Genomic DNA, 55,224 nt, shown 5'->3' with positions numbered 1-55,224 from the left:
GCCAGGTCCACGGCCCAGCTGTCGTAACCGATTGTCGACATTTCAATTCTCCTTATTCAGCTGGAACACCGCCACCGTTCAACGCAGCCTTGTCAGCAGCGATGATTTCGGCCTTGGCATCTTCGTAGGCATGGTGTTCGGCGTAATCGAGACCTTGCAGCTCGACCTCGACCGGGATGCGCAGCACGCCGGCCGCCGCCTGCATTTTGGCGATCACAAAGCCCGGCAGCCAGCCAAGCACACCAAACATGATCACCGCGCCGACGGTCTGGCCGACCGGGTTAACGGCGGCATAGCCTTCATACGGCGAGCTCGGTGCGCCCCACAGCAGGAAGCCTGCGATGATCAGGCCCACGATGCCGGAATAGCCATGCACCGCAACCGCACCAACCGCATCGTCGATCTTAAAGGTGCGCTCGACCCAGTAGTGCAGCTTGTAGACGATCACGACACCAACCGCGCCGACCAGCATCGCCTGGATCGGATGGTACAGGTCGTTGCCCGCAGAGGCGGTGATGATACCCGCCAGGCCGCCGGAGAAGGTCCAGAACGCATCGCCCTTGGACACCACATAGGCCGCCATCAGGCCGCCGGACAGCGACATCAGGAAGTTGAAGGTAATCGCGGACAGCGAGGTCGGCGCCAGGTAGATATTGGTGGCCGTCCAGGTCTCGCCGGTCAGCAGTCCGCCGATGCCCTCAGGCGAAATCGCCGGAATGTTGCAGGCCGCGTAGAAACCCCAGAAACCCGAATAGATCAGGAAGATCCCGATGGTCAGCATCCAGGGGTTATGCGGCGGGATGTCCCGCGGGGTGCCGTCGGCGGCGAACTTGCCCAGACGCGGGCCCAGCACCATGATGACACCGAGCGCGTAGCCGCCGGCAATCGCGTGGATCACGCCGGACGCATAGGCATCGTGATAGCCCAGGTATTTCACCATCCAGCCCTCGGCATGCCAGCCCCAGGCGGCGTCGATGATCCAGAACACCGAACCGATCATCACCGCATGCACCCACAGAGCGGAGGAGCGGATCCGTTCAATGACCGCACCGGACACGATCGAGGCCGCGGTCCAGGAGAACAGCAGGAACGCTGCCCAGAACACACCGGTGATCCGGTCCGACAGGTTGGTGCCCATGTTTTCCGACCACGGCAGGTTCGCTGCCCCCGCATCATGGTTCAGCCCGCCGAAGAACGGGAAGCTGGGGAAGGACCAGTAGATCCACCAGCCGAAGAAGAAGAAGGTCACCGTGACCAAGGGAATGATCATGATGTTCTTCATCAGTGTGTGCATGTGGTTGCGGTGGCGGCTGGCGCCGACCTCATACATGCAGAACCCCACGTGAATGAGGAACATGAAGACAACGGTCACCCAGTAATAGAACTCGGTGAACACCGTTGTTAACGCGTTCAGATTTCCATCCAATGTTTTGCCCTCCTGTTGGCAGTATCCCGGGCATTTGTTGCCTCTTGGGAATATTATTTTACCGAAATACTGTGCCCCAGCGGGGCGGGCTGTCAATAATCATGTGAAAAATTGTTACCTTTAGGGAAAGCGCCCTGCAGCTGAGCCGGTCTCCGGCAACGCCGCTTGCCCCCCTTAAACCCCAGCCAGACAAGGGCTAAATCCGCCCGCTTCCGGCCTGATCCGGGCTGCGGCCCTCCCAGCGAGCTGCTGGCGGACACAGGGCACACCTGCCGAAATGCGGCAGAATCACTCAACCATCCGACGCAATCCCAGGCGATTCTCACTTCAGGCGGGTCATTTGGCGGATTTCGCAACCCCAGGCGGCCCGCCAATAAGACCGTTTCAGGCCAGTTCATGCCGCAAACACGTTCGAAATCTGCCTTTTAAGAGAAATCTTTTTCCTGATAGGAATATTCATTGACACAACACCCCCTCTCTTGGCTAACTGGACCAGACCAAAGGAACCAAATCAAGAATTTTGGTCCGCACCAATAGGGAGACTTTAGAAATGACTGCATCCTGGCGCTTCTCAACCCTTGCTGACCGCCACCGCGCGTTGGGCTCGGATCTGGAAGACTGGAGCGGCATGGGCACCGCTTGGACCTATGACAAGGACCAGACCGAAGAATACATGGCGATCCGCACCAAAGCGGGCTTCATGGACGTGTCCGGCCTCAAGAAGGTTCACATCGTCGGCCCCCATGCCAGCCACGTCATCGACCGGGCCACCACCCGCAACGTGGAAAAGATCAAACCCGGCCGCAGCACCTATGCCTGCATGCTGAACGACGAAGGCAAGTTCGTCGACGACTGCGTGATCTACCGCATGGGTCCGAACAGCTGGATGGTGGTGCACGGCTCCGGCCAGGGCCACGAGCAGCTGACCATGGCGGCCCAGGGCCGCGACGTCGACATCCGCTTTGACGACAACCTGCACGACATCTCCTTGCAGGGGCCGACGGCAGTCGATTTCCTGGAAAAACAGGGCGTGCCCGGCATCCGCGACGTGGTCTACTTCAGCCACATCCACACCACCCTGTTCGACAAGCCCGTCACCATTTCCCGCACCGGCTACACCGGCGAGCGCGGCTACGAGATCTTCTGCCGCGGCCAGGACGCGCCGCATATCTGGGACAACCTGGTCGAAAAAGGCGCCCCGATGGGCATCATCCCGACACGCTTCACCACCCTCGACCTCTTGCGGGCAGAAAGCTACCTGCTGTTCTTCCCGTATGACAACTCGGAAATGCACCCCTTCGAGAACGAGAAATGCGGCGACACCCTGTGGGAGCTGGGCCTCGACTTCACCGTCTCGCCGGGCAAGACCGGCTTCCGCGGCGCCGAGGAGCACTACCGCCTGAAAGGCAAGGAGCGCTTCAAGATCTACGGCGTCAAGCTGGAAGGCACCGAGCCGGCCGAAGAGGGCGCGCCGCTCCTGCGCGACGGCAAGCAGGTCGGCGTCGTCACCATCGGCATGTACTCGCCGCTGAACGAGCACAATGTGGGCATCGCCCGCATGCCGGCCGACTGCGCCGAACCCGGCGTGCCGCTGACCGTCAAGAACTCCACCGGCGAAATCCCCTGTGTTGCAGCGGAAATGCCGTTCCACGATCCGGAAAAGAAACGCCGGACCGCAAAAGGCTGAGCCGAATCCCGGGCGTCCCCACTCCGGGGGCGCCTGTTTTCGTTCACCCGGACTGCAGGAAAAGCGACCCACATGTCTAAAACCCAATTCCCCCCTTCCATCACCAGCCGCCCGGTCTACGGCGAGCTTGAGGCCCGCTCCGGCAGCGGCCACCTGATGATCGCCGACGCCGAAGGCGCCGAAGCGATCCTCGATCTCGCCAAATCCGTGGACCAGGGCTTCTGGGCCAAGGCCCATATCATCTACATCCCCAAGAAAACCGGCACTAAATACAGCAGCCAGCTGGAGGAGCTGGGTGCGGGCCAGTATTACGCCGGGCCGTCCTATGAAGCCGCGCAAGGCCGCATCCGCCGCGCCCTGCTGGATTGCCACATGGGCACCCAGGTGTATCTCAGCGGCACCGAAAGCCTGATGGGCCAGGCGATGGCCGAGGCCACCGCGGCCGGCATCCCGCACACCGCGATCCAGGCCGAACACCGCGGCTCCACCGCGCGGCGCATGCAGTGCGTGCACTGCAAGGGCATCACCGAGGACGTCACCACCGACCCCTTCGAATGCAGCCACTGCGGCCTCAGCCTGTTCGTGCGCGATCACTACTCGCGCCGCCTCGCGGCCTTCCAGGGCGTGCGGGTGGACGCCGAGGATCCGGGCAACATCCCCGAGAAAGTGGAGCTGTTCAAATGAGTGCTGGCACCGCAAAACTGAATGTCACCGTGGCCGAGGTCAAACCGATCAACGACCTGGTCACCCGTTTCAAATTCGTCCGCACCGGCGGCGGCGACCTGCCCACTTTCTCAGGCGGGGCGCATACCGTGGTGGAAATGCAGGACGGCGATATCACCCGGCTCAACGCCTATTCGCTGATGTCCAACCCGGCCGACCGCGGCGCCTACACCATCTCGGTACGGCGCGACGATCAAGGCCGCGGCGGCTCCAAGTTCATGCATACCCAGGTCAAGGAAGGGATGGAGATGGTGATCTCCAACCCGGTGAACCTGTTCTCGCTGGACCTGCGCGCGGGCAAACATCTGATGCTGGCCGGCGGCATCGGCATCACCCCCTTCATGGCGCAGATGCATCAGCTCTCCATGATGGGCGGCCATTTTGAGCTGCACTACTCGGTCCGCACCGCATCCTTGGGCACCTACGCCAAGGAGCTGACAGAGCACTATCCCGGCAGGGTGCACATCTATCATGACGATCAGAACGAGGCGATCGACCTCAAGACCCTGCTCGCCAACCAGCCGCTGGGCACCCATGTCTACGTCTGCGGCCCCAAGGGCATGATCGAATGGGTGCATTCCACCGCCGAGGAAATGGGCTGGCCGCGCGAGGCGGTGCATTCCGAGGAATTCCTGGCACCCGCCTCCGGCAAACCGTTCGAGGTGAAATGCGCGGTCTCGAACAAGATCGTCCAGGTCGGCGAGCATCAGTCCTTGCTGGAAGCGCTGGAAGCAGCCGGCATCGACGCCCCCTACCTCTGCCGCGGCGGCGCCTGCGGCCAGTGCGAGACCAGTGTCATCGGCTACGACGGCAAGTTCCTGCACTACGACCACTGGCTGACCGACGAACAAAAGGCCGGCGGCAAGCACATCATGCCTTGCGTGTCGCGCTTTGAAGGCAAGACACTGGTTCTGGACCGCTGAGGGAGACAGACATGACCATCCAATTCAACGACGAAACCTTCCACGGCGACTTCACCTTCAAGAACTCGGACTGGGCGATCAAACGCTTCCCCTTCCCGTTCCACGAAGACAGCTACATGTATTCGGTGAACATGGAGCCGCACACCTCCTACCGGCCCGGCTCGGTGTTTGAACGCACCTTCGACGTGGACGAGCACTATGTCTCGGAAATGAAGGACCGCGCCCGGGTGCTGGCAAACGACCCGCTGCGCTGCCAGTCGCTGCCGCATATGACTCTTGCGGGCTGGGACCTGGTCGAGCTGATCATGGAAGCCAAGGCGCGCGAATACCCGGACCTGTTCGAACTGCACAAGGACGGCAACCGCTGGCGCTGGATCAACAAGCCGCTGGGCATCGACGACACTTTCACCTTCCTCGATGAAAGCACCCTGCCCTACGGCCCGATGGAATACATCACCCGCCAGACCCAGGGCGACTTTGCGGTGCTCGACCAGCGCGACGACAACCTGTGGATGGATGCCGGCATGGTCACCACCCAGGCCGACTGGTCGCTGGACTTCGATATCGGCATGAACTTCTTCGAATGGCACGCGCCGGTCCCGAAAGCGCATGAGATGGGCATCTTCGTGCGGGCGCTGAAGTTCCTCCTGAACATCCAGCAAGGCCAGCCCGCCCGCCGACTGAACTGGACGATGACGGTCAACCCGCTGTTGGACACCAGCCCCGAGAACTACCACAAATGGGGCGTGATGAAGCAGGGGCTGACGATGGAGAACATCGGCGACAAGCAGCACCTGCGGGTCGAACTGCAGACCTTCTTCCGCCTGCCGCGCTCCAACGCGCTGGTGTTCCCGATCCGCTGCTACCTGATCAGCTTCAACGATCTGGTCACGGTGCCGAAATGGGCCCGCCGCCTGCACCGGGTGATCCGCGACCTGCCGGAGGAGCTGGCAACCTACAAGGGCTTCATCGACAACCGCCCTCTGATGGTGGAATGGCTCTCGCAGTTTGACGACGGCAGCCCGACCTCGGACGGCATCTGGCCCGACGACGACTGATCCCGAGCGGACTTGCGGGCCGTCCCTACCCCCTGTCACGTAGGCCCGCTTCACTGACTGCCGTTGCCTCTGGCTCCGGCAGTTTCTTTTTTTGGGGGGGGCGGCGGCACGGCTGCCCCGGAAGCCAAAAAGCGCCGCGCAATGCGCGGCGCCCGGCCGGGTGGTGCAGGGGCATCTTCAGAAGCCCCGAAGCAGGCGGGCGCTCCCCCGGCTGCGCGTCAGCTCGATTGCGGGTAGGAAATGATCGACAGGTAGCGCGCGGGCAGCTTGACCAGCTCCTCCGGCCCGTGCGGCGCATCCGCGTCAAAAAACAGCGTATCCCCCGGCTTCAGCGGGAACACCTTGTCGCCATGGCGGTAATCCACCTCACCTTCCAGCATGTAGAGCATCTCCACACCGTCGTGCTGGAAGGTCGGGAAGACATCCGACTCTTCGGTCAGGGTGATCATGTATGGCTCAACCATGACGCCCGAGGCATTCGCGCCGAGATGGCCCAGCAGCTGGTACTGATGCCCGGCCCGGGTGCCGGCACGCTCGGTTTCGGCACCTTCCCCGGCCTTCGTGTGCACCGCCTCGCGGCTTTCCTCGAAGCGGCGGAAGAACGACGTGATCGGCACGCTCAGCGCGTTCGCCAGAAGCTGCAGCGTGGTCAGCGACGGCGAGGTGTTGCCGTTCTCGATCTTCGACAGCATCCCGATCGACAGGCCGGTCAGATTGGCCAGGTCCGCCACCGTGATCCCCTGCTGCCGCCGGAACGACCGCACTTCGCGGCCGATCGCCACTTCCAGAACTTTTTCTGCGCCATCGCGCACCCGGTGCGGGTCTTGAGAGAGGTTATGTGCCACTGCGTCACTATCATCTTTGAGTTTAGCCACTGTGTTATCTTCCTTATGGACAGCCTCTGACAAGCGCGCAGCAGCCGATATGCAAAAACTTTCCGAAACACAACAAACCACGCGAAAATTATTTTACTGTGGTTACTAGTTTTTCCCAAGCCCGTACCGTCAAAGGAAACAAAAAAGTTGCTGCGCTGCCGACACGCGGCGGCCGGCCTAGCGGGCGGCTGCACCAGCCCGCGGCAAATCACGGAGCTGACAGGAACCAATTTCAGACCACTGCCGCGCTCCCCCGTATAAAAGATGCGAAAACAACATAAAAATAACCCCTTAGGCTAGATCCGACTGCAGCCGCAGGAACCGCGGAAAGGAACCAATTTTCTTCTGCTTTCTTGCTGCCCGGCGCACGACAGGCTAGGCTGAGGACCAGTTGAGACTGCGGCGAACAGTTGCATCGCAACCGCCGCCTGCGGCAGAATACCCGCCGCAGCGAACAGGAGCAGGGGCAATCCCGCTCATCCGGCCCGCAAAGAAGGCAAACCATGAGTTCAGCAGAAGACACCACTTCGCAAATCCTCACCACCCATTCCGTCGGCGCCACGGTGCAGGTGGTGATCGACACGCTCTTTGCCCGGATCAAGTCCGGCACCTATCCGGTGGACACGAGGCTGCCTTCCGAACGCACGCTGGCCTCCGAACTGGGGGTGGCACGCAACACCGTGCGCGAGGCGCTGGATGTGCTGGCCAGCCAGAACGTGATCAACCGCCGGGCCGGCTCCGGCAGCTTTGTGAAATTCCGTTCCGATCCCAAACCGGAAACCTCTTCCTACACTTCACTGGCCCAGGAGGTCTCGCCGCTCGACCACCTGGTGGTGCGCGGCATTCTGGAGCCGGAACTGGTGCGCCTGGCGGTGATCAATATGACCCCGCGCCAGATCGAGGAGCTGGACCAGACCCTGTCCCGCGTCGAGGCCGTGCGCACTGATCCCGGCGAATTCATCGAGGCAGAGGAGGATCTCTACCGCAAGATCGCCGAAGGCACCGGCAACCCGCTGCTGCACTCCTGCTACGAGCTGACGATCGAGGCCTGCCGCCTGTCCTACCGCACTGCGCTGCGCCGCCGCCACCTGACGCCACAGCGGATCCAGGACTACCAGAAGCGCTACAACACGCTGTTCAACGCCATCGCCTCGCGCGATGTGGAATCGGCGGTCGAGTTCATCAAGCTGCACCTGATCGACGAGCAGAAGCTGCTGCTGCAGGAGGTCTGAGCCCGCTCAGCCCTTCACCGCGCGCGAGCTGACTTCGCTGCCCGGCGCGCCGCTCTCCAGCCGCTGATGCCACAGCTGCCCCAGCGCTTCCATCTCCGATTTCAACAGCCCGGAATGCTCCGCCAGCCACGCCGGAATCGACTTGAAAGCGGCAATCCGCGCCTTGCCTTCCTGGATTGTCACCACCGGCCAGTCACCGACCAAGGCGTTGGAAATGCCGAAGATATCCTCGCCCCACCACTCCGCGTGGCCAAAGGCATGGGTGACATGCCCCAGCTGTTTCATCGCCGCCAGAACCGACGGCGGCTCAACCGAACCTGCCTTCTCCACCGCGCTGTGCCAGATATCCAGGATCGCCACATACTCCCAGCTCACCGCCGACCAGCTGCCCGGAAAACGCCGGTTGTACTCCTCGTAGAACTCATGCGGGCGGTTGAAGAAAAACGCCTTCTCCCGCAGCATCGGATCGTCGAAATCCGGAAACTGGAACACCACGCCTTCCATGAATTCCGGCGACGTCCGCGCCACCAGCCGGTCATAGCCATCCATGGTGCAGCTGATGATCTGCCCCGTGAACCCCTTGGCGTGGGCGTATTCCGTCATCGCGTGCACCAACGGCGCGTATGAGGAGCACCAGCACAGGATATCGGCGCCGCTTTCCAGCATCGGATCCACCACCGGCGCCGGGTCGCTGGCGCCGGGATCATACTGCACCTCGCGCAGGATCGTCCTGCCCGCCGCCTTGAACGCCGCCCGGTAGACCGCCTGCGCGGGCAGCCCCAAAAGGTCGGACTGGCTGCACAGCGCCACCGTCTTCAGTTCCGGCCTGGCCTCTGCCAGCCAGGCGACGCCGGTCACGTTCTGGATCGGATGCGCCTCGCTCGGCGCAATCAGATAGGGCGTGTCCGGCGACAGGTCGCTGGGCAGCAGGGTGGAGGTCAGCACCTTGTTGCGCATCAGGAAGTCGCGCACCGGCGCAAAGGTATCGCCGCCCAGCATCAGCATCAGCTTAACGTTGTGCTGCTGTACCAATTGAACCGCACCCTCCAGCGAGCGCTCGGGGTCGTAGCCGCAATCATAGGAATGGATGCGGATCGGGTAGCGGCGGCCGCCGATCAGCACCCCGCCGGCCTTGTTCAGCCCGTCCTCCCAGATCCGGCAGCCGTTCAGTCCCGGCAGCCCCCAGCTCTCCACCCGGCCCGAAAGCGGGCCCAGAAAGCCGATATTCACTGATTCTCTCATTCCCACGGACAACCGGGGCAGCGCCGCGCGGGCGGCAAGCTGATGCGCAAAACTGGTCGTACTCATGAAGAAATCCTACCAAGAAAACAACGCGCTTCCAGTCCAATTGCGCACCAAATTATTCCAGATGTGAAAAAATGTTGACTTATTGGTGCAAGTTTGGACCTAATTGGACCAGACCAAATGATCCAAATTAAAATATTGGTCCGAACCAATGGGAGAGCCACATGACCAAGAAACGCATTGCCATCATCGGCGCAGGGCCGTCCGGCCTGGCCCAGCTGCGCGCATTCCAGTCCGCCGCCAACAAGGGCGAAGAGATCCCGGAGATCGTCTGCTTTGAAAAGCAGGACGACTGGGGCGGCCTGTGGAACTACACCTGGCGCACCGGCCTGGACGAAAACGGCGAACCAGTGCACTGCTCGATGTACCGCTACCTGTGGTCGAACGGCCCCAAGGAGGGCCTGGAGTTCGCCGACTATTCCTTCGAGGAGCATTTCGGCAAGCAGATCGCCTCCTACCCGCCGCGCGCCGTGCTGTTCGACTACATCGAAGGCCGGGTGAAGAAGGCGGACGTGCGCAAGTGGATCCGCTTCAGCTCCCCGATCCGCTGGGTCGAATACAACGAGGACAAGGGCAACTTCACCGTCACCGTGCATGACCACACCAAGGACAGCACCTACAAGGAAGACTTCGACCACGTGATCTGCGCCTCGGGCCATTTCTCGACCCCGAACGTGCCGTTCTACCCCGGTTTCGACACTTTCAACGGCCGCGTGCTGCACGCCCATGACTTCCGCGACGCCCGCGAATTCGCCGGTAAGGACATCCTGCTTCTCGGCGCCTCCTACTCTGCCGAGGACATCGGCTCCCAGTGCTGGAAGTATGGCGCCAAGTCGATCACCACCTCCTACCGCACCGCGCCGATGGGCTTCAAATGGCCGGACAACTGGGAAGAAAAACCGGCGCTGGAAAGCGTCGAGGGCAACACCGCCACCTTCGTCGACGGCACCCAGAAGGAGGTCGACGCGATCATCCTCTGCACCGGCTACAAGCATTTCTTCAACTTCCTGCCGGACGATCTGCGCCTGAAGACCGCCAACCGCCTGGCCACTGCCGACCTCTACAAGGGCGTGGTCTACGCGCATAACCCCAAGATGTTCTATCTGGGCATGCAGGACCAGTGGTTCACCTTCAACATGTTCGATGCGCAGGCCTGGTGGGTCCGCGACGCGATCATGGGCAAGATCGAGATCCCGGCGGACAAGGAAACCCTGCTGGCCGACGTGAAAGAGCGCGAAGAGCGCGAGGAAGCCTCGGACGACGTCAAATACGCGATCAAATACCAGGGCGACTACGTGCTGGAGCTGATCGAGGAGACCGATTACCCGACCTTCGACGTGGCCGGCGCCTGCCAGGCCTTCTACGAGTGGAAAGCGCATAAGGCCCAGGACATCATGGCCTTCCGCAACAACTCCTACAAATCGGTCATCACCGGCACCATGGCGCCCGTGCACCACACCCCGTGGAAGGACGCCCTGGACGACACGCTGGAAGTATATCTGCAGAACTAGGCAGATACGCCTGCGCCGTTTTCCCCTTCCTGTACGGCGCAGGCACCCTTTCGCTGCTGTGCGAATCCCTCTTCGCAAGCTATAATTCACCTCATGCAGCGCGATAAAACCATGACACTCGGCTTTCTGATTTTCCCCGGCTTTCCAATGGCCTGCCTGACCTCGGCCATCGAACCGCTGCGCGCGGCAAACGAAATAGCCGGCACCGATACCTTCCGGTGGAAACTGATCTCTGAAACCGGCGCCAGCGTGAACGCCTCCGCCAATGTGGCGTTCCAGCCTGATTGCTCCTTGGACCGGGCGGAGGGCATCGACACCCTGTTCCTGCTGTCCAGCCCGCAGGGCAAGTTCGACGACCCCAAGGCCTCCAACGGCAAGCTGCGCCACCTCGCCCGCCACGGCACCAACATGGGCGCTGTCTCCGGCGGCGTCTTTCCCCTGGCCCGCTCCGGCCTGCTCGACGGGCACAGCTGCTCGGTCCACTGGTGCTACAAGGCGGCCTTCACATCTGAATTCCCGTCACTGGCCACCGTCGACGACGTTATCGTCCTCGACCGCCGCCGCTTCACCGCCAGCGGCGCCGCAGCGATGTTCGACCTGTCGCTCAAGCTGATCGAGCAGACCCTGGGCGACGCGGTGATGACCGAGGTCGCCTGCTGGTTCCAGCACCCGATGGTCCGGGCCGAGGGCGTGCGCCAGAAGACCCCTGCGTTCAAGACCGACAGCACCGCCGACAGCCTGCCGCCGCCGGTCGCCAAGGCGGTGGAGCTGTTTGCCGACAACCTGGAACATCCGGTGTCGATCCGCGACGCGGCCAGCGAGATCGGCGTCTCGCCGCGCCAGCTGGAGCGCAGCTTCAAGGCCGCCACCGGCCAGAGCCCGGCAATCTATTACCGCACCCTGCGGATGAACGCGGCACGTCAGCTGGTGATGTATTCGCGCGACTCGATCACCTCGATCGCCAATGCGGTGGGCTACGCCACTTCCTCCACCCTGTCGCAGCACTACCGCGAAAGCTTCGGCGTCACCCCGCAGGAGGAACGCCGCAAGGTGAACCTGTTCCGGGTTCAGGACAACCGGCCGATCCCGTCGGCCTGACCCGCCCAAACAGGAAAGACCAGGCACAAAAAGGCCGGTGGTTTTCTCAGAAACCACCGGCCTTTTTCTGTTCAGATCACCGATTTCGCCGCCGCCACCAGCGCATGATGCAGCGAGCCGGCAGAGGACCGCGGGCCAATGATCGAATATCCTTGCCCGGGGGTCTGGCACAGCAGGAACACACCCAGATGCTCCATCGAGGTACGGGTGGCATCGCCCCCCTTGCCCGCACGGACATTGGCGTTGCACAGCCGTTCCAGCACATCAAAGCAGCGCGGCCCTTCCATGTCGAAGCGGCACCAGCCGTCGGTCTGTTCCACAACGGAGCCAGCCTCGCCCACTGCCTGCTTCAGATCCGCCGCCATCAGTTCGTGGCTGTCATGCGGGGCAGAAACCATCCACAGGTCCGGCCCCATCCACCAGGCAGCAAACACACCGTGCTCACTCCAGCCGGCAGCCTCCGGCAACGCCCCGCCCAGATAAGAAGCAGCCGCAGATTTCACCGCATCTTCGCTGCCTTGGCGTGCCGCCAGCGAGGCCAGCGCCCGGTCGGTGACTTCACGGATCTGGAGACCTGTGAAGACATCCACCCGCGGCTCATGCCCGCCCAGCGGAGAGATGGCTTTGAGCCCATGATTATCAAACTTACCCACGGAGACGCTCCCCTTCCGGATCCACAAAATGCGCGCTGACAACTTCGACCTGGGTTTCCTTGCCCTCCAGCGGGTTGACCGCGCGGATCACTTCACCCTTGCGGCTGTCGCCGCGCTTCAGGAAGCCGATCCCGATCGAACAGCCCAGCACCGGCGAATAGGCGGCAGAGGTGATATAGCCCTGATCGGTGGCCGCGCTGACTTCGCCATCGGCGTTCATCAGATGCGCCCCGGCCTGCACCGGATCGGCGGCATTCACCGGCTTGAAGCCCACCAGCTTCAGCGCATCCTCCTGGTTCATGCCCGGTCGTTCGCTCAGCGTGTTGCCGATGCAGTCCTTCTTCTTGCTGACCATCTTGCCCATGCCGAGGTTCAGCGCCGAGGTGGTGCCGTTCAGCTCATTGCCGGCCGCATGGCCCTTCTCGATCCGCATGACGCCCAGCGCCTCGGTGCCGTAAGGAACAGCGCCAAACTCCTCGCCCGCTTCCATCAGCTTGCGGATCATCGCATCGCCGTACCGGGTTGGCACCGCGATCTCATAGGCCAGCTCGCCCGAGAAGGAGATCCGGAACAGCCGCGCCCGGCAGCCGCCCGCCACGGTCACTTCCCCGCAAGCCATGAAGGGAAACGCCTCGTTCGAGATGTCGAACTCGGGGTCCACGACCTTTTGCAGCAGCTTACGGGCATTCGGACCCGCCACCGCGAACTGTGCCCAGGCCTCGGTGGTCGAGATCAGCTGCACATCCATGTCAGGGAACAGGCACTGGCGCGCAAATTCCATGTTGCGGTAGACCAGAACTGCGTTGGCGGTGGTGGTGGTCACCACGAAATGATCCTCGGCAAAACGCGCCGCGGTGCCGTCATCATAGGCAATGCCGTCCTCGCGCAGCATCAGGCCATAGCGGACCTTGCCCACCGGAAGCTTGGCAAAGGCATTGGCATACATCTTGTTCAGGAACTCGGCAGCGTCCTTGCCCTGCACGTCGATCTTGCCCAGCGTGGTCACGTCGCAGACACCGACAGAGTTGCGGGTCTGCAGCACCTCGCGGTCAACCGACTGGCGCCAATGGGTTTCGCCCGCCTGGGGGAACCACTGCGCCCGCAGCCACTGGCCGACCTCGACAAACACCGCGCCCTGCTCCTCGGCCCATTTGTGGCTGGGGGTCTTGCGGGTGGGGCGGAACTCCTCGCCCACCGAGCGGCCTGCCATCACACCGAAGGACACCGGCGTATAGGGCGGGCGGAACATGGTGGTGCCGACCTCGGGGATCTGCTTGCCCGCCAGTTCGGCCATGATCGCCAGACCGCCCATGTTGGAGGTCTTGCCCTGATCGGTCGCCATGCCAAGGGTGGTGTAGCGCTTCAGGTGCTCGACCGAGCGGAAGTTCTCCTGATGCGCCAGTTTCACGTCCTTGACGGTGACGTCGTTCTGCTGGTCCAGCCAGGCGCGGCCCTTGCCTTCCTTCACATACCAGAAGGGAGTCACGTTAATGGGCGCGCCCTCGGCCTCGGGCAGATCGGCAGCTTTCGCTTCGATCCCCAGCTCCGACAGCGCGGCCACGGCCCCCTCGGCACCAGCGCGCAATGCGGCAGCGGTGGAGAAATCGCCATTGGCGGCACCGGCCACCGACATGTTCTGCGGCAGCTCACCCGCGGGCACAAAGGCCGCAATATCCTCGCGCCAGGCGGGGCGGCCGCGCTGGTGGCAGGTCAGATGCACGTTCGGGTTCCAGCCGCCGGACACCGCCAGTGCCCCGCAAGGCACGTCGCGGGTGGTGCCGTTTGCCAAGCGCACCCGTGCCCATTCCAGCCCCAGCCGGCCCTTGGTGTCGATCACCTGGGCACCGGCAAACAGCTCGGCACCTTCGACCTTGGGCGCATCGGCGCGGGTGTCGATCACCGCGGTGACCTTGACGCCCTTGGTGATCAGGTCGGCGGCAGTGCGGTGGCCGTCGTCGTTGTTGGTAAAGACCGCAACCGTCTGGTCCGGAGTCACCGCCCAGCGGTTGGCATAGGCGCGCACCGCACCGGCCAGCATCACGCCCGGGCGGTCGTTGTTCTCAAACGCGATGGGCCGCTCGGTGGCGCCCGCCGCCAGCATCGCCCGCTTGGAATAGATCCGCCACAGGATCTGCCGCGGCTTGCCCGCTTCCGGTGCCAGAACATGGTCAGCGGTGCGCTCCACTGCGCCATAGATACCGTGGTCAAAGGCGCCGATGATGGTGGTGCGCGGCATCACCCGCACGTTCGGCATCGCCGCCAGCTCCGCCTGCGCCTGCTCGACCCAGGCAGACCCGGCCAGATCGCCGATGCCAAAGGTTTCCGCATTCAGGCGCCCGCCGAGCAGGAAGTCCTCGTCGGCAATAATCACCTGCGCCCCGGCCCGGCCCGCAGTCAGCGCCGCCATCAGGCCGGTGGGGCCGGCCCCGATCACCAAGAGATCGCAATGCAGGAAGCCCTTGTCATAGGCATCCGGGTCCGCCTCGAAACTGATGCTGCCCAGACCCGCCGCCTTGCGGATGATCGGCTCGTACAGTTTCTCCCAGAACGCGGCCGGCCACATGAAGGTCTTGTAATAGAAACCCGCGGTCAGGAAGTTCGAGAACCGGTCATTGATCGCCATGAAGTCATGCTGCAGCGACGGCCAGCGGTTCTGCGAGTTCGCCTCCAGCCCATCATACAGCTCCGCCACGGTGGCGCGGGTATTCGGCTCCTGCCGCCCGCCGCTGCGCAGCTCGACCAGCGCGTTGGGCTCTTCAGAGCCAGAGGTCAGCACACCGCGCGGGCGGTGGTATTTGAACGACCGGCCCATCAGCCGCACGCCGTTTGCCAGCAGGGCCGAGGCCAGCGTGTCGCCCTCGAACCCCTTGTAGCTCTTGCCATCAAAGGTGAAGCTCAGCGCCTTGCTGCCCTTGATCAGCCCGCCATCCAGGCGGTTCACCTGCACCCCCTTGCGGGCGCCGGTGCTGCCGTCGGCCTGAAAGGCCACGCGGCCGGCATTCATCACTGCGTCAGTCATTTGCTGCGCCCCCTTGCCCGGGCCACATCACGGGCCAGTTCGACATTCAGGATTTCATGGGTCACGGTGTTGCGGGTCACCACCAGCCAGGACCGGTCGCCCTGCTCATGGAACCACAGCTCGCGGTGCTCGCCCGCCGGGTTGTCGCGCAGATACAGGTAGACGTGGAACTGATCCGCTGCATTGTCGGCCTGCCAGTCCGGCCGGTCGATCAGGCTGGCGTCCCCCAGATAGGTGAACTCCTGCGAATCCCGCGGCCCGAGGATCGGATGGTTGATAATCATCGCTTCTGTCCTTTCCTCAGTGCAGGTTCGGCTGGGCGCCCTGGCCCTTTTCGTCGATCATCAGCCCCTTGCGGAACCGGTCGAGCCGGTAGGCCGTTGCCACCTTGTGCGGGGTATCGGTCGCCAGCAGATGCGCATAGCACCAGCCCGAGGCCGGAGTGGCCTTGAACCCGCCGTAGCACCAGCCGCCGTTGAAATAGAGGCCGTCCACATGGGTCTTGTCGATGAAGGGCGAGCCGTCCATCGACATGTCCATGATACCGCCCCAGCTGCGCAGCATCCGCACCCGGCCCAGCGCCGGGATCAGGGCCATGCCGCCCTCCATCACGTCCTCGACCACCGGCAGATTGCCGCGCTGCGCATAGGAATTGTACATGTCCAGGTCGCCGCCAAAGACCAGCCCGCCCTTGTCCGACTGGCTGCAATAGAAGTGGCCCGCGCCAAAGGTGATAACCCCGTCCAGCACCGGCTTAAGCCCCTCAGAGACAAAGGCCTGCAGCACGTGGCTTTCGATCGGCAGACGCATGCCCGCCTTCTCCATCACCCGGCTGGAGGAGCCTGCCACGCAGCTCGCCACTTTGTTGGCGCCGATGAAGCCCTTGGTGGTCTCCACACCCAGGCACTTGCCGTTCTCGATCTTGAAGCCGGTGACTTCGCAGTTCTGAATGATGTCGACACCGCGCAGGTCGGCGCCGCGGGCATAGCCCCAGGCCACCGCGTCGTGGCGCACGGTGCCGCCGCGGCGGTGCAAGAGCCCGCCCTTGATCGGGAAGCGCGCGTCGTTGAAGTTCAGGAACGGGTACATCGCCCGCACGCCGTCGGTGTCCAGCAGCTCCGCGTCGGAGCCGTTCAGGATCATCGCGTTGCCCCGGCGCCGCGCCGCATCGCGCTGCGCGTCCGTATGCACCAGGTTCAGAATGCCGCGCTGGCTGACCATGGCATTGTAGTTGAAGTCCTGCTCCAGCCCTTCCCACAGTTTCAGCGACAGCTCGTAAAACGGCTCGTTGCCGTCCAGCAGGTAGTTGGAGCGGATGATGGTGGTGTTGCGGCCGACGTTGCCGCCGCCGATCCAGCCCTTCTCGATCACCGCGACATTGGTGATGTTGTGGTTCTTGGCCAGGTAATAGGCCGTCGCCAGCCCGTGCCCGCCGCCGCCGATGATCACCACATCGTAGCTTTTCTTGGGTTCTGGATCGCGCCAGGTCGGGCGCCATCCCTTGTGGCCCGTCAGGGCCTCCTTGATCACTTTCAGGCCGGAGTACCGCATGATGTCCTCATCAACTGTCCCCGGCAGAATCGTTGAGAAATGCGTCATTTCACAGGGGGATTTCGGACATCGGCCGCGCCATTTGCGTCACAGGCGGGAAATCACCAATGCAGATGCAGCATGACCCGCCACAACCTCACGGACCCTTTTTCGAGTTAAGTCTATGTTATTAAATTAAAAGATAAGCCGCTGCCGTGTCAGCCGCCAGAAAATGCTGCCAGGCCGGTTTGCGCCACGGACACCGCCATCCGCGCCATATGCGGCACCGGCGACTCACTCCGCCAGATCGATCTCATCCAGTTCGTTCAGCAGATCCAGGAGCGCCTCATAGCGTTCCGCCCCCATCTTCCGGCGGGTGCGCTCCATCAGCTCCAGGCTGGCCTCCAGGTTGTCGGCAATGATCTTCTCCCCCGCCGCAGAGATCTGCACCACCTGGCGGCGGCGGTCCTGCTGGTCGCGCTCCCGGCTGATCAGCTGCTTTTCCTCCAGCTTCTGCAGGATGCGCGTCAGGCTGGGCAGCAGCAAACAGGCCTTGTCCGCGATCTGGGTCGGATCGATCGGCCCGCTTTCCTGCACCACCCGCAGCACACGCCATTGCTGCTCGGTCAGCCCCGCGCCGCTCAGCAGGGCACGGATCGGACCCATCACGCGCTCCCGCGCCCGCAGAAGGGCGATTGGCAGCGAACGGTCGGTGGAGGGCATCATCCTGGTCATGCGTGATTATCACCCCGCTTCCGGCTAAACGCAATTGCCGCTTGGGTTTCTTCTGCTTGACTCAACGCTGTACATTTTGCTAAACATGTTAAGTAATTTAGGAGAGGTACCGGACATGCCGCACATCACGCTGGACTACTCGGCCAATATGGAGGAGCGCACCGACATCGCTGCGCTGTGCCGCCATTTGCGGCAGGCCGCAGCGGCGACCGGCGTGTTTCCTCTGGCTGGCATCCGGGTGCGCGCCTTTGCGGCCAATCATGTCTCGATTGCCGACGGCGATCCGCAGCACGGCTATATCGACATCTCCATCCGGCTGCGCGCGGGCCGTGACCTCGACACCCGCAAACGCGCCACCCAGGCGGTGTTCGACGCAGCCCAAGCCTTTCTGGAACCGGCCCTGCAGCAGCATTCCATCGCGCTCTCGCTGGAGATGCGCGACATCGACCCGGAGCTTTCCCCGAAATGCGGCACCATCCGCGACCACATGCAAAAGGCGGACCAGTGATGAGCGACCTGACCACCAACATCGAAACGCTGAACAGCCACCTGGCCCGCTTCCGCGAGGGCGGCATTTTGAACCTTATCGGCGGTGAAAGCCGCCCCGCCGCCTCCGGCGCCACTTTTGAAACCTCTTCACCAGTAGACGAGAGTGTTATTTGCTCCGTAGCCAAAGGCGCCGCAGGAGACATCGACGCCGCTGCTCAGGCCGCCAAGACCGCCTTCCCGGCATGGCGCGACATGCCCGCGCTGGAGCGCAAGAAGATCCTGCACCGCATCGCCGATCTGATCGTCGAACGCGCCGAGGAAATCGCCCTGTGCGAATGCTGGGACACTGGCCAGGCCTTGCGCTTCATGTCCAAGGCCGCCCTGCGCGGCGCCGAAAACTTCCGCTTCTTCGCTGACAAGGCCACCTCCGCCCGCGACGGCCAGCAGTTGCAATCGCCGACGCTGATGAATGTGACCACCCGGGTGCCGATCGGCCCGGTGGGCGTCATCACCCCGTGGAACACGCCCTTCATGCTGTCCACGTGGAAGATCGCCCCGGCGCTGGCTGCCGGCTGCACTGTGGTCCACAAACCGGCCGAGTTCTCCCCCCTCACCGCCCGCATCCTGGCCGAGATCGCCCATGAGGCCGGACTACCCGCAGGCGTCTGGAACCTGGTCAATGGCTTTGGCGAGGACGCAGGAAAGGCGCTGACCGAACACCCGGACATCAAGGCCATTGCCTTTGTCGGCGAAAGCAAGACCGGCTCGATGATCATGAAACAGGGCGCCGACACCCTGAAACGCGTGCACTTCGAACTGGGCGGCAAGAACCCGGTGGTGGTCTTCGACGACGCCGACCTCGACCGCGCGCTCGATGCCGCGATCTTCATGATCTACTCGCTGAACGGCGAGCGCTGCACGTCTTCCTCGCGCCTGCTGGTGCAGGAAAGCATCGCGGAGGCGTTTGAGGCCAAGCTGATCGAGCGCGTCAACAACATCCGCGTCGGCCACCCGCTGGACCCCGCCACCGAAGTCGGCCCGCTGATCCACAAGGTGCATTTCGACAAGGTCACATCCTATTTCGAGACCGCCAGACAGGACGGCGCCACAATCGCCGCCGGCGGCAGCCGTGTTGGCGATCAAGGCTGGTTCGTCCGCCCGACGCTGTTCACAAATGCCACCAACGATATGACCATCGCGCAGGAGGAAATCTTCGGCCCGGTCCTCACCGCAATCCGTTTCAAAGACGAGGATGAGGCTCTAACATTGGCCAATGACACGCAATACGGCCTCACCGGCTATGTCTGGACCAACGACCTCACCCGCGCCCTGCGCTTCACAAACGCGCTGGAGGCCGGAATGATCTGGGTGAACTCGGAAAACGTCCGCCACCTGCCCACCCCTTTTGGCGGGGTCAAGGCCAGCGGCATCGGCCGCGACGGCGGCGACTGGTCTTTCGAGTTCTACATGGAACAGAAACACATCGGCTTTGCCCTGGGCCAGCACAAGATCCCGCGCCTCGGCGCCTGACCTCAAGGAAACGCGCAACCAGTCTTTGAGGAGAAGACCATGGGAGAAATCGTTCTCGCTGCCAAATGCACCCACGTGCCAACCATGCTGATGTCGGAACAGCCCGGCCGGCTGGAGGGTGCCCGCAAGCCCGCCATTGACGGCCACCGGGAAATCGCCCGCCGTGCCAAGGCGCTCGGTGCCGACACCATCGTGATCTGCGACACCCACTGGGTGATCAACGCGGGCTACCACATCAACGCCAACACCCGGTTCAAGGGGCTGTTCACCTCCAACGAATTCCCTCAGTTCATCCAGAACCTGCCCTATGAGTACGAGGGCAACCCGGCCTTGGGCGATGCCATCGCCGCCAAAGCGTCGGACAAGGGCGTCTACACCCTGTCGCACCAGCTCGACTCGCTGGAACTGGAATACGGCACCCTTGTGCCGATGCGCTTCATGAGCCGCGAGGGCGATTTCAAGGTGGTCTCCATCGCCGCTTGGTGCACCGTCCACGATCACGACGAAAGCCGGGTGATCGGCGAAGCCATCCGCGAGGCGGTCGAGGCCTCGGACAGCAAGGTGCTGCTGGTCGCCTCCGGCTCGCTCAGCCACAAGATCTGGGCGAACAAGGACTATGCCGCCAACAACGGCACCTTCACCATCAGCTCCGAGTTCAACCGCCAGATGGACCTGCGGGTGCTGGAGCTGTGGCAGAAGGGTGACCACGCGACCTTCCTCAGGCTGCTGGGCGAATACGCCGAGTTCTGCTGCGGCGAAGGCTCCATGCACGACACCGCCATGCTCTACGGCGCGCTTGGCTGGGACAGCTACACCGCCCCTTGCGAAGTGATCACCGAGTATTTTCCCAGTTCCGGCACCGGTCAGACCAACGTGATCTTCCCGGTTCAGTAATAGGAGCCCCCCCAATGCCCGTCCCCGCCCCGAACCTCTATCCGCCTTTCAACATCGTGCGGCTCAGCCATGTCGAATACGCCGTGACCGACCTCGCCGCCTCCCGCGCCTTCTATGTGGATACCCTCGGCCTGCAGGTGACGCATGAAGACAGCGAGCGCATCTATCTCCGCGCGATGGAGGAACGCGGCCACCACTGCATCGTTCTGGTTCAGGCGGATACGGCCTCGGTCGGGGTTCTGGGCTTCAAGCTCTATGACGCGCCCGACCTGGACAAGGCCGCCGAGTTCTTCGCCTCCAAGGACCTGCCCGTCGAATGGGTCGAGCGCCCGCACATGGGCAAGACCCTGCGCACCCGCGACCCCTGGGGCATCCCGCTGGAGTTCTATGTGAAAATGGACCGGCTGGAGCCGATCCATCAGAAATACAGGCTCTATAACGGGGTAAAACCGCTGCGCATCGACCATTTCAACATGTTCAGCGCGGATGTGGACGGGGCGGTTGCCTTCTATAACGAGATGGGCTTCCGGACCACCGAGTTCACCGAGGATGACGAAAGCGGCAAGGTCTGGGCGGCCTGGATGCACCGCAAGGGCGGCGTGCATGACGTGGCCTTCACCAACGGGCTCGGCCCCCGCCTGCACCACACCGCCTTCTGGGTGCCGAGCCCGCTCAACATCATCGACCTCTTGGATCTGATGTCGACCACCGGCTACGTCGATAACATCGAGCGCGGCCCCGGCCGCCACGGCATCTCCAACGCCTTCTTCCTTTATGTGCGCGACCCCGACGGCCACCGGATTGAAATCTATTGCTCCGACTACCAGACCGTCGACCCGGATCTGGAGCCGATCAAGTGGTCGCTCACCGACCCGCAGCGCCAGACCCTCTGGGGCGCCCCGGCGCCGCGCAGCTGGTTCGAGGAAGGCTCCGTCTTCGAAGGCACCGCCCCGAAACCCAGCGCCTTGAACGCGCAGCCGATTATTGCACCTTGAACCTCTCGGTACCAAAGCTGAGGGGCGCGGCTGCCTGGGCGGGCGCGAACGCGCCTGCCGGGGGGCAGGCAGGCGCGGCCCGGCGGTGCAGCCGGGCTGAAGATAGGACGATTGAGGACCGCCCCGCGTCCATTGAGAGGATGAACAAATGAAATGGGATGATTTCTCTGAATGGGGCCGCCGGGTCGCGGACTGGACGCAGGACTACCACCTGACCGTCGGCGACCGCCCGGTGCGCGCCAAAACCGAACCCGGCGAGGTGCTGAACGCCCTGCCCCAAACCCCGCCTGAGGACGGCGAGGGGATGGAGGCAATCTTCCACGATTTCGAGGACATCGTGATGCCCGGCATCACCCATTGGCAGCACCCCCGCTTCTTTGCCTATTTCACCTCCAACGCCGCCGCGCCCTCGGTGCTGGCGGAATTCCTGGCCTCGGCCATCGCGCCGCAATGCATGCTGTGGCAGACTTCTCCAGCGGCGACCGAGATGGAAACGCGGATGATGGACTGGCTGCGCCAGGCGCTGGACCTGCCGGACCAGTTCCAGGGTGTCATTCAGGACTCCGCTTCTTCCGCCACTCTCGCCGCGGTGCTGACCATGCGGGAAAAGGCGTTGAACTGGCAGGGCAACCAGCAGGGTCTGTTCGGGCAAAAGGCCCTTCGCATCTACTGCTCTTCCGAGGTCCACACCTCCATCGACCGCGCCATCTGGGTCGCAGGCATCGGCCAGCAGAACCTGATCCGCATCCCTATAAAGGGCGATTGGCGCGGCATGGACCCCGACGCGCTGGAGGCCGCCATCCAATCCGACCTCGCCGCAGGCCATCAGCCCGCGGGCATAATCCTCTGCGTCGGCGGCACCGGGGTGGGCGCCACCGACCCGGTGGATCAAGTGCTGGACGTGGCCGAGAAATACGGCCTCTACACCCATGTGGACGCTGCCTGGGCAGGCTCCGCGATGATCTGCCCCGAATACCGCCACTATTGGCCCGGCGTCGAACGCGCCGACAGCATCGTCTTCAACCCGCATAAATGGCTCGGCGTGCAGTTCGACTGCTCCGCCCATTTCCTGAAGAACCCGGATGATCTGGTTCAAACCCTGGCGATCAGCCCGGAATACCTCAAAACCCACGGCCATGACGGCATCATCAACTATTCCGAATGGTCGGTGCCGCTCGGCCGCCGCTTTCGCGCGCTGAAAATCTGGTTCCTGATCCGCACCTACGGGCTGGAGGGCCTGCGCCAGCGGCTGCGCAATCACATCAACTGGTCGAACCAGCTGCACGAAAAGCTGAAAGCCGAGCCTGATTTCGAGATCACCAGCGCACCGATGTGGTCGCTCTGGTCGTTCCGCTATGCCCCACAAGGCGCCGCGGATCTGGACGATTTGAATCTGCGACTGGTCAATGCAATCAACGGCGATGGCCGCATCTACATAACCCAGACCCGCCTCGATGGAGAACTGGTGATCCGCTTCCAGGCAGGCCAGTTCGAAACAACTGAGGCAGACGTGATGATGGCCTTCGATGTCATCACCGAAATCGCGAGGAGCCTGACCTGATGCGCTTTGCTACCTACTCCGCCGATAGCGAAACCTTCTATGGCGCCGTGACGGACGCCGGCATGATCGCCCTGTCGCCGCAGTTCCCGCACTGGCCCACCCTGCGCGACGTGATCGCGGCAGACGGCCTGCCCGCACTGGCTCAGGCCGCCGAGGGCCAACCCGTCACCCACACGGATTTTAGCTATGAGATCCCGATCCCCAACCCGGAAAAGATCATCTGTGTCGGCGTCAACTTCCCGGACCGTAATGCGGAATACAAGGACGGCTCCGCTCAGCCCAAGCACATGTCCCTGTTCCCACGCTTCCCGCGCTCCTTCACCGGTGCCGGGCGCCCGCTGATCCGCCCGCCGGAAAACCACACGCTGGACTACGAGGGCGAGGTCGCCGTGGTGATCGGCAAACCGGGCCGCCGGATCAAGCCGAAGGATGCCTACGATCATATTGCGGCTCTAACACTGGCGAACGAGGGCACCATCCGCGACTGGGTCCGCCACGCCAAATTCAACGTGACCCAAGGCAAGAACTGGGACAATTCCGGCGCGATCGGCCCCTGGCTGGTGCCCTTCACCGATGCTGCCCAGCTGGATGAGGCCCGCATCGTCACCCGAGTAAACGGAGAGATCCGCCAGGATGACACCCTGGCGCGCATGATGTTCCCGATCCGCGAGGAGATCGCCTATATCTCCACCTTCACCACCCTGCAGCCGGGTGACGTGATCATCACCGGCACCCCCACCGGCGCAGGCGCGCGGTTTGATCCGCCAAGATATCTGGCCCCTGGCGATGTTGTAGAAGTCGAGGTCGAGGGCATCGGCATTCTGCGAAACACCGTTGAGGACGAAACATGACCCCGGAGCAGCACCAGGACGCCGCTGACCAACTGTTCAAAGCCGAGCAAACCGGCCAGCAATGCGGCCTGCTTTCGCTGGCCTATGCCGGCATGACGCTGGACGATGCCTACGCTGTGCAACAGGCTCTGGTAAGGCAAAAACTGGCCTCCGGCCGCAAGAAAATCGGCTGGAAAATCGGCCTCACCAGCCGCGCCATGCAGCAGGCGTTGAACATCACCACCCCCGACAGCGGCGTGCTCTTGGACGACATGGCGTTTGAGAACGGCAGCACCGTCCCTGCCGGCCGCTTCATCCAGCCGCGGGTGGAGGCGGAGATTGCCTTTGTGATGAAATCCCCCCTCGCAGGCGCCGAGTGCACCCGCGCAGATGTGCTGGCCGCGACAGACTTTGTGGCGCCGTCGCTGGAGATCCTCGACACCCGCATCCTGCGCGCCGACCCGGCAACCGGGCAGGCCCGCATCATCACCGACACCATCAGCGACAACGCCGCCAATGCCGGCGTGGTGCTGGGAGCGGAGCGCCACGCTGTTGACGCACACGACCTGCGCTGGGTCGGTGCCATCACATCCCGCAACGGCACGGTAGAGGAAACCGGCCTCGGCGCGGGCGTCTTGAATGATCCCGTCACCTCGGTCCTGTGGCTGGCCCGGCGGATGGCGGAATATGGACAACAGATCGCGGCCGGGGATATCGTGCTCTCGGGCTCTTTCATCCGCCCCATCGAATGCCCGCCGGGCACGGAAATCACCGCAGATTTCGGCCCCTTCGGTTCCGTATCCATCAATTTCGCCTGACAGGAGGCCCCGCCCATGCCCGCGCCCAAGAACAGCTTCAAACAGGCTCTAACACAGGGCAAACGCCAGATCGGCTGCTGGATGAGCTTTGCCGACGGCCAGCTCGCCGAGATCATGGGCACCTGCGGTTTCGACTGGCTGGTGATCGACGGCGAGCATGCGCCCAACGATATCCGCTCGATCCGCGACCAGCTGATCGCGCTGGCGGCGTCGCCCAGCCACCCGGTGGTGCGGGTGCCGGTGGGCGAGACCTGGATGATCAAGCAGGTGCTGGATGCAGGCGCGCAGACAGTGCTGGTGCCGATTGTCGAAAGCGCCGATCAGGCCCGCGAACTGGTCCGCGCCTGCCACTACCCGCCCAAGGGCGTGCGGGGCGTCGGCGCCACGGCAGCACGGGCCACCATGTTCGGCACGGTCACTGAGTACATCCAAACCGCCGATCAGGAGGTCTGCCTGCTGGTGCAGGTGGAAAACCGCGCCGGCATGGCTGCGCTGGACGACATTCTGCAGGTGGAGGGCATCGACGGCGTCTTTATCGGACCGGCGGACCTGTCCACCGACATGGGCCACCAGGGCAACTCCGCCCACCCGGAGGTGCGCGCGGCAATTGCCGATGCCATCACCCGCATCAAGGCCGCGGGACTCGCCCCTGGCATCCTCGGCACCACGGATGAGGCCACCCAGGCCTATGCGGACATGGGCGCACAGTTCCTGGCGGTCGGCATCGACGTCATGGTGCTGGCCAAAAACGCCCGCGATCTGGCCGCCAAGTGGAAGGCTGACTAGACCCGCACCGCTAACCGCACAGGAATCACTCCCGCGCCCATCCGCAGCCCTGGCTTTGCCAGCGCAGCGGGAGCGGGCTTGGGCGTGGCACCGCGCCATGCGCGGTGCCACGCCCAACGGGAGGAAGGTATTTCAATGCCTGACGACGGGCGGGAGAACGCCTCTGTCGCCAGGCGCCGCGCCAGGACCAGATCGGGATCAGCGCAGCACCATGCCCTCGGGCCAGCTGAGCGTGGTGTCCAGCTGGATGGTGCGGCTTTCCCCTGCCGCAATATCCAGGTCCCAGGCCAGAATACCGCGCTGCTTTTCCACGTTTTCTTCCGTTGGCCGCGGCGTGGCGCTCCAGTCGATCTCCAGATCATCCTGCTGCGAATAGGGCACCTGGTCCAGCACCCGCACCGGCCAGTCCTGCGCGGTCAGGTTCTCCACCGTGATCTCCACCTTCTGCACCTGCGCGTTGCTGCGCGAGATCAGCCCCTGCTCACCCTCGCTCTGCCCCAGCACATCGCGGCGCAGCTGCAGGCCCTCGATGGGGCCGAACCCCGCCTCCATCTCCGCCCCAGGCGCCAGCCCGGCGAAAGGCTCCACCGTAACCAGCTTGCCATCGACAAACCGCGGCACCTCAGCCGAGGCCAGCAATTGCTCGCCGAAGCTGTTGGTGAAAGCCGCCACCCTGTAGGCCGTCTCATCCCGCGACGGCACCGCCACCGCCCGCACCTTTGCATCTGCGGTCAGGCTGTCCATCTCCAGACGCAGCAGATCGGCGCCGGAGGCAACCGACACAGGCAACCCGAACCGGTAAGTGGCCGCCGCGCCGCTCAGATCAGCCCCCCAGCCGCCGCGCGCCTCTTCCTCGAATGCCGGGGGCGCTGCCGCCGGCTCCGCCAGCGCCGACAGTTCCGCTAGATCCTGCCCCATGGATTTCAGCGCCCGCGGCGGCTGCGGCTCCTCGATCCGGCGCAGCCAGGGGTACAGCACCGACGGGCTGCCCTGTTCGCCGGGAACCGCGGTCGACAGGGTCAGCGCCACATCCTGCCAGTTCTCGCCGGTGTCCTGCGCCAGCACCACCGCCCGCTTCAGGATCACCTGCTCCTCCTTCACGGTGCTGAGGTGCATCTCATAAGACGGCTGCCAGCCGATAGTGCCGCCGCCCGCGGTGTAGTAGCTCACCTTGATGGCGCCCTCACCCGCCTGTTCCGCGTCTATGTCCACCGCGATGAACAGCCGGTCCTCATCCTCCAGCGTGATCGCGGCCAGCGCCGCGCGGGCCTCTGCCAGTTCTTCTTGCAGATCCTCCAGCTGCAGCTCGATCCGGCGCGCCTCAGCCTCCGCCGCAACAGCCGCCTGGCTGGCCCCGGCCGCTTCTTGCGTGATCATCCGGGCAATCGCGCTCAGCGCTGCCGCATCCGCCTCTGCCAGCCCTTCGTTTGCCCCCAGCTGCTGCAGGAAGGTGATCGAGGCCTCGGCCGCCCGCACCCCGGAGCGCGCCCGCGCAGCCTCGTCCCGGACCGCGGCGATCCGCGCCTCAACCTCGCGGACCCGCGCCTCTGCCGCCTCCACCTCCGGATCATCCGCATCGCGCGGCGGCACGTAATTCTCGCGCAGCAGGGTGGCAACGCGGCGGGCGCCGGCGATCTCCACCTGCAGGGTGTCCAGCAGGGCGGATTTCGGAACGTTCTGCAGGATCAGCCGGTGGCGCCCTTCCGGCAGGGTCAGCGCGGCGCTGCGGGTGACTTCCGCCAGCCCGGGATACAGCGTCACCTCCGACACGGTGCTGCTGACGGCAATGGTTTCAGCCGCTGCAAAGGGCGCGGCCGCCGCCGCAAAAGAGGATAAGGCAAAGGCCATCATGGGAAATCGCATTGGCAACTCTCGATCAAAAATCCGCGGGGCAAAACCGCCCGCCCGCTGCCAAGCCTAGCTGCCGCCCCGCCCCGAGGCCACGCAAAAGAAAAAGGGCCGCCTCTTGCGAAGCGGCCCCCTGATCGGATGGACGAAAGGCTCAGCCCTTCTTCAGGACCTCGCGGCCCAGCAGCTCGGCAATCTGCACCGCGTTCAGCGCTGCGCCCTTGCGCAGGTTGTCGCTGACGCACCACAGGTTCAGGCCGTTCTCGATGGTCGAATCCTGGCGGATGCGGCTGATGAAGGTGGCAAAATCGCCAACGCATTCCACCGGGGTCACGTAGCCGCCGGCCTCGCGCTTGTCGATCACCATGATGCCGGGCGCCTCGCGCAGGATGTCGCGCGCCTCATCCTCGTCCAGGAAATCCTCGAACTCGATGTTGATGGATTCGGAGTGGCCGACAAACACCGGCACCCGGACGCAGGTCGCGGTAACCTTGATCGACGGATCGACGATCTTCTTGGTCTCGGCCACCATCTTCCACTCTTCCTTGGTCGAGCCGTCTTCCATGAAGACGTCGATATGCGGAATGACGTTAAAGGCGATCTGCTTGGGGTAGACCTTGGGCTGCACTTCCTGACCGGGGACGTAAACGCCCTTGGTCTGGTTCCACAGCTCGTCGATCGCGTCCTTGCCGGAGCCGGACACCGACTGGTAGGTCGAGACGACAACGCGCTTGATCTTGGCGCGGTCGTGCAGCGGCTTCAGCGCCACCACCATCTGCGCGGTGGAGCAGTTGGGGTTGGCGATGATGTTCTTCTTGGCATAGCCGTGGATCGCCTGCGGGTTCACTTCCGGCACGATCAGCGGGATGTCCGGGTCGTAGCGGTAGAGCGACGAGTTGTCGATCACGGTGCAGCCCGCCGCAGCGGCCTTGGGCGCGTAATCCTTGGTCGCGGCGGAACCGACGGCAAACAGCGCGATGTCCCAGCCGGTGAAATCGAAGGTGTCCAGATCCTGGGTAGTGAGTGTCTTATCGCCAAAGCTGACTTCAGTGCCGAGAGATTTGCGGCTTGCCAGCGCAGCGATCTCATCCACAGGGAACTGGCGCTCGGCCAGGATGTTCAGCATTTCGCGGCCCACGTTGCCAGTGGCGCCAACGACGACGATGCGGTAACCCATTTATCTGTTTCTCCAGTCTTGCCCGGCCTCATGGCCGGCGCCGGAGTGATACTGCCTCTGGGGACAAGTTTAAAGGGGCCGATCAGTCCATGCTGTCGCGGCTGAGCAGATAAATTGCGCATCCCAGCGCCAGACACACCAAAAAGAAGCCGAAAATGCCTGTATAGGGCAAGGATGGGTCCGCTCCGGCCAGATTTGCATGGAGGCGGCCGGTGGCGAACTGCATGATTCCCACCCCGCCGATGCCGAAGAAATTCAGCAGCGTGACGCCCCGGCCCGCCAGATGCGGCGGCACAAAGGCCCGCCCGTGCGCCATGATCACCGGGAAGGAGGCGCCGAAGAACCCCACCGCGGCCATCAGCGCCACCGGCACCCAGACCGGCAGCCCGCCCGCCAGGATCAGCCCGCCCAGGGCGCCGCAGCCCAGAAGGTTGCCGCCCAGGATCACCCATTTGCGGGTGCCCAGCATCCGGTCCAGCGGCCCGTATGCAAAGGTGCCCGCAATCATCGCCGCGCCCATCACCAGCGTCGCCAGCCCCACCTGCTGGGTGCTGAGGCCGTAGAGGTCGCTCAGATACGGCCCGATCCACAGCCCCCGCAGCGCGCCCGACGGCGCATAGGCCACCAGCATCAGCGGGAAGATCGCCCACATCGCCGGCATCTTCAGCAGGTCAAAGACCGATCCCTTGTGCTCGCCTTCGGGCTTGTCCGGATCGCTCACGGTCAGGAAGATCCCCGCCGCCACGATGGCCGATACAGCTGCCAGCCCCGCCAGGGTGCCGCGCCAGCCGAACAGGTCCACCGCCAGCGCCGTCGGGTAGGATGCGACCAGATTGCCGGCCGATCCCACCCCCAGCATCAGCGCCGCCAGGGTGGCGAACCGCGCGGGCGGGTACTGGCGGGCAAAGATGTAGTAGGACGCCATCAGCACCGGCGAGCAGCCGATGCCGATCAGGAACATGGCAGCGCCCACATGCCAGGGCGCGGTGGCGGCGGCAAACACCGCCGCGCCGCCGCCGCCGCCGATCAGCAAGAGCAGCGACGCGCTGCGCCGCGGCCCGATGTGGTCCAGCGCCCAGCCCACCGGCAGCTGCATCGCCGCAAAGGACAGGAACCAGAGCCCGGAGGCAAAGGCCAGATCATCCGGCGCCGCACCGATATCCTGCCCCAGCACCCCCGAAAGCACCGCCAGGAAGGCCCGGAAAAACTGGCTCAGCACATAGGCCAAGCACAATAAGATCAACCCTGCCTGCATTTGACCTCCCCCCAAGGTTCCCACGGTTTTTCGTTGCTGCCGCACAGCTTGCACGTTTGGCGCGGGCGCACAATTTGTTTAGGAAGAAACGGCAGGTCACAGAGGGGCAGACGCCCATGACAACCGACACTTTCTATGCCGCCGTCCCCAAGGTCCGCGCCTTCGGCGATCTTTCCGATCCGTCGGTCTTTGCACCGCTGCCGTCTGACTGGCACCTGTGCTGCACCGATATCGTGAATTCCACCGGGCTGGTGCAGGCGGGCCGCTACAAGACCGTTAACATGGTCGGCGCCGCGGTGATCGCCGCCATGCGCAACGCGCTGGGGGGCGAGGCCTTTCCCTATATCTTCGGCGGCGACGGCGCCTCCTTTGCGGTGCCGCCGCGCCACCGCGCCACCGCCGGGCGCGTTCTGGGCTCCTTGCGCAGCTGGACCGAGGCGGAATACGGCATCTCCCTGCGCGCCGCCATGCTGCCGCTCAGCCGGATCCGGGCAGAGGGGCTGGATGTGCGGGTCGCCCGCTACGCGGTGTCGGACCACGCTGATTTCGCCATGTTCAGCGGCGGCGGCCTGGCCTGGGCCGAGACGCAGATGAAAGCCGGCGCCTTCGCGGTGGCAGCCGTTCCGCGGGCCGTGCCGCCTGACCTCTCGGGCCTGTCGTGCCGCTGGAGCAACACGCCCGCCCGCAACGGCATCATCCTGTCGGTGGTCGCCCAGCCTGCTCCAGGCGCGGACCCGCAGGGCTTTGCCCGGCTTGCCGCCGAGGTGCTGGAACTGGCGGCAGAGCTGGAGGACGGCGGCCACCCGGTCCCGGAATCCGGGCCCCGGCTGCAGTTTCCGCCCGCCGGGCTGACACTGGAAGCGAAAGCCTCCCACGGCCGGCTGCCGGTCTTCCTGCAGCAACTCCACCTGTTTGCTCACAGCGCCCTGGCCGGCCTGATCTTTCTTACCCGGCGCCGGGTCGGCGGCTTTGACCCGGTGCATTACCTGTCGGTGCTCCGTGCGCACTCCGATTTCCGCAAATTCGACGACGGGCTGAAAATGACGCTGGACTGCACCCCGGCTGTCCGCGACCGCATCCGCCAGCATCTGCAGCAGGCGGCGGCGGCCGGGCTGGTGCAGTTCGGGCTGCACGAGCAGGACGCCGCCATGGTCACCTGCATCGTGCCTTCGCCGGTGGAGGACGATCACATCCACTTCGTCGACGGCGCCGCGGGCGGCTATACGCAAGCAGCCGCCAATCTGGCGGCTGCGTTTGGTTCAGATAAGGCAACGGCCTGAAACCCAGGCCCGGGATCAGACCGGGGCGAAGGTTCCCGCCTTCGGGTCATAGCATTCCAGCCCGCCCTCGCCGATGTCGGTCCACAGCCCGTGCAGGCTCAGCTCGCCCGCCTTGACCGCCGATTCGATGAACGGGAAGGTCATCAGGTTCTCCAGCGAGGCAACCACCGCCTGGCGCTCGAACTGGCGCGCCTGCTGCACCGGATCGTCGATGTCGGCAACGCCATCGAACTTCGGCTTCAGGATGTCCATCCAGCGGCCGACAAAGCTGGTCTTTTCCTCCAGCTGCGGCGCGTTGCCCTTGCACATGTCGATACAGCCCTGCACGCCGCCGCACTGCGAATGGCCCAGCACGATCAGATGCGACACCTTCAGCGCGGTGACCGCATATTCCACTGCCGCCGAGGTGCCGTGGTGGTCGCCATCGGGCGCAAACGGCGGCACCAGGTTGGCAATATTGCGGTGAATGAAGAACTCGCCCTGGTCGGCGCCGAAGATCGAAGTCACATGCACCCGGCTGTCGCAGCAGGAAATCACCATCGCCCGCGGCCGCTGCCCCTCTGTCGCCAAACGGCGGTACCAGCCCTGGTTTTCCTCATAAGAAGTAGCCTTCCAGCCATGGTATCGGGTCACCAGGTAACTGGGGAGAGGTTTGGCAAATTCCATTGTCGTGTCCTCTGATCAATGCGCGTTGCGGGCCGTAATAGCCTGCATTGTCCCTAAATTCGAGAGATTTGATCCGGCCGCGGAAACCTTTTGAAAACTTATGGATTCCAAATTGGCAGACGTGCCGTGGGGGCATGAAGAATTGGGTGAATGTGGTGGCCAATATACTGACAGTGATGCACTCCGAGACAGTGCGCTTGGATCCAGACAAACTTTCCGCGCTGTATGACCAGCTCGGCGAAACCGGTGCCGAGGACGTCGTGTGCCGGGCGATTGAGGAAATGGCGGTCCGCCTGACGCATTGCGAGCGTCTGTGGCGGCAGAACGATATGGCGAACCTGCGTAAAAGCGCCCGCTCGCTGATCGCGATTGCCGAGCAGATCGGCATGACCGCGCTGGCAACCATTGCCAGGGACGTGACCGAAGCGATTGATGGCGAGGACGCGCCGGCCGTGGCCGCAATCCTGTTCCGCCTGATGCGGGTGGGCGAACGCTCGCTGACCGCAGTGTGGGACCAGCAGGATATGACGATCTGACCTTTCCGCAGCCCGCAGGGCTTGCAGGCCGCGCTGCGGCGGCTACTCTGGCGCATCAGACCGATTGCAACCGGAGTTTTTCGATGCCGCCAGTATTTGCCGCTCCCGGCCCGGACGCCTGCCCTGTGCATGTTATCGCAAGCGATGTTTTTGAAAGCTGGCTCTCGGGCCAGCCGCAGCGCGTTCAGGCCTGGGCAAAGGCGCAGGGCTTCACCGGCGCCTGCGGCCAGGCCCTGACGGTGCCGGACACCGATGGCGGACTCGGGATGGCCCTGGCGGGTTACGGCAGCGCCGCCCAGCGCGCGCGCCGCCGCTTTGTGCTGGCCGAGGCCGCGCAGAAACTGCCTTCGGGAACCTACCGGATCGCCTCCGGCCTGCCGGCGGAGGACGCCGCCAGCGAGGCCCTGGGCTGGCTGCTGACCGCCTACCGGTTCGACCGCTACAAGGACGCCAACGGCGAAGCCGCCGCCCTGCAAGTGCCCGAGGGCGTGGATGCCGCCGCCGTGGAATCGCTGGCCGCGGCGGAATGCCTCACCCGCGACCTGATCAACACCCCCGCCTCCGACATGGGCCCGGCAGAGCTTCAGGCCGCAGCCGAATCCCTGGCACAGGAGTTCGGCGCCGAGGCCTCCGTCACCCTGGGCGAGGACCTGCTGAAGCAGAACTTCCCGCTGATCCACACCGTCGGCCGCGCCTCGGACCGCGCACCGCGGCTCATCGATCTGCGCTGGGGCAGCACCGGCCCCAAGCTCACCCTGGTGGGCAAGGGCGTCTGTTTCGACACCGGCGGGCTGAACCTCAAGCCCGGAAACAGCATGGCGCTGATGAAAAAGGACATGGGCGGCGCGGCCAACGTGCTGGGCCTGGCCCGCATGATCATGGCCGCCGGGCTGAACCTGCAGCTCAGGGTGCTGATCCCGGCAGTGGAAAACGCCGTCTCCGGCTCCGCCTTCCGTCCCGGCGATGTGCTGATGTCGCGCAAGGGGCTGACGGTTGAGAACAACAATACCGACGCCGAGGGCCGCCTGGTGCTGGCCGACGCGCTGGCCCTGGCGGCAGAGGACGCGCCGGACCTGCTGGTCTCCATGGCCACCCTCACCGGCGCCGCCCGCGTCGCCGTCGGCCCGGACCTGTCGCCGTTCTACACCGGTCACGAGGAGGACGCCGCCGCCCTTGCGGCCAGCGCCGCCCGCACCGCAGACCCGGTCTGGCGGATGCCCTTCCACGAGCCTTACGAGACGATGATCGAACCCGGCATCGCCGATCTGGACAACGCACCCGCCGGCGGCTTTGCCGGCTCGATCACCGCCGCCCTGTTCCTGCGCCGCTTCGCCGGGGACACCCGCTACATGCATTTCGACATCTACGGCTGGACCCCCAGCGCCGCGCCGGGCCGCCCCAAGGGCGGCGCCCTGCAGGGCGCCCGCGCGCTGTTTGCCGCGCTGCCGGACATGCTGGAGCTCTGAACGCCATGGCTGACCGCCGCCGCACACCGATGAATGACCGTGTTGCCGCCGCGCATCTGGCGGACGCGCCCGCGGGGCTGGAACGTGTGGAGGGGGCCGCCGCCCGCATCGGCGTGGCCGTCGCGGACCTGCTGCGCGCGCCAAACGGCGCCCGCGACCGCCAGCTTGTCTACGGCGAGCCGGTCACGGTCTATGAGGACCGCGACGGCTGGGCGTTTGTGCAGGCGGCCAAGGATTCCTATGCGGGCTATGTGCCCAGCGCAGCCCTGACCCAACCGTTCGAAGCCACCCACTGGGTCAGCGCCGCGGCCACCCATGCCTATTCCGCGGATGATTTCAGATCGCCGGAAACCCATGCGCTCAGCCACGGCAGCCGGGTGCAGGTTCTTGGCGGTGAGGGCCGGTTCGCGGACACCAACCTCGGCTTCATCCCCGCCCGCCACCTGTCGCCTTTGGGCGATCATGCCAATGATCCGGTGGCAGTGGCGGAACTGTTCCTCGGCACGCCCTACCTCTGGGGCGGCAACAGCAGCTTCGGCATCGACTGCTCCGGCCTGGTGCAGGCGGCGCTCTTGGCCTGCGGCACCCCCTGCCCCGGCGACAGCGACATGCAGGAGGCAGAGCTGGGCCAGCCTGCCCCCGCCGGAGACTACCGGCGCGGCGATCTCCTGTTCTGGAAAGGCCATGTCGCACTGGTGCGGGACGCCGAGACCCTGATCCACGCCAACGCCCACGATATGGCAGTTGCCATTGAACCCATCGCAGACGCCATCGCGCGGATCGCGGCCCAGGGCGACGGCCCGGTCACCGCGCACAAACGGCTGGCGTAACCCGCAACCGCCGCCACAGGCGGTAAAAAATCCTACGAAGATTGTTGGCCGGAAAATTCGAATTTTCCGGTCCCCGCTCCGCCGCGATCCTCGCGGCTACTCCACGGAGCGGATCAGCTTGCGCTCCAGCACCCTCAGCACGGTTTTCAGATCCGTTCCGCGCTTCAGAATATGTCCGTCCATGCCGACCACCGAATACTGCCCCTGCCGGTTGCGCAGCTTGGGGCGCTTTTCGATGCGGTAGAGCGGATGCTCTGCCGTGCGCCGGAAGACGGAGAATACTGCCAGATCACGCAAGGAAGAAATCCCGTAATCGCGCCACTCCCCGGCCGCCACCATGCGGCCGTACAATGTCATGATTACCGACAGTTCCCGCCGGTCAAACGCGACTTGCTGAGGTATGGGAGATCCGGGAAAAGGCTGCACCTGATCAAAGCTCATAGGTAAAAGGTTGCGCCGTTTCCGGGGCAAATCAAGGGTTTTAACGGTCGAATTTTCGTGTGGTGCATCAGGCCCACAGGCGCAAAGGCCCTGATCCGCCCCCTGTCAGAGCCTGTTTTTGGCCCTCTCAGGCCGCCGCCAGCGCGCCGCAGCTGAGGCCCAGAATCTGCTCCAGCGCCACCCGTCCGGGCGCGGTCAGCAGCAAGCCGCGCTTGTGCCGGTGCCGCTTGACCCAGTCGCTCGCCAGCGCGTGATCCAGGATTTGCCGCCCCATCGGCCCGGCCACATGCAGCTTGCGTTCTGTCCAGTCCAGGCAGGGCCGGGCAAAGGGCTGGCGGCCTGTCTTGTCCGGCAGCACCACCCCCAGTTTCAGCCACTCCCCGGCAGGTTCCGCGCGAAAGGCGCCCTGCTCCTCCACCAGCATACCGCGGTTCAGGAACGCAGCTGTCATCGCCACCGCCAGCGGGCCTGCCAGATGGTCGTAACAGCTGCGCAGCTGCGCCAGCCCGCCCGCCTTGCGCTGCTGGGCGCGGTGCAGGCTGTCCGCTGGCGCAATTGCCGCCAGCTGCTCCAGCGCATGGGCCACCTCCGGCCCGGCCAGCCGGTGATAGACGCAGCGGCCGCGTTTCTGCGCCACCACCAGCCCGGCATCCTGCAGCAGCCGCAGATGGGCAGAGGCGGTCTGCGGCGTCACCCCCGCAGCCGCCGCCAGCTCCTTGTTGGTATAGGCGCGCCCCTCCATCAGCTCGCACAGCATCTGCGTGCGGCTGGCGTCGCTGATGGCCTGGCCCAGAATGTCGAAACGCGGTGTGATCATGCCCCTACCCTATGCGGTTTGCGCAGGGACACCCAAGCAAAACCCTTCGCCGCGCGCCGAACTGTCCGCGCGCCCGGTCACGCAAACGACCCGTGGCAGAACCAGCCCGGCGACAGCGCCCCGCCATGGGCAAAGAACAGCCACAGCCGCGCCCCGCACCCCGTCGCCACCACCCAGTAATCGCGCACCCCGCTGCGCCACTCCGGATCCTCCAGCCACCATTCCGGGGCAATCCGCTCCGGCCCCTCCGCCGCCGCCAGCACCCAGTCGCGGCCGCGCCAGCGGAACTGCTCCGGCACCTGCGGCACATCCGGCGCATGGACCAGCTCGGGCCGCCACAGCCGCAGCGGCCGGGGCCGGGGCGGCAGCGGCCAGTCCCCGGCAGCAGGCTCCGACCAGGCCGCGGCCTGCACGGTGAAGGTCTTCTCCGGAATGTGGCTTTCCGCCGGGTGATAACGGGTGATCGCCTCCAGCCCCAGCCGCGCGCCCAGCCGGCCGATCAGATCCTCCAGCGCCGCGCCGTCCTCCTGCCGCGCCCGCGCCGCGGCGCTTGCCTGCAGGTGGCCCGCCGGGGTGCGGGCGTGAATGGCTTCGGCCTGCAAGACCTCCAGCCGCAGCATGTCGATGCCGTATCCGGCGTCGATCTGCTCCAGCTTCATCTCCAGCAGCGGCCGGATACGGTCCGGCGCGCGGCTGGCACGGGCCAGGCCCAGGGTCACGGCCTCCATCGCCTGATCGCAGCGGTGCGCCTCCAGCCGCAGGACGCGGGCGCCCTTGCCGCGCGCTTCCAGCCGGGCGCACAGCCGGGGCAGCATCCGGTCAATGCCTGCCAGCAGGTCCTCCATCAGCCCGATCGGCTCCGGCAGGGTCAGCCGCACCGCAAAGCGGTCCGGGCTGCGCGCGGGCGAGACCGGCTCCGGCGCGCTGCCCATCGCCTGGTCCAGCCGCAGGACCAGCCCCTGGCCGAAACGGCGCGCCAGGCTGGCCCGCGGCTGCCCCAAGAGATCGCCGATCCGTCTGAGGCCCAGCCGGTTCAGCTGCGCCACCGTGGCGCTGTCCAGCCGCAAGGCCGCCACCGGCAGCGGTGCCAGCGCGCCATAGGCCTGGCCGGCTTCGGCAATCCGCCCCAGCTGCGGCACCGCCGCCTGCAGCTGCGGCGCCGCGCCGCCCCGGGTCCAATGGCGCCGCTTGACACTCTGCCGCGGGCTGCGCTTCTGCGCCCGCGCACGGGTCGCGCGCGCCTCCTGGTCGATGGCATCGCCCGACCGCTCCGGCGCCGCCTCCTCATCGGCGTAGCGCGCCAGCGCCCAGGCCGCGCCCAGGGTGTCCGCCAGCCCCATCCGCACGCTCAGGCCCATCTCCGCGCAATCCCGCCCCGCCGTCTCCATCAGCGCCGCCTCGCTGCCGAACAGATGCGCGCAGCCGGTGAGGTCGACGGTCAGCCCGTCCTCCCCGGCCTCCGCCACCCAGGGGCTGAACTTGCCCGCCCAGCGCCTCAGCGCCGCCAGAAACGCCGCCTCCGCCGCGCGGCTGCGCGGCCGCACCGCCAGGCCTGCGCACATCGCATGGGCATCGCGCAAGGGCTGGCCCGCCTGCAGCCCCTCTGCCGAGGCGGCCGTGTTTAACGCGGAAATAACCTGGGTGTTGGACACTTCCTCCACGACGGCCAGCGGCCCGGCAATGCCGCCGCGCTCCGCCCGCAGGATGCGCTCCGCCCCAAGGCGCGGAAACCAAAGCGAAAGAATGCGGCGGTGGGGCATGGCAGCAGGCGCAGGGCAACGGGGCAGAGCAATGGGGCAGCAGAGGCCGGAAGGCCGCCAGACAACGGGAGGCACATTCGGCGTGTTCTTATTCTGTTCTCATTTTTCGATTCGGTCAATCCGGTCAGGAGCCGCGCAATGACACTGCGCCTTTTCAAACCTCTTGCCTGTCTCGCGCTGCTCGCTGCCCTTGCCGCCGGGCCCTCCGCCCCGGTCACTGCCGGTGACGGCCTCAGCAAGCATGTGACCCGCCGGATGGCCCTGATGACCTCGCAAAAGGCCGCCATGGATGTGCTGACCGCCATGATGGCCGGGCGCAGCATGTTCGACAAAGACAGGGCGCGCAGCGCCCGGCGGCAGCTGATCAAATCCACCAGCAGCATCCGCAAGCATTTCCGCAAACACCGGATGGACCCGCGTTCAAACGCCCGGCCGCAGATCTGGAACGCCTGGGACGACTTCAAGGCCCGCGCGGACACCGCAGAAACCGCGGCCCGCAATCTCAACACCCGCTCCCTGCCCGCTCTGCGCCGCACCCTGCCCGGCCTGATGCAAAGCTGCCTCAGCTGCCACGACACCTACCGCAGCACGCCCAACGGTTTCACGACCCACTGACCGCAAAGCGGCCCCGCGGGCCGGCAGCTCAGGCGCCGAACCGCGCCATGAACGTCTCGATGGCGCCGCTGATCACCCGCTCGCGCTCGGCCTCGGAAAACTCGGTGTCGATCTTGAACAGGAACCGCAGGAAGATATCGGCCTTGCACAGCTCGATGAACTGCGCGGCGGCCAGATTCGCATCCCCGATCTTCAGTTCGCCCCGCGCCGCCGCGGCCTCCAGATACTCCTGGATCTCCCCGTGCAGCACCATCGGCCCGCTTTCATAGAACATCGGACCCAGCTCCGGGAACCGGTCGGCCTCGGCCACGAAGATGCGGAACAGCTGCAGGCTGAAACCGCCCAGCAGCACGCCGTGCACCCGCTCCGCCGCCCGCCGCAGCACATCCCGCGGCCCGCAGCTGCCGGGCGTCAGGTCCAGCGATTCATCCGCCTGCTGCACGCAGGCAGAACGCACCACCTCCATGAACAGCACCCGCTTGTCGGGGAAATAGCTGTACAGCGTCGCCTTGGAGACCCCCGCCGCTTTGGCGATCTTGTCGACGCTGGCGCCCTCGAATCCGTCCGCCAGGAACACCTCGCGCGCGCCTTCCAGGACCTGATCGAATTTCCGGCCGGTGCGCAGGACGCTGGCTTGCTGGTTCATGCGGGCTCCGTTGGCTGCGTAGGGGTCTGGGCCTAATGTAGCCTGCGCCGCCGCATTGCAACAGCATAAGCCGCACCGCCTTGCGCTCCCTCGCGGAACCGTTATGTTTAGAATTATTCTAAATTGAGGGGCAGCAAATGCGTTTTTTCACCCAGCGCAAGCACTTTGCGGAGCTGACCGGGCAAGAGATCCTGGCCCTGGCGATCTCCTCCGAGGAGGACGATGCGCGCATCTACCGCGGCTACGCCGAGCGGCTGCGCAGCGAATTTCCCGCCTCTGCCGCGATGTTCGACGGCATGGCCGCCGAGGAGGACGAACACCGCGCCCAGCTGATTGCCCTGCACGAGGCCCGGTTCGGCCCCGCAATCCCGCTGATCCGGCGCGAGCATGTGGCGGGCTACTACGCCCGTCGCCCCATCTGGCTGATGGAGAACCTGAGCCTCGGCCGCATCCGCGATGAGGCCCGCGCGATGGAACGCGACGCCGAGCGTTTCTACACCGCCGCTGCAGCCCGCACCCAGGACGCCGCCACCCGCAAATTGCTGGGCGATCTGGCCGCTGCCGAGGCCGGGCACCAGGCCCGCGCCGGTGAGCTGCAGGAGGCGCACCTGGACGCGGACACCCGCGCAGACGAGGACCGCGCCGCCCACCGCCAGTTCGTGCTGACCTGGGTGCAGCCGGGACTGGCCGGGCTGATGGACGGCTCGGTCTCCACCCTGGCGCCGATCTTTGCCACCGCCTTTGCCACCCAGGACACCTGGACCACTTTCCTGGTCGGCATGGCGGCCTCGGTCGGGGCCGGCATTTCGATGGGCTTCACCGAAGCGGCCTCCGACGACGGCGAGCTCTCGGGCCGCGGCTCCCCCGTCAAGCGCGGGCTGGCCTCCGGCATCATGACCACTGTCGGCGGCCTCGGCCACGCCCTGCCCTACCTGATCCCGGAATTCTGGACCGCCACCACGCTGGCGCTGCTGATCGTGTTTGTGGAGCTTTGGGCCATCGCCTGGATCCAGAACAAGTTCATGGAGACCCCGTTCTGGCGCGCCACCATGCAGGTGGTGCTGGGCGGTGCCCTGGTGCTGGGTGCCGGCGCGCTGATCGGCAGCGGCTAGAACCGCAGCGGGACCCTCCCGCCCGCACCGGAGCAGCCGCAGGCTGCCCCTCCCCGGTTGGGCCCGGCAGCGCTGGCGCGCTGCGGTTGCCGCACTTGTCCAAGACGGGGTCAAGGGCGGCACAGCCGCCGCGCGGCAGCGCGGTTTACCCTTGAGGCTGTCTTGGACGATATGACAATTGACCAGGCGCTCTCAGGGCAGATCTGCCCCTGGAGCGCGTCTCAGCAGAAACCCCTGCCCTGTGCGCAGCACAGGGCCACGCCCAACTGTGAAGGGCATTCTTCGAATGACCATGAACAGGCGGGAGCACGCCCCTGCCAGTTCAACGCCCGCCCAAAAAACAGTCTTTGCCAATTGGTCAGGTCTTGTTACCAATTCCACATGGCCGAGATCTTCTTCCGCACCCTGCCCTTCTTCGCAATCATCGGCCTCGGCTACTGGGCCGGGCGCAGCCGGTTCTTCACCGAGGAAGCCACCGCCTATCTCACCCGCTTCGTATTCTACTTCCCGCTGTCGGCGATGATTTTCGGCTTTGCCGCCAACCTCTCCTTTGCCGAGGTCTTCGACCCCACGCTGATCCTCGGCTACCTGGCGGGCACGCTGGCGGTCTACCTGCTGGTGACAGCCGTCGCCATGATCCGCGGCCTGGACGTGCCCACCGCGGCGGTGGAGGCGCAATGCGCGGCGATCGGCAATGTCGGTTTCCTCGGCCTGCCAATGATGGCGATCCTGTTCGGCCCGGCCTCCGCAGCGCCGATGATGGTGGTGCTTAGCGTCGATCTGGTGGTGTTCTCCTCGCTGATCGTGATCCTGATCAACGCGGGCCGCGGCCAGGGGCTTGGCCTTGCCACGCTTCGGCTGGTGGGGCTGGGCCTGCTGAAGAACCCGATGATCCTGTCCATCGTTGCGGGCCTTGCCTGGTCGGCATCAGCGCTGCCGATCCCGGAGCCCGCAAACAATTTCCTCACCATCCTCGGCGGCGCCGCCACCCCCGGCGCGCTGTTTGCCATCGGCGCCTCGCTGGCCTCTAAATCGGCGGAAAGGGTGCACATCTCCGGCTGGCTCAGTTTTGCCAAGCTGGTGCTGCACCCGGCCTGCGTCGCAATCGCCGTGCTGTGGCTGATCCCGGCGGCGCCGTTCTCCGCCGCGGTCGCCATCGCCGCCGCCTCCCTGCCGGTGGCGGGCAATGTCTACATGCTGGCGCAGCATTACGGCGTGGCCCCGCACCGGGCCTCCGCCGCCATCTTCATCTCCACCGTGGTGTCAATCGTCACCGTGCCGGCGGTGATCGCCTGGGTCTCCGGCTCTTGAGGGCCAGACCCCGGCCTCAGAGCCGGATCACGTAATCCTTGCGGGTGGTCTCGATCACCTCCCAGGTGCCGCTGAAGCCGGGCCGCAGGATGAAACTGTCGCCCGCCGCCAGCGGGTATTCGGTGCCGTCGTCGCTGGTGATCACCGAGCGCCCCTCCAGGATCCGGCAGTATTCCCACTCATCATAGGAAATCCGCCACTTCCCCGGCGTCGACTGCCAGATGCCGCAGTAAAGCCCGTCCCGCTCCTCCGCGTTCCAGATGGTGAACACCGGATCGCCCGCAATCACCTTGTCGGCTGCCGGGCGCTCCACCTCCGCCTCCGCGGCCTCCGGTGTCAGTCTCAGAAAATCGCTCATGCCTTTGCCTCCCTCTGGTTCCAGCCGCGGACTGTCCCGGTTTTCGCGCCGGCTGTCCAGCACCCCCTGCGCAAATGCGGCAGCCACCCGGCGGCCAAAGCCCCGATTGTTTGCGTTTCCGCAAGCCTTATGCCGCAAAAACCGGCATTGCTGCCGCCCATCCGCTGGACCCTGAGGCCAACTGCGGATAGCGATAGGGCTAACAGATTTGAGGAGCCTCACCCATGGAAACCGTTTCCGAGAACCGCGCCTTTGGCGGCACCCAGGGCGTCTACAAACACGCCAGCAGCGCCACCGGCGGCGACATGACCTTTGGCCTGTTCCTGCCGGAAGAGGCCAAGGACGGCCCGGTGCCGGTGCTGTGGTATCTGTCGGGCCTCACCTGCACCCATGAAAACGCCATGACCAAGGCCGGCGCCCAGGCCTGGTGCGCCGAGCAGGGCATCGCCATCGTGTTCCCCGACACCTCGCCCCGCGGCGAAGGCGTGGCCGATGATGACGCCTATGACTTGGGCCAGGGCGCGGGCTTCTACGTGAACGCCACCCAGGACCCTTGGGCGCCGCATTTCCGCATGTGGGACTATGTCGCCGAGGAACTGCCCGCGCTGCTGGGTGAGAATTTTGCGATCGACCTGGACCGCCAGGCGATCACCGGCCACTCGATGGGCGGCCACGGCGCGCTGACGCTGGCGATGAACCTGCCGGGCCGCTACAAGTCGGTTTCCGCCTTTGCACCGATCTCCAACCCGACCCAGTCGGACTGGGGCCGCAAGCAGCTGAGCGCCTATCTGGGCGACGATGAAGCCGCCTGGGCCAAGCATGACGCCACCCTCTTGATGCGGGAAAAGGGCTTTGACGGCCCGATCCTGATCGACACCGGCACCTCCGACCAGTTCATCGACCTGCTGAAGCCCGAGGCGCTGGCCCACGCCGTCGCCGAACGCCGTCAGCAGGCCACCCTGCGGATGCAGCCGGGCTATGACCACAGCTATTTCTTCGTGTCGACCTTCATGGAGGAGCATGTCTCCTTCCACGCCGACGCGCTGTACCAGAACTAAGACCAAAGGACGCGGCCATGAGTGAAGACTTTGATTATGACCTGATCATCATCGGCTCCGGCCCCTCGGGCCGCGCCGCCGCCATCCAAGCGGGCAAGCTGCACCGCCGGGTGCTGGTGATCGACCGCAAGGACCGGCTGGGCGGCGTGTCGGTGCACACCGGCACCATCCCGTCGAAGACCCTGCGCGAAACTGTGCTGAACCTCTCCGGCTGGCGCGAACGCTCGTTCTACGGCCGCTCCTACCGGGTGAAGGACCAGATCGAGGCCAACGACCTGAAGGCGCGCCTGCACATGACACTCGACTACGAAGTCGACGTGCTGGAGCACCAGTTCAACCGCAACCACGTGGACACCCTGAACGGGCTGGCGAAATTCATCGGCCCGAATGAGGTGGAGGTGGCGACCGAGGCCGGCGAGACCACCCGGCTGACCGCGGAGAAATTCCTGATCTCCACCGGCACCCGCACCTACCGGCCGGATTATGTGCCGTTCAACGGCAAGACCGTTGTTGATGGCGACGAGTTCCTGGAGATGGCCGAAATCCCCCGTTCGCTGGTGGTGATCGGCGCCGGCGTCATCGGGGTGGAATATGCCACCATGTTCTCGGCGCTGGACGTGCGCGTCACCCTGATCGAGCCGCGCGAGACCTTCCTCGACTTCATTGACAAGACCCTGATCCAGGACTTCACCCACCAGATCCGCGAAAACGGTGTCGACCTGCGGCTCGGCTCCGCGGTCGAAAGCATCGAGGACCGGGGCGAGCATATCGAAGTGATCCTCGCAAACGGCCGCCATGTGCGCTCGGAAATGCTGCTGTTTGCGGCCGGCCGGATGGGGGCCACCGCGGCGCTTAATCTGGACGCCGTCGGGCTCAAGACCGACCACCGCGGCCGCATCAGCGTTGACCGCAAGACCTATCAGACCGCAGTGCCGCACATCTATGCCGCCGGCGATGTGATCGGCCACCCGTCGCTGGCCTCCACCTCGCTGCAGCAGGGCCGCGTCGCCGCCTGCCACGCGCTGGAAACCCCGACCCTGCCGGAAAGCCCCTGGTACCCCTACGGCATCTATTCGGTGCCGGAGATGTCCACCTGCGGCATGTCCGAAGAAGAACTGCAAGAGCGCGGCATCCCCTATGAGGTCGGCGTCGCCCGCTTCCGCGAAACCTCGCGCGGCCACATCATGGGGCTGGAGCACGGCATGCTGAAGATGCTGTTCTCGCTGAAAACCCGCCGGGTGCTGGGCGTGCAGATCGTCGGCGAAGGCGCAACCGAGCTCATTCACATCGCCCAGGCGGTGCTGAACCTCAAGGGCACGGTGGACTACTTCGTGCAGAACACCTTCAACTACCCGACCCTGGCGGAGGCCTACAAGATCGCCGGTCTCGACGCCTTCAACCGGATGCCGATCCCGGAAGAATTCAAGGTGAAGAAGCCCGCCCGCAAGGGCAAGGCGGCGCCCAAGCCCGAAGCCAAGGCCGAAAAGCCCCCGGTGGCAGACAAGAAGGCGGCAGAGTGACCGCGCTTTACATCGACGCCGACGCCTGCCCGGTGAAGCAGGAGGCTGAGCGGGTCGCCACCCGCCACGGCCTGCGCATGTTCGTGGTCTCCAACGGCGGGCTGCGGCCGTCGCAGAACCCGCTGGTGGAAACCGTGATCGTGGCCGAGGGCGCCGATGTGGCCGACATGTGGATCGCGGAACGCTGCGGGCCGGGCGATGTGGTGGTGACGGGCGACATCCCGCTCGCCGCCAAATGCATCGAGGCCGGCGCCCGCGTGCTGCGCCACAACGGCGAGCGGTTCACGCAAGCCAACATCGGCCAGCAGCTGGCGATGCGCGACCTGATGGCGGACCTGCGCGCCGCCAACCCGCTGGGGGTTCAGGGCGGCGGCAAGGGCTTCACCAAGGCCGACCGCTCGCGGTTCCTGGATGCGCTGGAGCGCGAGCTGCGCGCCGCCAAGGCGGGCCGCTAGGACATCGCCGCCTTCAGGGGTGCGAGGTCGCCCTCCAGAACAGGGCGCAGGAAGGTCCGGTCATAGCGCCGGACAATGCCGTTTTCCCTGGCGAACCGGAATGCCGCCAGGCAATCCGCATCCTCAAAGCTTTTCGCGCGGTAGTCCTCATAGGCCGCCAGCGACGGGAAGGAGAACAGCGCCACCGCCAGATCATTGGCGCTTTCATGCGGCAGGAAGTAGCCGTGATGGGTGCCGCCAAAGCGCTCCACCAGCGGGATCCAGGCCTTGGCGTAGATTTCAAACGCCTCGACCTTGTCCGGGTGAATTTCGTAAGTGATGTAACAGGTGATCATGGCTGCCTCATGTGCTGGTTTACGGCCAAACCTAAGCGCCGCTGCACGCCTTGCCCAATGACATTGCGTGATCCCCCTGTTCGCAAACGAAAATGTTTGCCACCGCAGGCCTGCGCCCGGGTCAAGGCTCCGCGCCAGCGGACCGTGCTTGAGCACGGCGTGGCCTTGACGCGGGATCAGGCCGCCCCACACTCGGACAGGCGCGTTCAGGGGCAGATCTGCCCCTGAACCGCTTCTCAGCAAGAATTCCCCCCTCTCACCGACCCCGATCACCCATGTTCCGCGCCCCAAATTTCCGCCCCGGAATATTGCCCGGAAAAATTGCATTTTTCCGCTCCCGCCCATTGCCCGGCCAGATCAAATCCGCCACTGATCAAGGGCAGCAGACGGGAGGGCAACAGCATGAGCGCAGAGGTGAAAATCAGCGTCCCCGGCCTGTTTGCCGCAGCCGGCGCCGGCATCGCCTTCTCTGTCATCGACATGATCTTCAAGTTCCTGTCGGGCGACTACCCGCTTTATGAAATGGTGCTGTTCCGCTCGGTCATCGCGGTGGCCGTCATGCTGGCCATCATCGTGCCGCTGGAAGGCGGATACCATCTGTTGCGCACCCATCAGCCGAAACTGCACCTGATGCGCTGCCTGGTGGTGTTCTTTGCCAACATCTTCTTCTTCACCGGCATCGCCATTCTGCCCCTGGCCGAGGCGGTGGCGATCGCCTTTGCCACCCCGCTGATTGTCACCACCCTGTCGGCCCTGTTCCTCGGCGAACGCCCCGGCCCCTGGCGCTGGGGCGCGGTGGTGGCCGGTTTCCTCGGCGTACTGATCATCATGCGCCCCGGCGCCGGCACGTTTCAGCCCGCCGCCATCCTGCCGCTCCTTGGCGCCTGCGGTTATGCCACCCTGCATGTGCTGACCCGCCGCGCAGGCGGGACAGAGGCCGGGGCAACGCTTGCTTTCTACCCGATGATGGGCTTCCTGATCCTCAGCGCCCTGGCCGGGCTGATCTTTGGCGACGGCCGCTTTGCTACCGGTGACAGCCCCGCCTTCGACTTCATCCTGCGTGCCTGGATTTGGCCCGCGCCGCAGGACTGGCCCTATCTGATCGGCGTCGGCATCGCGGGCTCCGCCGGCGGCTATCTGGTCAGCCAGGCCTACCGCATGAACGAGGCGGCGCTGGCAGCGCCGTTCGAATACATCGCCATGCCGATGTCGGTCCTGTGGGGCGTGCTGATCTTCAACGAATGGCCCGACCTCGCCGTCTGGGCCGGCAGTGCCCTGATCATTGCCTCCGGCCTGGTCTCCGTCTGGCGCGAGACCCGCCGCAACCGTCCCGCCACGCGGCCCCGCCCGCGCGCAGAAGGATAACCCCCATGCCCGTTGATGCCGTCGTTTTCGACATAGGCCGTGTGCTGATCGAATGGGAGCCGGAACGCTTCTACGACTGCCGCATCGGCGCCACCCGCCGCAAGCAGCTGTTCGAACAGGTGCCGCTGCACGAGATGAACCTGAACGTCGACCGCGGCCACCCCTTCCGCGAGAGTGTTTATGCCCTGGCAGAGCAGCACCCGGAATGGACTGAGGAAATCCGCTGGTGGCACGATTGCTGGCTGCAGATGGTGCCGCGCGCTATCTCCCATTCCGTCCGCCTGATGCAGGCACTGCAGGCCAAGGGCTGCCCGGTCTTTGCTCTCAGCAACTTCGGCGCCGAAACCTTTGAGCTCGCCTGCGGAACCTACCCCGCCTTACGTGGCTTTGACCGCACATTTGTCTCCGCGCATCTGAAATGCATCAAGCCGGAACCGGAAATCTATGCCATTCTCGAACGCGAAACCGGGGTGGCGCCGGGCAGGCTGCTGTTCACCGACGACCGCCCCGAAAACATCGAAGCCGCCGATGCGCGCGGCTGGCAGACCCACCTGTTCACCGCCCCCGCGCCGTTCGCCGCGCGGCTGGTGCAGGCCGGGCTGCTGACCGAACAAGAAGCCGCCTGAGACGGCCCGCAGGAAGAAGGACAACAGGCCCATGACCATCCCGTTCATCAGTTTCGACGAGGGCGAGGCGCTGCTCGACTGGGTCAGCTTCACAGACGCCCTGGCCGCCAGCCACGATCTGCCCAAGGCAGAGATCGGCGATACTTTCCTCTACCGCGATCCCGACACGCTGCTGAGCCGCTCCGCCTGGATCGACGGTCTGGGGCTGGCAGTGAAGACCGCCAACATCTTTCCCCGCAACCCGGATGCGGGAAAACCGATGATCAACGGCTCCGTCTGCCTCTACTCCGACACCGACGGCACCCTTGAGGCCCTCGTGGATTTCCACCTTGTCACCAAGTGGAAGACCGCCGGCGACAGCCTGCTGGGCGCGTTGCGGCTGGCCGACCCCGATGCGCAAGAAGTGCTGATCGTCGGCGCCGGCACCGTTGGCGGCTCTTTGATCGAGGCCTTCTCCGCCGGTTTCCCGCAGGCGCAGATCCGGGTCTGGAACCGCACCGCGTCCAAGGCAGAGGAGCTCTGCGCCCAGTACCCCGGCACCAAACACGCCCCCGATCTGGAGCCGGCGGTACGCGCCGCCGGCATTATTGTCACCTGCACCATGTCCTCCGACCCGGTGATCCAGGGCGAATGGCTCAGCCCCGGCCAGCATCTCAACCTGATCGGCGCCTACCGCCCCGACATGCGCGAGGCCGACGACGAAGCCCTGAAGCGCGCGCAGATCTACTGCGACAGCTTTGACACCACCCTGGACCACATCGGCGAATTCAAGATCCCGCTGGCCGCAGGCACCATCCAGCGCAGCGACGTGCTGGCGGATTACTACAGCCTCGGCCGGTTCCCCGCCTATGACCCGGCGCAGATCACCCTGTTCAAGAACGGCGGCGGCGCCCATCTGGACCTGATGACCAGCCACCACATCCTGCAGAAGTGGAAGGCCAAGGCATGATCTGGCTGCTGCTCCTGGCCGCTGTCCTGCTGATAGCCGCCGCGCCCTTCCTGCGCGAGCACCTGCGCAAGCCGATGGACGCCCAGGCCCGGCAGACCGCCCCCGGCGCGCTGGCGCAGCTGCCCAGCGGCTGCACCCACTACCGCTGGACCGGCCCCCATCGCGGCCCGGTTGCGGTCTGCGTCCACGGCCTCACCACGCCGTCCTTCGTCTGGAACGGCATCGCCAAGGGGCTGGGCGCCATGGGCTACCGGGTGCTGACCTACGACCTCTACGGGCGCGGCTACTCGGACCGCCCCGAAGGCCCGCAGGACCGCGCCTTCTTCCTCACCCAGCTGGAGGAGCTGCTGGAGGATCAGCAGGTAGGCGGTGATTTCACCCTGATCGGCTATTCCATGGGCGGCGCCATCGCCACCGCCTTTGCCGCCGCCCATCCCGACCGCCTGCGCGAGCTGATCCTGCTGGCACCCGCCGGTTTCGGCCGCAGCGCCAACCGCCTTACACAGATCATCCGCCAGGTGCCGGGCTTCGGCGACTGGCTGATGCACGCCCTCTACCCCGCCCTGCATATCCGCAGCACCCGGGCCGAGCGCAGCCTGCCCAGCTCGGTCCCCGGCATCGTGAAACTGCAGCAGCAGGAGCTGGGCTACCGCGGCTTCATCCCCGCCGTGCTCGCCTCGCTGCGCGGCATCCTGAACGAGGATTTCACCGAAGAACTGCGCGGCCTGCACCAGAAAGGCGTGCCGGCCCTCGCGATCTGGGGCCAGGAGGACGCGGTGATCCCGCCCACCTCAGCCGGCCGCCTGGCTGAGCGCGCCCGCTCGGTCCGGCAGGAGGAAGTCGCGGGCGCCGGACACGGGCTGCCCTATACCCACACCGAGGAGGTGCTGGAGATCATCGCCCTGCAGCACCGCCGCGGCCTGATCTGACCCAGCCTGCTCTTTCATTTCTCCGAAAATACTCCGGGGGCTGCCATTGGTGCGCCATTGGTTCGAACCCAATGGCGGCGGCCCGGCCCCGGTCACGCAGTCGGCTCCCCTTAAGACCGCCGGCGTTACGCCGCCGCCGGGACCGCCGCGGCCTGACCCAGCGGCCGCTCCTTCACCGGCAGATGCACAATCGCGCTGAACGCCCCGACACCAACCCCGATCCACCAAACCAGGGTGTAGTCGCCATAGGCATCATACATCCGCCCGCCCAGCCACACGCCCAGGAAACTGCCCAGCTGGTGGCTGAAGAAGACGATGCCGTAAAGCGTGCCCATGTAGCGCAGACCATAGATATGCGCGACCAGGCCAGAGGTCAGCGGCACGGTCGCCAGCCACAGCGACCCCATCGCGACCGAGAAGATGATGACGCTCAGCGGCGTGATCGGGAACAGGATGAAGGCCGCCGCCGCAATCGTGCGCCCGGTATAGATCGCCGCCAGCAGGTATTTCTTCGAATAGCGCTTGCCCAGGTAGCCCGCCAGCAGCGTGCCGCCCACATTGGCCGCCCCGATCAGCGAAATCGCTGCCGCCCCCAGCGCAGAGGTGGTGGTAATGCCGATCGAATGCAGCGCCCCGCCCGGCAGGATCGGCCCGCACATCTCGGTCACAAACGCCGGAAAATGCGCGGTGACAAAGGCCAGCTGATAGCCGCAGCTGAAAAAGCCCAGGAAGATCAGCGTGTAGGAGGGGTCCTTGAACGCCTTCTTCAGGATCGCCCCCATGCTCTCTTCCAGCTCCATCTTGGAGGCCGCCTCTGGTGCGCGCATCAGCGGCAAAAGCGCAATCAGCGCCAGCACCACGCCCGCAAACAGCAGGAAAATCGTCTGCCAGGGCAGGAAACCCAGCAGCCACTCCGCCGTCGGCGCGCCGAAAATCTGCCCGGCAGACCCCGCAGCGGTGACAATTGCCAGCGACATCGAGCGGTTCTCGTCCGAGCTCGCCCGCCCGACAACCGCCAGCACCACGCCGAACCCGGTGCCCGCGATGCCGAACCCCACCAGCCATTCATAGGCCTGCATCTCGAACGGGGTGGTGGACGCCGCGCTCAGCACCAGACCCGCGGCATAGACAATCGCCCCCATGATGATCGCCTTGCGGTCGCCGATCTTCTCGGCAATGGCGCCGAATATCGGCTGCCCGATGCCCCAGGCCAGGTTTTGGATGGCAATCGCCAGCGAAAACTCCGAGCGCAGCCAGCCGAATTCCTCCGCAATCGGGATCTGAAAGACCCCAAAAGAGGCGCGCACCGCAAAGCTCGCCATGATGATGATGCAGCCCACGATCAGAACGGGGGTAAACAGCGGCGCGGAACGGTCCATGGGCTCTCTCCTGGTAAGCAGAGCGACCCTCGGGGAAATTGGCCAATCGGTCAAATCAGGAATTTTGCGCGCATCATTAAGAAATTTTGATGTGAAGCCCGTCCGGTTGAGAGCCGTGCCCGGAGCTGGGAAGCGCGGATGCGCCCTTAGGAGAGGGAGGATCGGGCGCGGCCCGGGCCTCCAACCCGCGCCAGCAATGCCGCCCCGGCCTGCTGGAAAAGATTGCCTGCACGAGGAACTTCCCATCCCCCGCGCCCCGCGCTATCCCTGTCCCCATGACCCATTTGAGTGCGCTTTACCGGCAGAAGATCGACGCGGGCGAATTGAAGCCCGATCCGGCACAGGAAGCCGTGCTTCCCCATTTCGACCGCATCGCCCAGGGCCTGATGGCGCCGCCGGTGAAACGCGGCTTCTTCCGCAAGGCGGAATTTGAACCGGTGCAGGGGCTCTACCTCTGGGGCGGGGTCGGGCGCGGCAAGTCGATGCTGATGGACCTGTTTGTCGACAGCCTCGGCGATATCCCGTCGCGGCGGGTGCATTTCCATGCCTTCATGCAGGAAATCCACGCCAAGATGCACCAGGCCCGCCAGAGCGGCGTCGAGGATGCGCTGGCCCCGGTAGCGGCAGAGGTTGCCGACTCCGTGCGGCTGCTGGCCTTTGACGAGATGCAGATCACCGACATCACCGACGCGATGATCGTCGGGCGCCTGTTCGAGGCGCTGTTTGCCGCCGGCGTTACCGTGATCACCACCTCCAACCGGGTGCCGGACGACCTCTACAAGAACGGCCTCAACCGCCAGCTGTTCCTGCCCTTCATCGATCTGATCAAGGACCATATGGCGGTGCATGAGATGGTCAGCGCCACCGATTACCGGCAGGACCGGCTGACCGGCGCCCAGGTCTATTTCGCCCCCATCGATTCCGAGGCCCGCGCCCTGATCCGGGCGATCTGGCAGGATCTGTCGGGCGGCGGCGCGGCGCAGCCGCTGACGCTGGAGGTGAAAGGGCGCGAAGTCACCCTGCCCGCCTTCCGCAACGGGGTGGCGCGCGCCACCTTCTATGACTTGTGCGGCAAGATGCTGGGGCCGGGCGACTACCTCGCCATCGCCGAAGAGGTGAAGGTGCTGATCCTCGAGGACATCCCGCGCCTCAGCCGCAACAACTTCAACGAGGCCAAGCGGTTCGTCACCCTGATCGACGCTTTGTATGAGGCCAGGGTGCGGCTGATCTGCTCCGCCGCGGCCCAGCCCGAAATGCTCTATGTCGAGGGCGAGGGCACCTTCGAGTTCGAACGCACCGCCTCCCGCCTGCGCGAGATGCAGGACAAGGACTGGGGCACCGCGGCGCCATGATCGTCCGCGATACGCCCCGGCGGCGGGAGATATTCCTGATCCTGAACGGGTCGGTGGTGCCGCGCATCCTGCCCAACATCATCGGCGCCGCGCTCTGGGCGCTGCTGGTGCTGGTGCTGGACCGCTATGTCATTGCGATGCCGCAGATTTCCATCGCCGCGATGGGGGTGTTCGGCCTGTCGCTGTCGCTGTTCCTCAGCTTCCGCAACAACGCCGCCTATGACCGCTGGTGGGAGGCGCGGCGGATCTGGGGCCGGATGGTCTCCGACGTGCGCAGCCTGGCGCAGGAGCTCAGGATCTTTGCAGGCAAGGGCCCGGACGAGGACTTCATCCTGACCCGCATCCTTGCCTTTCACCACCTGCACCGCGCCCAGCTGCGCGGCGACGAAGTGAAAGACACCGTGCACCACTGGGTTGGCGCCGAGGCGGCACAAGCGCTGATGCAAAACGCCAATGCTCCCAACGCCGCCCTGCGCGACATCGCCACCCGGCTGCGCGAAATGGCAGAGGACGGCCGTATCGACGGCTTTGGCCAGCGTGCCCTGGCCGAACGGCTGGCGGCCTTCCCCGCAGCCCAGGCCGGAAACGAGCGGCTGCTGACCACGCCGCTGCCCTTCGTCTATTCGCTGCTGGTCTGGCGCACGACCTATCTTTACTGCCTGCTGCTGCCCTTTGCCCTCCTGGACAGCGCCGGCTGGTTCGAGCCGCTGGTGGCAGCGGTGGTGGCCTATGTGTTCTTCGGCCTCGCCGAGGTCACCCATGAGCTGGAGCACCCGTTCCGCAAGCAGGCCAATTCGGTGCCGCTCAGCGCCATGTGCCGGGTGATGGAAATCTCGGTCTGCAACGCCTTGGGCCGCGAGGCGCCGCCCAGGCTGGAGCCGGTGAACCACGTTCTGGACTAGCGGCCGGCGGCAGGAAGGGGGCGCTGCCCCCTTGGCCCTTGGCCTCACCCCCGGAGTACTTCCGGAAAGATGAAAAGCTGCCACGCCGCGCCAGCGGCGCCCAGCCCAACGGGATGAGACCGGCAGGTCGAAGCCGGGCGGGAGAGCTTCCCCCGCCTCAAAACCTCAACCGTTTTCGCGCAGGATATGGCCGGCCAGATAGAGCGAGCCGCAGATCAGCACGCGGGCCTGCGGGTCCTTGGCCACAATTGCCTGCAGCGCTGCCAGGGTGCTCTTCGCCGTGCCGGCCGCGATGCCCACGGACTTGGCCGCGGCCTCGGTCTCTTCTGCGCTCAGCGTGTTGATCTCATCCGGGATCGAAATGGCAGTCAGGCTTGCAACATGCGGCGCCAGCGGGCGCATATAGCCGCTCACGTCCTTGGTGTTCAGCATGCCGCAAATCAGATGCGTGGGGCGCTCGGGCAGTTTTGCCAGCACATCCGCCAGCGCCACGCCGGCCGCGGCGTTGTGGCCGCCGTCCAGCCACAGCTCGGCCTCGGGCGCGGCCTCGATCAGCGGGCCGGTTTTCAGTTTCTGCATCCGCGCGGGCCATTCGGCGTTCTGCATGGCGGCCTCGCAGGCGGCCTCATCGGCGCCCAGATGGCGCAGCGCCGCCAGTGCGGCACCGGCGTTCTGGATCTGATGCGCGCCCAGCAATGCCGGCAGCGGCAGGTCCAGCAGGCCGTTTTCGTCCTGGAACACCAGCCGGCCGCGCTCCTCCCAGACATGCCAGTGCTGGCCGTATGCAATCAGCGGCGCGCCGAGGCGGGCGGCGGTGGCCTCGATCACGTCCATCGCCTCGTCAGGCTGCGGGCCGACCACAACCGGCACGCCGCGCTTGATGATGCCTGCCTTCTCGGCCGCGATCTTGGCCAGGGTGTTGCCCAGGAACTGCTCATGATCGATGGAGATGGGGGTGATCACCGAAACCTCCGGGGTGATCACGTTGGTCGCATCCAGGCGCCCGCCCAGGCCAACCTCCAGCAGGGTGTAATCCGCGGGTGTGCGCGAAAACGCCAGCAGCCCCGCCACCGTGGTGATCTCGAAATAGGTGATGTTCTCGCCGCCGTTCTTGGCATAGCACTCGTCCAGCACCTCGGTCAGATGCGGCTCCGAGATCAGCTCGCCTGCCAGCCGGATCCGCTCATGAAATCGCGCCAGATGCGGCGAGGTGTAGGCGTGCACGCTCTTGCCCATGCCCTCGAGCCCCGCCCGGATCATCGCCTGGGTCGAGCCCTTGCCGTTGGTGCCGGCCAGATGGATCACCGGCGGCAGCTTTTCCTGCGGGTTGTCCAGCGCCGCCAGAAGCCGCCAGACCCGGTCCAGCGTCAGGTCGATGATCTTGGGGTGCAGCGCCATCATGCGGGCGAGGATCGCGTCGGAGGTCTGGGTCATCAGCCTGGTCCTGTTCAGCCGGACAATCCTAAGAGCTGCTTGTACGCAAAGGGCAGCGCCCGTCCCGGCGGGGTGGAAAGCGAAGCGCCCGCCCCGTGGGGGGCGGGACGGGCGCTGCCCGGCCTTCGGCCAGGCAAGGGTATATAATCGAAGTTACTCGGCAGCTTCTTCGCTGACTGCGCCATCCGCCGGCGCGTTTGCGGCCTTGGGCGCCTCTTCCTGCGCCGGCACCGGCAGATCGCCCACCACCTGCGGCGGCAGGCCCATCAGCATGCGGATGATGGTGATCAGCTCTTCGCGCATTTCGGTGCGCGGGGTCACCCTGTCCAGCATGCCGTGATCCAGCAGGTACTCGGCGCGCTGGAAGCCGTCCGGCAGCTTCTCGCGGATGGTCTGCTCGATCACCCGCGGGCCGGCAAAGCAGATCAGCGCGTTCGGCTCTGCGATATGCACATCGCCCAGCATCGCATAAGACGCCGTCACCCCGCCGGTGGTCGGATGGGTCAGTACCACGATATAGGGCAGGCCCGCCTCTTTCAGCATCTCCACCGCAACAGTGGTGCGCGGCATCTGCATCAGCGACAGGATGCCTTCCTGCATCCGGGCGCCGCCGGCCGCAGAGAACAGCACTAGCGGGCGCTTCAGCTTCACCGCTTCCTCCGCCGCGGCGATGATGGCGTTGCCCACATACATGCCCATTGAGCCGCCCATGTAGGAGAAGTCCTGCGCGGCGGCGATGATCGGGGTGCGGCCGATCTCGCCCGCGGCCACCAGCATCGCCTCTTTCTCGCCGGTCTTCTTCTGCGCGGCTTTGATCCGCTCAGGGTATTTCTTCTGATCCTTGAACTTCAGCGGATCGGTCAGCGGCTCCGGCACCGCGACCTCGGTGAACACGCCGCCGTCAAACAGCGCGGTGAATCGGTCGCGCGGCGAGATATGCATGTGGTGGCCGCAGCTGGTGCAGACGTTCTGATTGTCGCTCAGCTCGCGGTGAAACAGCATGGTGCCGCATTCATCGCATTTCTGCCAAAGGTTCTCGGGCACTTCACGGCGCGAAAAGATCGAGTTGATCTTGGGCCGGACGTAGTTGGTGATCCAGTTCATATTGCTTGCCTCTCCGGGGG

53 protein-coding genes (1 of these 53 only partly in view) are annotated in these 55,224 nt (G+C 65.2%); 31 read left to right on the top strand and 22 right to left on the bottom strand.

Going from position 1 to position 55,224, the window contains the following annotated elements; translation table 11 throughout:
* Together LHL23_RS16205 and LHL23_RS16200 are read right to left on the bottom strand one after the other, a co-directional pair.
* A protein-coding gene (locus tag LHL23_RS16205; protein ID WP_222476331.1) for a hypothetical protein crosses the window boundary here: on the bottom strand, positions 1–41 show its start. Its footprint begins 175 nt before the window's first position; 41 of the gene's 216 nt are visible here — the first part of the coding sequence; it begins with the start codon at positions 39–41; its stop codon lies beyond the left edge, outside the window.
* An 11-nt stretch (positions 42–52) separates the two neighbouring features.
* Positions 53–1,426, bottom strand: a complete 1,374-nt coding sequence (locus tag LHL23_RS16200) for an ammonium transporter (RefSeq protein ID WP_222476332.1) — start codon at positions 1,424–1,426, stop codon at positions 53–55.
* A 550-nt stretch (positions 1,427–1,976) separates the two neighbouring features.
* Here LHL23_RS16200 and LHL23_RS16195 point away from each other — a divergent pair.
* The 4 genes from LHL23_RS16195 (at position 1,977) to LHL23_RS16180 (ending at position 5,817) form a co-directional block, all read left to right on the top strand.
* A complete protein-coding gene (locus LHL23_RS16195) occupies positions 1,977–3,113 on the top strand; it encodes an aminomethyltransferase family protein (RefSeq protein ID WP_226430662.1) in 1,137 nt (378 codons plus the stop codon).
* Between the two features lie 72 nt (positions 3,114–3,185).
* Positions 3,186–3,797, top strand: a complete 612-nt coding sequence (locus LHL23_RS16190) for a dimethylamine monooxygenase subunit DmmA family protein (RefSeq protein ID WP_222476334.1) — start codon at positions 3,186–3,188, stop codon at positions 3,795–3,797.
* A complete protein-coding gene (locus tag LHL23_RS16185; RefSeq protein ID WP_226430661.1) occupies positions 3,794–4,759 on the top strand; it encodes a PDR/VanB family oxidoreductase in 966 nt (321 codons plus the stop codon). Before LHL23_RS16190 ends, LHL23_RS16185 begins: the two co-directional genes overlap by 4 nt.
* A gap of 11 nt (positions 4,760–4,770) precedes the next feature.
* Positions 4,771–5,817: a heme-dependent oxidative N-demethylase family protein gene (locus LHL23_RS16180; RefSeq protein ID WP_222476336.1), complete on the top strand. Its 1,047-nt coding sequence runs from the start codon at positions 4,771–4,773 to the stop codon at positions 5,815–5,817.
* A 218-nt stretch (positions 5,818–6,035) separates the two neighbouring features.
* Here the strand turns inward: LHL23_RS16180 and LHL23_RS16175 are convergent, their stop codons facing one another.
* Positions 6,036–6,692, bottom strand: coding sequence for a helix-turn-helix domain-containing protein (locus LHL23_RS16175; protein ID WP_222476338.1), 657 nt, complete (start codon positions 6,690–6,692; stop codon positions 6,036–6,038).
* A 503-nt stretch (positions 6,693–7,195) separates the two neighbouring features.
* On the opposite strand from LHL23_RS16175, the gene LHL23_RS16170 reads away from it, so the two are divergent.
* On the top strand, positions 7,196–7,924 hold the full coding sequence (locus LHL23_RS16170; protein WP_226430660.1) for a FadR/GntR family transcriptional regulator: 729 nt from the start codon (positions 7,196–7,198) through the stop codon (positions 7,922–7,924).
* Positions 7,925–7,930: 6 nt separating this feature from the next.
* Here the strand turns inward: LHL23_RS16170 and LHL23_RS16165 are convergent, their stop codons facing one another.
* Entirely contained in the window at positions 7,931–9,232 is a 1,302-nt protein-coding gene (locus tag LHL23_RS16165) for an ABC transporter substrate-binding protein (RefSeq protein ID WP_226430659.1), read from the bottom strand.
* Between the two features lie 161 nt (positions 9,233–9,393).
* Between LHL23_RS16165 and LHL23_RS16160 the strand changes: the two genes are divergently transcribed.
* A complete protein-coding gene (locus tag LHL23_RS16160) occupies positions 9,394–10,740 on the top strand; it encodes an NAD(P)-binding domain-containing protein (RefSeq protein WP_226430658.1) in 1,347 nt (448 codons plus the stop codon).
* A gap of 93 nt (positions 10,741–10,833) precedes the next feature.
* Entirely contained in the window at positions 10,834–11,838 is a 1,005-nt protein-coding gene (locus LHL23_RS16155) for a GlxA family transcriptional regulator (protein ID WP_222476346.1), read from the top strand.
* 71 nt (positions 11,839–11,909) lie between these two features.
* Here the strand turns inward: LHL23_RS16155 and LHL23_RS16150 are convergent, their stop codons facing one another.
* The 5 genes from LHL23_RS16150 to hpaR all read right to left on the bottom strand — a co-directional run bounded on the left by LHL23_RS16150 (position 11,910) and on the right by hpaR (position 17,775).
* Entirely contained in the window at positions 11,910–12,491 is a 582-nt protein-coding gene (locus tag LHL23_RS16150) for a sarcosine oxidase subunit gamma (RefSeq protein WP_226430657.1), read from the bottom strand.
* Positions 12,484–15,495, bottom strand: a complete 3,012-nt coding sequence (locus LHL23_RS16145) for a sarcosine oxidase subunit alpha family protein (protein WP_226430668.1) — start codon at positions 15,493–15,495, stop codon at positions 12,484–12,486. The genes LHL23_RS16150 and LHL23_RS16145 overlap by 8 nt, the downstream gene beginning before the upstream one ends.
* 11 nt (positions 15,496–15,506) lie before the next feature.
* Positions 15,507–15,794: a sarcosine oxidase subunit delta gene (locus LHL23_RS16140; protein ID WP_226430656.1), complete on the bottom strand. Its 288-nt coding sequence runs from the start codon at positions 15,792–15,794 to the stop codon at positions 15,507–15,509.
* Positions 15,795–15,810: 16 nt separating this feature from the next.
* Positions 15,811–17,061, bottom strand: a complete 1,251-nt coding sequence (locus tag LHL23_RS16135) for a sarcosine oxidase subunit beta family protein (protein WP_226430667.1) — start codon at positions 17,059–17,061, stop codon at positions 15,811–15,813.
* A 273-nt stretch (positions 17,062–17,334) separates the two neighbouring features.
* Entirely contained in the window at positions 17,335–17,775 is a 441-nt protein-coding gene (hpaR, locus tag LHL23_RS16130; protein WP_226430655.1) for a homoprotocatechuate degradation operon regulator HpaR, read from the bottom strand.
* A gap of 115 nt (positions 17,776–17,890) precedes the next feature.
* Between hpaR and LHL23_RS16125 the strand changes: the two genes are divergently transcribed.
* From LHL23_RS16125 to LHL23_RS16090, 8 genes are all read left to right on the top strand, one after another.
* Positions 17,891–18,283, top strand: coding sequence for a 5-carboxymethyl-2-hydroxymuconate Delta-isomerase (locus LHL23_RS16125; protein ID WP_226430654.1), 393 nt, complete (start codon positions 17,891–17,893; stop codon positions 18,281–18,283).
* Positions 18,283–19,794: a 5-carboxymethyl-2-hydroxymuconate semialdehyde dehydrogenase gene (gene hpaE, locus LHL23_RS16120; RefSeq protein WP_226430653.1), complete on the top strand. Its 1,512-nt coding sequence runs from the start codon at positions 18,283–18,285 to the stop codon at positions 19,792–19,794. The genes LHL23_RS16125 and hpaE overlap by 1 nt, the downstream gene beginning before the upstream one ends.
* 39 nt (positions 19,795–19,833) lie before the next feature.
* Positions 19,834–20,688, top strand: coding sequence for a 3,4-dihydroxyphenylacetate 2,3-dioxygenase (gene hpaD, locus LHL23_RS16115; RefSeq protein ID WP_226430652.1), 855 nt, complete (start codon positions 19,834–19,836; stop codon positions 20,686–20,688).
* A gap of 14 nt (positions 20,689–20,702) precedes the next feature.
* The gene (hpaD, locus tag LHL23_RS16110; protein ID WP_226430651.1) at positions 20,703–21,683 is read left to right on the top strand and encodes a 3,4-dihydroxyphenylacetate 2,3-dioxygenase; all 981 of its coding nucleotides are present in this window, start codon (positions 20,703–20,705) and stop codon (positions 21,681–21,683) included.
* A 148-nt stretch (positions 21,684–21,831) separates the two neighbouring features.
* Positions 21,832–23,244, top strand: coding sequence for a pyridoxal phosphate-dependent decarboxylase family protein (locus LHL23_RS16105; protein ID WP_226430650.1), 1,413 nt, complete (start codon positions 21,832–21,834; stop codon positions 23,242–23,244).
* Positions 23,244–24,095: a fumarylacetoacetate hydrolase family protein gene (locus LHL23_RS16100; protein ID WP_226430649.1), complete on the top strand. Its 852-nt coding sequence runs from the start codon at positions 23,244–23,246 to the stop codon at positions 24,093–24,095. The genes LHL23_RS16105 and LHL23_RS16100 overlap by 1 nt, the downstream gene beginning before the upstream one ends.
* The gene (hpaH, locus tag LHL23_RS16095) at positions 24,092–24,892 is read left to right on the top strand and encodes a 2-oxo-hept-4-ene-1,7-dioate hydratase (RefSeq protein ID WP_226430648.1); all 801 of its coding nucleotides are present in this window, start codon (positions 24,092–24,094) and stop codon (positions 24,890–24,892) included. Before LHL23_RS16100 ends, hpaH begins: the two co-directional genes overlap by 4 nt.
* Positions 24,893–24,907: 15 nt before the next feature.
* On the top strand, positions 24,908–25,678 hold the full coding sequence (locus tag LHL23_RS16090) for an HpcH/HpaI aldolase family protein (RefSeq protein ID WP_226430647.1): 771 nt from the start codon (positions 24,908–24,910) through the stop codon (positions 25,676–25,678).
* Between the two features lie 198 nt (positions 25,679–25,876).
* On the opposite strand, the gene LHL23_RS16085 is transcribed toward LHL23_RS16090, so the two are convergent.
* The 3 genes from LHL23_RS16085 to LHL23_RS16075 all read right to left on the bottom strand — a co-directional run bounded on the left by LHL23_RS16085 (position 25,877) and on the right by LHL23_RS16075 (position 29,958).
* Complete coding sequence (locus tag LHL23_RS16085) at positions 25,877–27,541, bottom strand: DUF4139 domain-containing protein (RefSeq protein ID WP_226430646.1); 1,665 nt, start codon at positions 27,539–27,541, stop codon at positions 25,877–25,879.
* A 139-nt stretch (positions 27,542–27,680) separates the two neighbouring features.
* A complete protein-coding gene (locus tag LHL23_RS16080) occupies positions 27,681–28,703 on the bottom strand; it encodes an aspartate-semialdehyde dehydrogenase (protein ID WP_222476365.1) in 1,023 nt (340 codons plus the stop codon).
* 82 nt (positions 28,704–28,785) lie between these two features.
* Positions 28,786–29,958 (bottom strand): MFS transporter, encoded by a 1,173-nt coding sequence (locus LHL23_RS16075; RefSeq protein WP_226430645.1) that lies wholly within the window; start codon positions 29,956–29,958, stop codon positions 28,786–28,788.
* A gap of 116 nt (positions 29,959–30,074) precedes the next feature.
* Here LHL23_RS16075 and LHL23_RS16070 point away from each other — a divergent pair, with 116 nt between their 5' ends.
* Complete coding sequence (locus LHL23_RS16070; protein WP_226430644.1) at positions 30,075–31,238, top strand: DUF3095 domain-containing protein; 1,164 nt, start codon at positions 30,075–30,077, stop codon at positions 31,236–31,238.
* A gap of 15 nt (positions 31,239–31,253) precedes the next feature.
* On the opposite strand, the gene LHL23_RS16065 is transcribed toward LHL23_RS16070, so the two are convergent.
* Positions 31,254–31,904, bottom strand: coding sequence for a carbonic anhydrase (locus tag LHL23_RS16065; RefSeq protein ID WP_226430643.1), 651 nt, complete (start codon positions 31,902–31,904; stop codon positions 31,254–31,256).
* Positions 31,905–32,080: 176 nt separating this feature from the next.
* On the opposite strand from LHL23_RS16065, the gene LHL23_RS16060 reads away from it, so the two are divergent.
* The 3 genes from LHL23_RS16060 to LHL23_RS16050 all read left to right on the top strand — a co-directional run bounded on the left by LHL23_RS16060 (position 32,081) and on the right by LHL23_RS16050 (position 34,736).
* Positions 32,081–32,440 (top strand): hypothetical protein, encoded by a 360-nt coding sequence (locus tag LHL23_RS16060; protein ID WP_222477519.1) that lies wholly within the window; start codon positions 32,081–32,083, stop codon positions 32,438–32,440.
* Between the two features lie 83 nt (positions 32,441–32,523).
* Positions 32,524–33,906, top strand: a complete 1,383-nt coding sequence (locus LHL23_RS16055) for a leucyl aminopeptidase family protein (RefSeq protein WP_226430666.1) — start codon at positions 32,524–32,526, stop codon at positions 33,904–33,906.
* A 5-nt stretch (positions 33,907–33,911) separates the two neighbouring features.
* On the top strand, positions 33,912–34,736 hold the full coding sequence (locus tag LHL23_RS16050) for a C40 family peptidase (RefSeq protein ID WP_226430642.1): 825 nt from the start codon (positions 33,912–33,914) through the stop codon (positions 34,734–34,736).
* Positions 34,737–34,832: 96 nt separating this feature from the next.
* Here LHL23_RS16050 and LHL23_RS16045 read toward each other — a convergent pair whose 3' ends face one another.
* From LHL23_RS16045 to LHL23_RS16035, 3 genes are all read right to left on the bottom strand, one after another.
* A complete protein-coding gene (locus LHL23_RS16045) occupies positions 34,833–35,177 on the bottom strand; it encodes a DUF2794 domain-containing protein (RefSeq protein ID WP_222476374.1) in 345 nt (114 codons plus the stop codon).
* 127 nt (positions 35,178–35,304) lie between these two features.
* Complete coding sequence (locus LHL23_RS16040) at positions 35,305–35,994, bottom strand: ArsR/SmtB family transcription factor (protein WP_226430641.1); 690 nt, start codon at positions 35,992–35,994, stop codon at positions 35,305–35,307.
* 77 nt (positions 35,995–36,071) lie between these two features.
* A complete protein-coding gene (locus tag LHL23_RS16035; protein ID WP_226430640.1) occupies positions 36,072–37,754 on the bottom strand; it encodes a Y-family DNA polymerase in 1,683 nt (560 codons plus the stop codon).
* Positions 37,755–37,892: 138 nt separating this feature from the next.
* Here LHL23_RS16035 and LHL23_RS16030 point away from each other — a divergent pair, with 138 nt between their 5' ends.
* Positions 37,893–38,369 carry a c-type cytochrome gene (locus tag LHL23_RS16030; RefSeq protein WP_226430639.1) on the top strand — a complete coding sequence of 159 codons (477 nt, stop codon included), beginning with the start codon at positions 37,893–37,895 and terminating at the stop codon, positions 38,367–38,369.
* A 28-nt stretch (positions 38,370–38,397) separates the two neighbouring features.
* Here the strand turns inward: LHL23_RS16030 and LHL23_RS16025 are convergent, their stop codons facing one another.
* Positions 38,398–39,015, bottom strand: a complete 618-nt coding sequence (locus LHL23_RS16025) for a TetR/AcrR family transcriptional regulator (protein WP_222476381.1) — start codon at positions 39,013–39,015, stop codon at positions 38,398–38,400.
* Positions 39,016–39,152: 137 nt separating this feature from the next.
* Here LHL23_RS16025 and mbfA point away from each other — a divergent pair, with 137 nt between their 5' ends.
* Both mbfA and LHL23_RS16015 read left to right on the top strand, forming a co-directional pair.
* Entirely contained in the window at positions 39,153–40,127 is a 975-nt protein-coding gene (gene mbfA / locus LHL23_RS16020; RefSeq protein ID WP_226430638.1) for an iron exporter MbfA, read from the top strand.
* 381 nt (positions 40,128–40,508) lie between these two features.
* Positions 40,509–41,438 (top strand): AEC family transporter, encoded by a 930-nt coding sequence (locus LHL23_RS16015; RefSeq protein ID WP_226430637.1) that lies wholly within the window; start codon positions 40,509–40,511, stop codon positions 41,436–41,438.
* 16 nt (positions 41,439–41,454) lie between these two features.
* On the opposite strand, the gene LHL23_RS16010 is transcribed toward LHL23_RS16015, so the two are convergent.
* Positions 41,455–41,796 (bottom strand): cupin domain-containing protein, encoded by a 342-nt coding sequence (locus tag LHL23_RS16010; protein ID WP_226430636.1) that lies wholly within the window; start codon positions 41,794–41,796, stop codon positions 41,455–41,457.
* A 224-nt stretch (positions 41,797–42,020) separates the two neighbouring features.
* Here LHL23_RS16010 and fghA point away from each other — a divergent pair, with 224 nt between their 5' ends.
* From fghA to LHL23_RS15995, 3 genes are read left to right on the top strand one after another with little or no spacing between them, the layout of a single operon-like run.
* On the top strand, positions 42,021–42,854 hold the full coding sequence (gene fghA / locus LHL23_RS16005; RefSeq protein ID WP_222476386.1) for an S-formylglutathione hydrolase: 834 nt from the start codon (positions 42,021–42,023) through the stop codon (positions 42,852–42,854).
* Positions 42,855–42,871: 17 nt separating this feature from the next.
* Complete coding sequence (gene sthA / locus LHL23_RS16000; RefSeq protein WP_222476387.1) at positions 42,872–44,374, top strand: Si-specific NAD(P)(+) transhydrogenase; 1,503 nt, start codon at positions 42,872–42,874, stop codon at positions 44,372–44,374.
* A complete protein-coding gene (locus LHL23_RS15995) occupies positions 44,371–44,829 on the top strand; it encodes a YaiI/YqxD family protein (RefSeq protein WP_226430635.1) in 459 nt (152 codons plus the stop codon). The genes sthA and LHL23_RS15995 overlap by 4 nt, the downstream gene beginning before the upstream one ends.
* Here LHL23_RS15995 and LHL23_RS15990 read toward each other — a convergent pair.
* A complete protein-coding gene (locus tag LHL23_RS15990) occupies positions 44,826–45,164 on the bottom strand; it encodes an NIPSNAP family protein (protein WP_226430634.1) in 339 nt (112 codons plus the stop codon). The genes LHL23_RS15995 and LHL23_RS15990 overlap by 4 nt on opposite strands.
* Positions 45,165–45,566: 402 nt before the next feature.
* Between LHL23_RS15990 and LHL23_RS15985 the strand changes: the two genes are divergently transcribed.
* The 4 genes from LHL23_RS15985 to LHL23_RS15970 are packed head-to-tail and all read left to right on the top strand — an operon-like array spanning position 45,567 to position 49,033.
* On the top strand, positions 45,567–46,529 hold the full coding sequence (locus LHL23_RS15985) for a DMT family transporter (protein WP_226430633.1): 963 nt from the start codon (positions 45,567–45,569) through the stop codon (positions 46,527–46,529).
* A 5-nt stretch (positions 46,530–46,534) separates the two neighbouring features.
* Entirely contained in the window at positions 46,535–47,155 is a 621-nt protein-coding gene (locus tag LHL23_RS15980; protein ID WP_226430632.1) for an HAD family hydrolase, read from the top strand.
* A 31-nt stretch (positions 47,156–47,186) separates the two neighbouring features.
* On the top strand, positions 47,187–48,104 hold the full coding sequence (locus LHL23_RS15975) for an ornithine cyclodeaminase family protein (RefSeq protein ID WP_226430631.1): 918 nt from the start codon (positions 47,187–47,189) through the stop codon (positions 48,102–48,104).
* Positions 48,101–49,033 (top strand): alpha/beta fold hydrolase, encoded by a 933-nt coding sequence (locus LHL23_RS15970; protein ID WP_226430630.1) that lies wholly within the window; start codon positions 48,101–48,103, stop codon positions 49,031–49,033. The genes LHL23_RS15975 and LHL23_RS15970 overlap by 4 nt, the downstream gene beginning before the upstream one ends.
* Before the next feature lie 125 nt (positions 49,034–49,158).
* Here LHL23_RS15970 and LHL23_RS15965 read toward each other — a convergent pair whose 3' ends face one another.
* On the bottom strand, positions 49,159–50,412 hold the full coding sequence (locus LHL23_RS15965; RefSeq protein WP_226430629.1) for an MFS transporter: 1,254 nt from the start codon (positions 50,410–50,412) through the stop codon (positions 49,159–49,161).
* A gap of 275 nt (positions 50,413–50,687) precedes the next feature.
* Here LHL23_RS15965 and zapE point away from each other — a divergent pair, with 275 nt between their 5' ends.
* Positions 50,688–51,764, top strand: coding sequence for a cell division protein ZapE (zapE, locus tag LHL23_RS15960; protein WP_226430628.1), 1,077 nt, complete (start codon positions 50,688–50,690; stop codon positions 51,762–51,764).
* Entirely contained in the window at positions 51,761–52,666 is a 906-nt protein-coding gene (locus tag LHL23_RS15955) for a bestrophin family protein (RefSeq protein ID WP_226430627.1), read from the top strand. Before zapE ends, LHL23_RS15955 begins: the two co-directional genes overlap by 4 nt.
* Before the next feature lie 165 nt (positions 52,667–52,831).
* On the opposite strand, the gene LHL23_RS15950 is transcribed toward LHL23_RS15955, so the two are convergent.
* Together LHL23_RS15950 and accD are read right to left on the bottom strand one after the other, a co-directional pair.
* Positions 52,832–54,100 carry a bifunctional folylpolyglutamate synthase/dihydrofolate synthase gene (locus LHL23_RS15950; RefSeq protein WP_226430626.1) on the bottom strand — a complete coding sequence of 423 codons (1,269 nt, stop codon included), beginning with the start codon at positions 54,098–54,100 and terminating at the stop codon, positions 52,832–52,834.
* A gap of 153 nt (positions 54,101–54,253) precedes the next feature.
* Positions 54,254–55,204 carry an acetyl-CoA carboxylase, carboxyltransferase subunit beta gene (accD, locus tag LHL23_RS15945; protein ID WP_222476403.1) on the bottom strand — a complete coding sequence of 317 codons (951 nt, stop codon included), beginning with the start codon at positions 55,202–55,204 and terminating at the stop codon, positions 54,254–54,256.
* Positions 55,205–55,224 lie beyond the last annotated feature (20 nt).

Source organism: Leisingera sp. McT4-56 (assembly GCF_020514995.1).
Classification (GTDB): domain Bacteria; phylum Pseudomonadota; class Alphaproteobacteria; order Rhodobacterales; family Rhodobacteraceae; genus Leisingera; species Leisingera aquaemixtae_A.
This window is presented reverse-complemented; position numbering and strand designations above follow the sequence as displayed.

What these genes read in the sequence shown, in the direction of transcription:
- LHL23_RS16155 (WP_222476346.1), top strand. Translation starts at nt 10,834, where the DNA reads ATGCAGCGCGATAAAACCATGACACTCGGCTTTCTGATTTTCCCCGGC.
- LHL23_RS16030 (WP_226430639.1), top strand. Translation starts at nt 37,893, where the DNA reads ATGACACTGCGCCTTTTCAAACCTCTTGCCTGTCTCGCGCTGCTCGCT.
- LHL23_RS16105 (WP_226430650.1), top strand. Translation starts at nt 21,832, where the DNA reads ATGAAATGGGATGATTTCTCTGAATGGGGCCGCCGGGTCGCGGACTGG.
- LHL23_RS16195 (WP_226430662.1), top strand. Translation starts at nt 1,977, where the DNA reads ATGACTGCATCCTGGCGCTTCTCAACCCTTGCTGACCGCCACCGCGCG.
- LHL23_RS16160 (WP_226430658.1), top strand. Translation starts at nt 9,394, where the DNA reads ATGACCAAGAAACGCATTGCCATCATCGGCGCAGGGCCGTCCGGCCTG.
- LHL23_RS16050 (WP_226430642.1), top strand. Translation starts at nt 33,912, where the DNA reads ATGGCTGACCGCCGCCGCACACCGATGAATGACCGTGTTGCCGCCGCG.
- LHL23_RS16015 (WP_226430637.1), top strand. Translation starts at nt 40,509, where the DNA reads ATGGCCGAGATCTTCTTCCGCACCCTGCCCTTCTTCGCAATCATCGGC.
- sthA (WP_222476387.1), top strand. Translation starts at nt 42,872, where the DNA reads ATGAGTGAAGACTTTGATTATGACCTGATCATCATCGGCTCCGGCCCC.
- LHL23_RS16185 (WP_226430661.1), top strand. Translation starts at nt 3,794, where the DNA reads ATGAGTGCTGGCACCGCAAAACTGAATGTCACCGTGGCCGAGGTCAAA.
- mbfA (WP_226430638.1), top strand. Translation starts at nt 39,153, where the DNA reads ATGCGTTTTTTCACCCAGCGCAAGCACTTTGCGGAGCTGACCGGGCAA.
- LHL23_RS15980 (WP_226430632.1), top strand. Translation starts at nt 46,535, where the DNA reads ATGCCCGTTGATGCCGTCGTTTTCGACATAGGCCGTGTGCTGATCGAA.
- LHL23_RS16100 (WP_226430649.1), top strand. Translation starts at nt 23,244, where the DNA reads ATGCGCTTTGCTACCTACTCCGCCGATAGCGAAACCTTCTATGGCGCC.
- LHL23_RS16045 (WP_222476374.1), bottom strand. Translation starts at nt 35,177, where the DNA reads ATGAGCTTTGATCAGGTGCAGCCTTTTCCCGGATCTCCCATACCTCAG.
- LHL23_RS16075 (WP_226430645.1), bottom strand. Translation starts at nt 29,958, where the DNA reads ATGCAGGCAGGGTTGATCTTATTGTGCTTGGCCTATGTGCTGAGCCAG.
- LHL23_RS16135 (WP_226430667.1), bottom strand. Translation starts at nt 17,061, where the DNA reads ATGCGGTACTCCGGCCTGAAAGTGATCAAGGAGGCCCTGACGGGCCAC.
- hpaD (WP_226430651.1), top strand. Translation starts at nt 20,703, where the DNA reads ATGCCCGTCCCCGCCCCGAACCTCTATCCGCCTTTCAACATCGTGCGG.
- LHL23_RS15975 (WP_226430631.1), top strand. Translation starts at nt 47,187, where the DNA reads ATGACCATCCCGTTCATCAGTTTCGACGAGGGCGAGGCGCTGCTCGAC.
- hpaR (WP_226430655.1), bottom strand. Translation starts at nt 17,775, where the DNA reads ATGACCAGGATGATGCCCTCCACCGACCGTTCGCTGCCAATCGCCCTT.
- LHL23_RS15990 (WP_226430634.1), bottom strand. Translation starts at nt 45,164, where the DNA reads ATGATCACCTGTTACATCACTTACGAAATTCACCCGGACAAGGTCGAG.
- zapE (WP_226430628.1), top strand. Translation starts at nt 50,688, where the DNA reads ATGACCCATTTGAGTGCGCTTTACCGGCAGAAGATCGACGCGGGCGAA.
- fghA (WP_222476386.1), top strand. Translation starts at nt 42,021, where the DNA reads ATGGAAACCGTTTCCGAGAACCGCGCCTTTGGCGGCACCCAGGGCGTC.
- LHL23_RS16085 (WP_226430646.1), bottom strand. Translation starts at nt 27,541, where the DNA reads ATGCGATTTCCCATGATGGCCTTTGCCTTATCCTCTTTTGCGGCGGCG.
- LHL23_RS16040 (WP_226430641.1), bottom strand. Translation starts at nt 35,994, where the DNA reads ATGATCACACCGCGTTTCGACATTCTGGGCCAGGCCATCAGCGACGCC.
- LHL23_RS15985 (WP_226430633.1), top strand. Translation starts at nt 45,567, where the DNA reads ATGAGCGCAGAGGTGAAAATCAGCGTCCCCGGCCTGTTTGCCGCAGCC.
- LHL23_RS16140 (WP_226430656.1), bottom strand. Translation starts at nt 15,794, where the DNA reads ATGATTATCAACCATCCGATCCTCGGGCCGCGGGATTCGCAGGAGTTC.
- hpaH (WP_226430648.1), top strand. Translation starts at nt 24,092, where the DNA reads ATGACCCCGGAGCAGCACCAGGACGCCGCTGACCAACTGTTCAAAGCC.
- LHL23_RS15955 (WP_226430627.1), top strand. Translation starts at nt 51,761, where the DNA reads ATGATCGTCCGCGATACGCCCCGGCGGCGGGAGATATTCCTGATCCTG.
- LHL23_RS16065 (WP_226430643.1), bottom strand. Translation starts at nt 31,904, where the DNA reads ATGGAATTTGCCAAACCTCTCCCCAGTTACCTGGTGACCCGATACCAT.
- LHL23_RS16025 (WP_222476381.1), bottom strand. Translation starts at nt 39,015, where the DNA reads ATGAACCAGCAAGCCAGCGTCCTGCGCACCGGCCGGAAATTCGATCAG.
- LHL23_RS16060 (WP_222477519.1), top strand. Translation starts at nt 32,081, where the DNA reads ATGCACTCCGAGACAGTGCGCTTGGATCCAGACAAACTTTCCGCGCTG.
- hpaE (WP_226430653.1), top strand. Translation starts at nt 18,283, where the DNA reads ATGAGCGACCTGACCACCAACATCGAAACGCTGAACAGCCACCTGGCC.
- LHL23_RS16010 (WP_226430636.1), bottom strand. Translation starts at nt 41,796, where the DNA reads ATGAGCGATTTTCTGAGACTGACACCGGAGGCCGCGGAGGCGGAGGTG.
- LHL23_RS16035 (WP_226430640.1), bottom strand. Translation starts at nt 37,754, where the DNA reads ATGCCCCACCGCCGCATTCTTTCGCTTTGGTTTCCGCGCCTTGGGGCG.
- LHL23_RS15965 (WP_226430629.1), bottom strand. Translation starts at nt 50,412, where the DNA reads ATGGACCGTTCCGCGCCGCTGTTTACCCCCGTTCTGATCGTGGGCTGC.
- LHL23_RS15970 (WP_226430630.1), top strand. Translation starts at nt 48,101, where the DNA reads ATGATCTGGCTGCTGCTCCTGGCCGCTGTCCTGCTGATAGCCGCCGCG.
- LHL23_RS16170 (WP_226430660.1), top strand. Translation starts at nt 7,196, where the DNA reads ATGAGTTCAGCAGAAGACACCACTTCGCAAATCCTCACCACCCATTCC.
- LHL23_RS16180 (WP_222476336.1), top strand. Translation starts at nt 4,771, where the DNA reads ATGACCATCCAATTCAACGACGAAACCTTCCACGGCGACTTCACCTTC.
- hpaD (WP_226430652.1), top strand. Translation starts at nt 19,834, where the DNA reads ATGGGAGAAATCGTTCTCGCTGCCAAATGCACCCACGTGCCAACCATG.
- LHL23_RS16165 (WP_226430659.1), bottom strand. Translation starts at nt 9,232, where the DNA reads ATGAGTACGACCAGTTTTGCGCATCAGCTTGCCGCCCGCGCGGCGCTG.
- accD (WP_222476403.1), bottom strand. Translation starts at nt 55,204, where the DNA reads ATGAACTGGATCACCAACTACGTCCGGCCCAAGATCAACTCGATCTTT.
- LHL23_RS16190 (WP_222476334.1), top strand. Translation starts at nt 3,186, where the DNA reads ATGTCTAAAACCCAATTCCCCCCTTCCATCACCAGCCGCCCGGTCTAC.
- LHL23_RS16090 (WP_226430647.1), top strand. Translation starts at nt 24,908, where the DNA reads ATGCCCGCGCCCAAGAACAGCTTCAAACAGGCTCTAACACAGGGCAAA.
- LHL23_RS16145 (WP_226430668.1), bottom strand. Translation starts at nt 15,495, where the DNA reads ATGAATGCCGGCCGCGTGGCCTTTCAGGCCGACGGCAGCACCGGCGCC.
- LHL23_RS16070 (WP_226430644.1), top strand. Translation starts at nt 30,075, where the DNA reads ATGACAACCGACACTTTCTATGCCGCCGTCCCCAAGGTCCGCGCCTTC.
- LHL23_RS16080 (WP_222476365.1), bottom strand. Translation starts at nt 28,703, where the DNA reads ATGGGTTACCGCATCGTCGTCGTTGGCGCCACTGGCAACGTGGGCCGC.
- LHL23_RS16055 (WP_226430666.1), top strand. Translation starts at nt 32,524, where the DNA reads ATGCCGCCAGTATTTGCCGCTCCCGGCCCGGACGCCTGCCCTGTGCAT.
- LHL23_RS16125 (WP_226430654.1), top strand. Translation starts at nt 17,891, where the DNA reads ATGCCGCACATCACGCTGGACTACTCGGCCAATATGGAGGAGCGCACC.
- LHL23_RS15950 (WP_226430626.1), bottom strand. Translation starts at nt 54,100, where the DNA reads ATGACCCAGACCTCCGACGCGATCCTCGCCCGCATGATGGCGCTGCAC.